The organism is Plantactinospora sonchi (genome assembly GCF_036422035.1).
Classification (GTDB): Bacteria; Actinomycetota; Actinomycetes; order Mycobacteriales; family Micromonosporaceae; genus Plantactinospora; species Plantactinospora sonchi.
The window spans coordinates 1-57,334 of the sequence record NZ_JAZGQK010000028.1; the positions used below are offsets into that span (position 1 = coordinate 1).

Sequence of the window (57,334 nt, forward strand, 5' to 3'; positions counted from 1 at the left end):
CCCGACCGACGTTCTTCTGCGCCGGCCGTCGTACCTGCCCATTCGTAGCCGATCGGCCAGCGGTCCGTGTCGATCGGCGGATTCGGCCACCGCCGCGACTGCAAAGTGCTAATGTACTAGCAACCTAGTGGTTTGGAGTCGGAGTGATCGAGTTTCACCTGGACGCCCGGTCCGGCGTCGCGCCGTACATGCAACTGATCCAGCAGGTCCGCCAGGCCATGCGGCTGGGTCGGCTCAACGAGGGGGATCGGCTGCCGACGGTCAAGGAGGTCGTCGCGACGGTGGCGATCAACCCGAACACCGTGCTCAAGGCGTACCGGGAACTGGAATACGAGGGCCTGGTGGCGGTCCGGGCCGGCATCGGGACGTACGTCACCAGGACGTTGAGCGACGCGTCGCTCGCCGCGCACGGGCCACTGCGGGAAGAGCTGGAGCAGTGGCTCGCCAAGGCGCGCCGCGCCGGGCTCGACGAGGAGAGCATCGAGGCGCTGTTCCTCAGCACGTTCCGGACGCCGGCCAAGGAGCGGACATGACCCCTGTCATCGAGACGCACCGGCTGACCAAGCGGTACGGCCGGCGCCAGGCGCTTTCGGACTGTGACCTGAGCATCCCCCCGGGCCGGGTCGTCGGGCTGGTCGGACCCAACGGTGCCGGCAAGTCCACGCTGCTGCAACTCGCCTGCGGCCTGCTGGCGCCGACATCGGGCACCATCGAGGTGCTCGGCGCCGCCCCGGCGAGCGGGCCGGCGCAGTTGGCCAAGGTCGGCTTCGTCGCCCAGGACACCCCCACCTACGCCCGGCTGACCGTCGCCGAGCACCTGCGGCTCGGGGCCCGGCTCAACCCGGGATGGGACGCGGGTCTGGCCGCGCGGCGGATCGAACTCCTCGGCCTCGACCCGGCCCAGCAGGCCGGGAAACTCTCCGGAGGGCAGCGGGCGCAGCTCGCCCTGACGCTCGCGGTGGCGAAACGCCCCGAGCTGCTGATCCTGGACGAGCCGGTGGCCAGCCTCGACCCGCTGGCCCGGCGGGAGTTCCTGCAGAGTCTGATGGAGTTCGTCGCGGAGAGCGGGTCCAGTGTGGTGCTCTCCTCGCACCTGGTCGCCGACCTGGAACGGATCTGCGACTACCTGGTCGTGCTGACCGCCTCGCGGGTCCAACTCGTCGGCGACGTCGACGAACTGCTCGCCACCCACCACCGGCTGATCGGGGACTCGTGCGACCCGGCCGCCGCGCTGTCCGGTGGCCAGCAGCTCATCCAGGCCAGCCACACCGAGCGACAGTCCACGCTCGTCGTACGCAGCACCGCCCCGGTCGACGACGACAGGTGGACGGTGGCCGGACTCGACCTGGAGGACCTGGTGCTCGCCTACCTGACCGAGGCCGCCACCGTCGGCCGTACCCCCGTCCTGGAGACCCAACGATGACCTGGCTGGCCTGGCGCCAATTCCGTACGCAGTTCTGGGTGGTCCTGGCCCTGCTGTCCGCACTCGCCGTCGTGCTGGTGGTCGCCCGTCCCGGGCTGATCCAGATGTACGAGGACAGTGGGCTCGCCACCTGCACCGAGAGCTGCGGAGCACTGGCCGACAGCTTCCTGACCCGGGTGGGCAGGGCCGCGCACGGCAACCTGTACTACCTCGGCGTCGGGGCGATGCTCGGGCTGCCCGCCCTGCTCGGGACCTTCTGGGGAGCACCGCTGGTCGCCCGTGAGCTGGAGGTCGGCACCCACCGGCTGGTGTGGAACCAGAGTGTCACCCGCACCCGCTGGCTGACGGTCAAGCTCCTGATGGGCGGCCTGGGCAGCATGGCCGCCGCCGGACTGATCAGCCTCGCGGTGACCTGGTGGGCCGGTCCGATCGACACGGCGGCGATGGACCGGATACTGCCGCACCTCTTCGCCGCCCGGGGACTCGTGCCGATGGGCTACGCCGCCTTCGCCTTCGCGGTCGGGGTGACCGCCGGGCTGCTCATCCGACGCACGCTGCCGGCGATGGCCGTCACGCTCGTGGTCGTCGCGGTCGCCCAGCTCGTCATGCCCTTCCTGGTACGCCCGAACATCATCACCCCCGTCCACAAGGTCATGCCGGTGGACACCGAGGAGCTCGAGACGTTCGGAATAGACTCGGAGTCTCGGGTGTGGCTGGTCGGAAAGGTGGACGAGCCGGGTGCCTGGGTCATCTCCAACGAGACCGTCACCGCCACCGGTGAGCCGTTCACCGCGACCAACCCGGAGGCCTGCGGTCGGCACGCCGGTCCCCGGGCGTGCCGCGAGTGGGTCGGCAGCCTGAACCTCCAGCAGGACGTGTACTACCAGCCGGCGAGCCGCTTCTGGCCACTCCAGTGGATCGAAACGGCGTTGCTGCTCACCATCGCCGGCGGGCTCGGCGGCTTCTGTTTCTGGTGGCTCCGTCGCCGCCTCAGCTGATCGCCAGCCCATTCTGCCCGGCCGGACACACCAGTGGTGCAGCCCGGCCGGGCTGCGGCGTGGTGGTGGCGTGGATTTCCGGGGCCCGTCGACGCCGCCCCGGTCATCCGGGCGGCGTTCGCGGAGGACGTCGGCACCGGCCGTCGTACCGGCCCGGGCACGCTCAAGTCGCCAGGTCCCCGGATGCCGCGCATCGCACGAGTCGTACGCCTCGGGAGCGCAGATCTTCCGGTTCGCCGCAGTACTGACCGCAGAACCTGCGGATTCCGTGCGACCGGTGAGCCCGCCTGGCGACTCGGCTCCACCGTACACGTGTCAGGTCGGCACCGGGGATGGGAATTTATCCCGTCCGGACAGTGGTTGTACCAGACAGTCGACATCTCGCACTGGTCTGTGATCCCGCAGCATCCGGCTTGGCTCGCCTGCGCACCCCGCATCCGTGTACGTGCGCGCACCCCTATCACCAGGATGGTTGCCATGCTCACCGCTGCCGAACGCGCCACCGTCGTCCCCCCGACCGCGCCGTCCGTCCCTCGGCTGTCGCACGTCCCCGTCCGCTCGGCCAACGCGGTGCTGGACGGTGCGTGGTGGCCACGTTCCCGGGATCCGATCGCCGAGCTGCCCGGACTCGTCCTGGCCCTGTCACAGCGGTACGGTCCGATCCGCAACGTGGTGGTCAACAGCGGGGCCTGGGACCGCCGGTTCCGTCGCCTCGTGGTCGGCACCGACGTCGTCCGGCTGGGCTGGTTCACCTCCATGGACATTGCCCTGCTGGTCGCCACGACCGAACGCGGTGACCAGATCGACCTGCTGGTCGTGCCGCCGACGACCGCGACGGCGGTGGCGGAGAACGCGATGGCCGCCGCCGCGGATCCGACGGACCACCGGCACGCGTCAGATCTGCTCGGCCAGGTCGGCGCCGCTGCTTAGTTCGGCGGCCGGCGCCCACCCGGTGGGCTTTCGTAGGGACCGGGCCCCTACAGGCCGGGCGATGGGGGCTCGGGAGGGCGGCCGTGGGCCCGGAGAAGGTCCGCGACCGCGATCCCGACCAGAACGAGGTTGCCGAAGACGGCGACGCCCAGCGGCGGAACGAACATCATCACGGGGGCGGCGAGGACCAGCAGGATCAGCGCGACCAGCCGGCTCGGTGACACCCGGTGGAACACCTCGTACTCGAACCGGGCCCGGCCGACCAGGAACAACGCCGGTCCGCCGAGCACCACACCGACCAGGCCCGCGGTGGTGTCCCCGGTGGGATGCGCGATGACGGTCTCGGCTCCGGCGGCGGCGACGACCACACCGGCCACCATGAGCAGATGGGTGTACGGAGCGGACCGGATGAGCCGTCCCGGCTCGCGGGAGGCTTCGATGGCCGCCTGGAGCAGTGCGCCGGCGCGCTGCACGTAGATCTGCCACAGCAGTACCGCGGTGGCGAACCCCAGCACAAAAGCGGCGGTCCGGTCGGGGGCGAAACCGGTTCCGGCGTACGTCAGGCTGGTGACCAGGATGAGATCACCCAGCGCGAGGGTGAAGAACTGCTGGTAACGCTCGGCGAGATGTTCGGCCGCCAGGCTGTACTGGGACCGGGGGACGCGACCCAGCCACGGTGTCGGATAGCGCACCGCAGCCGCCCCGTAGTCCACCACGAGCGCCGCGGCCCACAGCAGGCCACGTGCCGGTCCGCTGACGACGGCTCCGGCGAGCCACGGCACGGCCGAGACGGTGAACCAGAAGAAGAACCGGGCGGCGTGCCGGTGTTCCTGCCGGCCCTGCAGTGCGGGCAACAGGAAGACGTTCCGCCCGAGGTGGATCGCCACGTACGCGCCGACGAAGACCGCGGCGTCCCGGGCGAAGGCCTCAGGCAGCGCGGCGGCCATCAGCATGGTGCCGAACATCACCGAGATGGTCATCAGGTAGATCGGCGGGCGTTGGGACAGGTAGAGGTCGGTCGTCAGGGCGGTGACCGACCAGACCCACCAGACCGCCATGAGCAGCACCAGGCTCTGGAACGCGCCGGTCCAACTCAGGTCGGAGGCCAGCTTCCCCGAGGTCAGGGCGAGCGCGGCGACGAAGACCAGATCGAGGAACAGTTCCAGCAGGGTGGCCCGCTGCGGCCCTTCGTCGCGGCGCCGCAGCCCCACCGCCTGGTCACTGGTCACCGCTTGCCCGCCCGGGTGCACGCCGGGCCGACCTCGACAGCCGCCACGAGCTCACGCACCTGCCCGTCCGCGTACTCGCAGATCCGGACCGCACCGCGACGGCGCCGTGCGGTTGGCGTGACGCGGCCACGCCTGGCAAACCCCGGCACAGGTCCCTCCGGCCGCTACGGTGGCAGTGGCCGCCCCGGTGGCCACCCGGTGACGACCATGAGCGAATCTCGTTTCCCGGCTCGTCGGAGCCGCCGTCCTCAAAGGACTAACGGGGTTCGGCACCGGGCAGTTACTCCAGCCCGTATCGCCAGGTCGTCCTTGTCCCGGGTGGCCCTGGCCGTGAACAGCGGCATGATCTCCGGGGCCAGGTACGGGACCCCTGCCGCGTCGTACTCGATGATCTCGGCCGTAGGGCCGGCGGATGCACCGTAGCCCCCGGCCCGACCGGAGGTGCCGGCGGTGCGACGAGCGGCGCGGGAACCCGGCGCGACGGGAGTCCGGGGGAGTGGGCCACCCCGGATGGCTGTCTCGATTCTCCGGCGGCATTTCCCGGCCACGTCGTCAGGTCGCCCGATCGAACTTTCGCCCGATCTGTTGTAGCCCCGTACCGCTATTGATTTCCGGTTCGGGCCGTGACGATTATCCCGCAGCGCGGACCGTTGACTGTTCCGCGACTTTCGGGCCTGAAATTGCGCGGCGCGCGTTTTCTGTTAGGTCCGGCCCCTGCTGGGGCATCACGCCCGGTCCGTAACGTGCGATAGCGGTTTGCCCGGCTTGCCGCCCGCTGCCGGGTACGGCACCGCGCTGGCGGGCCGGGGCACGCCGTGGCGGCCACCGCACGCTCGGTCTGTCCTGGGCCCATCCGGTCTCGTCGCGTTGTTTGGTGCGAAGCTCCCCGTTGATTACGTCCGGGCGTCATTTCCATTCACTGTGCCTCTCCTGACCCCTTTATCTGGCCATGCTTCAACCGAATCGTGTGCTTCATTCGCATAAGCCTGCCTTGCTGTGAATAGCGCCGTACCGTGATTTTCAGTGCTGCAACGACGTGTAGCCCTCCGCGCCCGGGTTGGTGCGGTCGTGTCTTCTGCGAAAGGCAGGGAGACTTGATGTCCGAGTTTCGAGGGAGCAGCCACGGAGATCCCGACCGGCGAAAGGCGCGGTCGCAGAGGCGACGGTCCCGGTGGTTCCTCGCCGGGGGTCTCATGGCTGGAACCCTGGTGGTGGGAGCGGCCGGCGTGTCCGGCGCCTCCATCGCGGCCGAGAAGAAGTCGGATGGCGCACACCGCGACGTGACGTCCGTGCCCTGTGACTCGGCCAAGCTGATCGCGGCGCTCGTGCGGGCCGACGCCGAGGGTGGCGGCACGCTCAAACTCGCGCCGAAGTGCACCTACAAGCTGAGCACTCCGAAGGGTGGCCACCACGGTGGCGACGCGGGACACGGCCAGCCCGGCGGCGAGAGTGGCGAGCCCAAGGCACCCGGCGCACCGGAGGGACCGGACAGCGGTAAGGACGGCGCCAGCGCCGGTCAGGGTACCGGCCAGTCCGCCGCACGCGGCGGTGAGCAGGGCGAGCGTCCCGCGCCGGCGCCCGGACCCAGCGCCGGTCAGGGCAAGGAACAGCAGGGCCAGAGCAGTGGCCAGCCGGGCCCGGCGGCGGGTCGACCGGGCGCGCCCACTGGCCAGCAGGGTCCGAGCGCCGCCCAGCCCGGTCAGAGTGCCGCGCCCGGCAGCGCTCCGGGCGGCGGCCCGAACAGCGGTCCCGACAGCGGTCCGGACGAGCAGGTCACCGGTCAGGGCCCCGAGCAGGAGGTCAACCTGCCGGACGACAAGAACCTGTTACCGGTGATCGCACACCCCATCACGATCAAGGGTGAGGGCGCCACCATCACCCGCGACTCGAACGCCGGAGATTTCCGATTCTTCACCGTCATCAACGGCGGCGAACTGGAACTGGTCGACGTCATCCTCGACAACGGGCGGGCGGAGCTGGGCGGCGCCCTCTGGGTCGAGCACGGCGGGAGCGCGGTCATCACCCGTACCACCTTCAAGCGGAACACCGCCCTCGCGGTAAAGGACGGCGGTGGTGGCGCGGTCTTCAACGACGGCCACATGACGATCACCGAGAGCGAGTTCCGGGACAACAGCGCCGCCGGTGTCGAGGGCCAGGGTGGCGGCCTGCTCAACGGTGGCGTGCTGACCGTGCGGAAGACCGACTTCGTCAAGAACAGCGCCGGCGGGATCGGCGGCGGCATGGCGAACTTCCGGGGTGCGGCCGACGTCACCGAGACGGCCTTCGTCGACAACAACGCGGGTGAGGGCGGCGGGCTGGCCAGCTCCTCGGCCCGGACCAAGGTCTGGGACACGAAGGTCACCGGGAACACCGCCAAGGTCGGCGGCGGCCTCTCCACCAGGGACGCCACGCTCGACCTACGTCACCTCACGGTCACCCACAACACCTCGACGGTGGACGGTGGCGGCATCTCCAGCGTCCAGGCGCTGCTCGTGGTCAACAACAGCACCGTCACCACCAACACCACCCGGGGCGACGGCGGCGGCATCTTCGCCGAGAAGTCGAACGCCTTCGTCCGCTGGACCGAGGTGAGCCGGAACAAGGCCGCCGGACCCGAGTCGAAGGGCGGTGGCGTCTACGCGGAGGCCGGCCAGCTGAGCCTGGTGAAGAGCACGATCGTCGAGAACAGCTCCACCAAGGAGCCGGGCGGACTCTTCGTCAAGAACGTCCGGCTCAAGCTCGACGCCGAGACCGTGATCGTCAAGAACCGGCCGACCAACTGCGGACCGACCGGGACCGGTGCGATCCTCTCCGCCGACTGCCAGCAGAAGCAGGACCAGCAGAGCGGATGGGACCAGTAGTCGGCCCCACCGACCACCCTGCCGGGCGCACCCGCCCCGCCAACCCCGGGTCAACACGATCGGGCGGTGGGACCGGGTGCGCCCGGTCCCGCACCGCGCCGACACCCGACGCGACTCGCCTGGGCACAGCTCAGGCCACCCCGGCTCAGCTCAACTGAGGTCGGGTTCGGTCAGCTCGCCGAGCCAGCCACCGACCGCGTCCGCGTGCTCAGCTGACAGCGGTGCCGGACCACCGAGCGCGCGTTCCCACTCCGGCGCGGTCGCCCCGCGCAACGCCCGCTGCCAGGTCAACGCCCGACCCACCTTGCCGACCCGCAGCGCGAGCCGGACCGACCGGACCAGGTCGGCGCGGCCCCGCTGGTCGGTCCAGGGTTCCAGGTAGGCGTCCCGGAGCCGGGCAAGCTCCGGCCCACCCGGGCTGAACCCGAACTGGTACGCCGCCACGTTCAGCGCCACCAGCAGACTGCTGAACGGATGGGCCAGGCAGGCGTCACCCCAGTCGAAGAAGCGGAGCCGGGCGTCGGCACCGGTGCCCGCGCCCACGAAGACGTTGCCGTCGTGCAGGTCGTCGTGTTGCAGGGACGCCGGCAGCCCGTCGGCGGCGAGTTCGGCGCACCAGCGCTCGTACCTCCCGGAGAGCTGCACCAGGGCGGCGCGGCGGTCCGGATCGAGCGTGACCGTCGGATCGGCCAGCAGATCCGCCAGCGCGGCCGGCAGTCGTTCCGGGCGCAGGTCCGGCAGGCCGAGTCCGATCAGCCCGTCGGCGTGTGGCGCCGTCAGCCGCTGCAGTTCCGCGTACGCCCGCAGCAGTTCCGCCCAGCGGGCGGGATCGGGTGGATCCGCCATCGCCTCGCGCAACGTCGGCCCACCGTCCGGGCTGAGCAGCCAGCCGCGCGTACGGTCCACGGCCAGCGGTGCGACGACGTGGTCGGGCGCCCATCCGGCGAGCGCTCCGACCACGGCCGCCTCGAAGCCGTTGGTGGGGACGTTCGCCTTGAACCAGACCCGGCCGGCGGTGGTCCCGACCCGGCGGATGACGGACCAGGCCCGGACCCGGACGGTCTCCACCGGGCCGGTCGCGGTGACGCCGAGCGTGGCCAGCTCGTTCAGGATCCAGGCGTCGCTCTCGGCCTGCCAGCCGGGATCCAGCCGTTCCCCGGTCGGGGCGTCAGTCAGCACCCGGCCACGCTAACCCCGCGCACTGCCGTCGCCCACCGGTTTAACCGGCGTTGGTGAGACCTGACCGCCACGGCCATCCAGACTTCACGATCCCGTCCCCGTAGTTGCGGTCGATGTTTACCATTGGCCGGCCGTCGGCCTGTTCACGGGGCGCGGGCCGACGGCGGCACGACATCACGGGGCGCCCCGCCACCACTGAGGACGCTCATGCCACTCGTGCAACTGAGACGCGCCGGCCTCGCCGGGCTGCTCCTCGGCGCCGTCGTGCTGGCCGGCGCACCGCCCGCCGCGGCCACCGCCACCGGCACCATCGCCGGCCACGTCACCACGGCCACCGGTGAACCCTCCGCCGGCACCACCGTCCGCATCTACCCCGAAGAGAACGAAGAGCCGCTCGCCGAGACCGAGACCGACGCGGCGGGGGCCTACCGCTTCGACGGCCTGGCCGCCGAGTCGTACGTCCTCGCCTTCGACCCGACGGACGGTCCGGACCAGTTCCACCACCAGAAGCCGCAGATCTGGGAGGCGGACAAGATCGTGGTCACCGAGGGCGCGGTGACCACGGTGGACGAGCAACTCCTGCCGACCGGGGTGATCACCGGGCAGATTCGGGACGCCGCCGGCAACGGGGTGCCCGACCTGCGGATCATCGCCACCTCCGCCGACCATCCGGCCACCGAGTCCGACACGACCGACGCTGACGGTCGGTACCGGATCGTCGTCTGGGAAGGCCCCCACTTCGTCTCCTTCGAGCCGACGGCCGATGTGCACCAGGTGCAGTACGTACCCGGCAAGCTCGACCGGGCGGACGCCACCCGGTTCGAGGTGCCGGTCGGCGGTGAGGTCGTCGCCGACGACACCCTGCTCGGCACCGGCTCGCTCACCGGGCGGCTCAGCACCGCCGACGGTACGCCGGTGGCCGACGCCTGGGTGAACGCCAGCACCGCGACCGGCAGCAACGGCGCCGGCGCCTACACCGACGAGGAGGGCGAGTTCACCATCTCCCGGCTGCTCGCCGGGACGTACCGGGTCGCCTTCTGGTACAGCGACGAGGATGTGCAGTACTACCGGGGCAAGCTCGACGCGTCCGACGCCGACCCGGTTGTGGTCCAGGCGGACCAGCAGACCCGGATCACCGACAGCCTGGTCGCCACCGGTACGGTCCGGATCCGCGCGGTGGACGCCGACACCGGTACGGCCGTCGCCGACTTCTGCGTCGAGGAGCAGTGCAGCGATGGCACCGGCAGTCTGACGATCACCGGTCTCCAGTCACAGCCGCGACGGTTCCAGGTCACGGTCCCCGGTGGCGGCTACTTCGGCGCGTCGACCGGGCAGGTCACCCCGGTTCCGGGTGAGACGGTCGAGGTCACCGTCAAGCTCCAGCGAATGGCCCGGATCACCACCACGGTGGTGGACCGGGCGACCGGGCAGCCGCTGGCCGGGGTCTGCCTCGTCGCGGTGCCGCTGCGGGACCCCCGGTTGCCCGACCCGGGCACCTACCGGAACTGCTCGGACAGCACGGGCAGGGCGGCCGTCGACACGCTCCGGCCCGGCTCGTACACCCTGTTCGCCGATCCGGTGAACGCCGCCGGCCACGGCCGGCAGTGGGTCGGCCCCCGGGGCGGCACCGGTGACCAGCGTGCGGCGGCCGTCGTCCAGGTCGGCGGTGGCGCCACGGTCGCCGGCCCCACCGTGCGGCTCGACCGGGCCGGCACGATCAGCGGTCGGGTGACCGACCGGGGGACCGGGGCGCCGATCGCCAACGTCAACATCCACCTGTTCGGTTACCACCCGGAGGAAGGGCAGGCGGTCGGGTGGACCGATGCCGACGGCCGCTACCAGGTGACCGGACTCGGCCCGTACGCCTGGCCGCTCTTCTTCCACCGGCAGGGCCGGCCGGGGCAGTGGTCCGGCGGGGTGCCGGACCGGCACGACGCCGATCGGATCCGGGTCACCGCCGGCGGGACCAGCACCTACCACCACTCGATGCGGCCCGGCGTCGAGGTACGTGGCGACATCCGTGACCAGGACGGTGAGCTGATCTACCTCGACCACCTGCTGGTGCACAACTACGACAGCGGCGACGTGTTGGGCTACGCCGAGGCGATCGACGGCCGCTACCGGCTGCCGGCGCTGGGCGGCCAGCGGATCTTCTTCAGCTACAGCCTCTACCGGGGCGGCGAGTACTACACCGGCCCACACGTCCAGTGTGCGTCGACCCGCCCGACCGGTACCGGGCAGCCGACGGCGTACCCGGTGCCGAGGTCCGGCACCCTCACCGCCAACCTCGTCGTCTGCACCGACTGACGACGCGGCACGGGACGGAGGGCAGGTGGCGATCCCGCCGCCGGCCCTCCGCCCGTCCGGGCCGACCCGGTACCGGCTGCCGGGGCGGTACGGACCGGCGACCCCGGACACCGGGTGCGGCCGTCCCTGAGAAAGTTCGGGGTCGAGCGACCACCTTCGACAGATGTGCCCGGGGCGGGCCCCGGACGAGGCTCGACGGTATGCAGAAGATCTCCCGTCGATGGCTGTTGGCCGTGTCGGCGGCGTCGCTGGCGCTGCCGGTGGTGGCCGCCGCGCCGCCCGCAGCCGCCCGGACGCGGCAGCCCGCACCCGCCGACAAACCGGCCGCCGCCTCGGTACCGTTCCGGCCGCGACTGCCCGAGCCGACCGGCCCGTACCCGGTCGGCACCACCGAACTGCACCTGGTCGACGCGGACCGCGCCGACCCCTGGGTGGCCGGCCGGCCCAGGGAGCTGATGGTCAGCCTCTGGTATCCGGCGGCGCGACACGGCGGCGGACCGGTCGCGCCGTACCTGCCGCCGCTGGCGGCGCGGCGGTTCGCCGAGCGTACCGATCCGCAACTCGGCCTCGCCGCCGGCCAGGTCGACTGGGTGGGGATGACCAGCCACGCCCGGACCGGCGTACCGGTCCGGGGACGGCCCGGTGGACGCCCGGTCGTGCTCTTCTCGCCCGGCGGCGGCGTGCCCCGGGCCAACTACACGACCTTCGCCGAGGAGCTGGCCAGTCGCGGCTACGTCGTGGTGACCGTGGACCACACGTACGAGACGCCCGAGCTGGAGTTCCCCGGCGGGCGGGTCGAGACACAGCGGCTGCCCGACCTGCCGTCGATCGACCTGAACCGGACGATGCTGCGGACCCGGGTGCTGGACACCCGGTTCCTCCTCGACCAGCTCACCGTCCTCGCCGCCGGCGGCAACCCGGACGCGGAACGGCGCGTCCTGCCCGGCGGTCTCGGCGCGGCGCTGGACCTCTCCCGGGTGGGCATGTTCGGCCACTCCGCGGGCGGATTCACCGCCGCCGAGACCATGCTCGTCGACCGCCGGGTCGACGCCGGGGCCGACCTGGACGGCAGCATGGCGTACAGCTTCGGCGCCAACGCCTTCGGGGACGTGGTGACGCAGGGGCTGGCCCGGCCGTTCCTGTTGATGGGCGCGGGACTGAGCCAGGGCCTTCCGCACCACCACCAGGCCGCCCGGGACTGGGCACAGTTCTGGGCCAACTCGACCGGCTGGAAGCGGGACCTGCACGTGGCCGACGGGGAGCACTTCACCTTCTCCGACCACGCGGCGCTGCTTCCCCCGCTCGACGCGGCGTTCGACCTGCCCGAAGGGTTCGTGGCCGGTGCGATCGGTACCGTCGACCCGGAGCGGATCGTCGGCTCGGTGCGGGCGTACCTGACCGCCTTCTTCGACCGGCACCTGCTGGGCCGGCCGCAACCACTGTTGCGGGATCCGTCGCCCCGGCACCCGGATGTCACCTTCGTCCGGCCGTAACGCCAGCTCACCGCGGGCCGGTGGCGGTTGCCGCCGGCCCGCTGCCCTAGGCTGCGGAGACAGGCCCGCAGGCCCGGATCGGAGGACACGATGGCCACGTCGAGGCAGCCGGAACGACGGCTCATCGCCTCGAACAAGAAGGCACGGCACGACTACACGATCCTCAAGACGTACGAGGCGGGGCTCGTGCTGCGCGGCACCGAGGTGAAGTCGCTACGGGCCGGGCAGGCCTCCCTGGTCGACGCCTTCGCCCAGGAGCGGGACGGCGAACTCTGGCTCTACGGGCTGCACATCGCGGAGTACGCGTACGGGACGTGGACGAACCACCAGCCGCGTCGGATGCGGAAGCTGCTGCTGCGGCGAGTGGAGATCAACAAGATCCTGGACCGGATCCGTGACCCCGGCCTGACCCTGGTGCCGTTGGCGCTGTACTTCGAGAACGGGTGGGCGAAGGTCGAGCTCGGTGTCGCCCGGGGCAAACGGTCCTACGACAAGCGGCAGGCGCTGGCCGAACGGGACGCGCAGCGGGAGATCGCCCGCGAGATGGGCCGCCACCTCAAGGGCATTCCCCGGAGCCAGGCGTGACAACCGACCCGTCCGGGTATGCGCGGGTGCATGAGCGAACAGAGCGCTGAGCGGGTCGAACACCGGGCCGAACACCTGCTGCCGGAGGAGCGCTCCGTCGGCAGCGACGACCCGGAGGCGCAGGCGGCGGCCATCCTGGCCGAGTCCGACCGGCGGGAGGCGGGCGCGGTCGAGCTGGCCGAGTCCGATCCGGGAACGGCCGACGCCGAGCGGCGGATCGCCGAGGCGGGGGCGGCGCCGGACTCGTTCCTGGAGCGGCGTACCTCGCAGCAGACGGTGACCCCGACGGAGCCGCCGGACTGAGGACCGGACCGCGGCCCTGGGTCGGGGCCCGGCCGCGGCTCGCCGCCGGTACCCGGCCTGACCCGGTACCCGGCCTGACCCGGCAACTGGTCAGGTCCGCCGGAACCCGGCCGGGTCCTCCGGCGTCGGCCGGGTCAGGCCAGCGGGAACTCGTCGAAGAGCAGCACCGGTGAGTCCGGCTCGCGGGTGTCGAACCGGTAGGACCGGACCACACCGGCGGTCGAGTCCAGTACCGAGAAGACCGTGATGTCGTCACTGGCCACGTACGGCAGCGGCGCACCGGTCGGACCGGTCAGCGGCGCGATCGTCGGCACCACCGGCCGCAGCCCGCCAGGATCGCCCTGCCGGACAAGGTCGGCATTCTCGGGGAGCGCGCGGGACAACCCGGACGTCACGTCGTACGCCCCGTAGCTGTTGCCGACGTTCGAGGTCTCCAACCAGTTGACCCCGGCCGGGTTGCGGAACCGGTTCCACAGGTGGGCGTGCCCGGTGTGCACCAGGTGTACCCCGGACGCGGAGAAGAGCGGCTCCAGGTCGCGCAGGATGTGGTCCTCGGCGAGCGGATACGCGTACCGCACCGAGGTGACCGCGCCGGTCTCCGGGTCCCGTTCGACAACCTGGACCGGGTCGGTGAACGCCGGTGTCGAATTGCCCCCGAGTCCGTGACTGGAGTGGTGGAACATCACCACCCGGAACCGGGCCGACCGGGCCGCCTCCGAGGCCAGTTCCTGTTCCAGCCAGCGGTACTGGGCCGAGCCCCGGTGCACCGGGGCGAAGATGAACCGGCCGTACCCCCAGCGTTCCGGAGCCGCCAGGTCGGCCGCACCCTCGCCGAAGGTGCCGGCACCGGTCGTCACGTGCGGTCGCCAGATCCCGGTGACGAAGAGCGTGATCAGGTGCACGTCGCCGATCGTCCGCGACCACCAGCGTCGGCCCCCCGCCGTGCTGCCCGGACACGGAAACAACTCCTCGTACGTCGTGACGTCCCAGTCCGCCGGTTGCGGGTCGTTGAACTGGCTGTCCAGGCTGGCCGTCTCCGACCACCGGCCCATCACCTCGTGGTTGCCGATCGCCGGGTACAGCGGGGTGTGCTGCAGCAGTGGGGCGCCCCGCCAGGTCCGGCCGGCGATCGTCGTCGCGGCCCGGCCGGTCATCGCGGCGAAGAAGGCGGGACCGTCCTCGCTGTCGAACCAGTCGCTCGCCCGGTCCGCCACGTTGACCATGTCGCCGGCCATCAGTACGCCGTCGAGGCGTACCCCGACCGTCTCGGCGACCTTCTCCAGGTTGGCCGCCGTCATCCGCTTCAGCTGGTGGTCGCTGGTCAGCAGCAGTCGTACGCCGTCCTCGCGGGTTACCGCCGGGGCGATCGAGTACTCCGCCGTGACCGTCGCCCGACCCTGGTCGTCGACCGACACCACCCGGTACGGCGTACGTCCGGCGGCCAGACCGGTGACCTGGGCCAACTGCCGGTACACCGGTCGGCTGACCAGTCCGGGCCAGACCCGCCCGGACACCCGGGAGTCCTTGTCCTCCCGGGTCCGGCTCAGCCGTCGGGTCTGCGCCGTGAACCGGCGCCAACCGGGGCCGGTGGCCGCACCACCGGTGGCCGCGTCGACCGCCTGCCGTTCGGTCATCCCGGTCACCCCGGCACCGACCAGCACGAACTGGCCGGTACCCGGGTCCTCGGTGTGCCAGACGACGTGCCCGCTGCCGGGACCCGGATCCAGCAGGTACGGCTCGCAGAGCAGCCGGCCCTGGCCGGTGGGCCCGGCTCCGGCGGCGCGCTGGTGGTCTCCCGTCATGGCATGAGAGTCAACCAGTGCGGATCTTCCCGCCGACACCCGCACCCACCCCCGGCCGGCTGCCGTGCCCGCCGGCCGATGCCCTCCTCCTGAGGATCGGTCACCCCGGGGCGGCGGCGTCGATCCTGACACCCGTCTCGTGCGGCTGTCGCTTCGACGACGCTCAGATCGCGGTGGCCCGGGCCACCTTCCACTCCGCACCGACCGGGCGCAACTCCAGCACGACCCGGTTCTGGTCCACCTTCTCCCCGTCGGTGTTGATGTTGCGCCGGTACTGGTTCAGGTAAACCAGCAGCTCGACCCGATCCGGCTCGGCCTGGACCACGCCGCTCACGGAGACCTCGGCGAGCACCACCGCCTGCTCGGAGACCGCGGTCGGCTTCAGCGCCGTGGTCGTCTCGGTGTACTCGTCGGCGAACGGACCGGTGACGAAGGCCCGCCCGTTCGTCACGCTCGCGTCGAAGTTGCGGTAGTCGTAGGAGAAGATCGCCTTGGCGGCCGGGGTCGCGGTGGCCAGCGCCTGCCGTACCGCCGCGTCACGTGCCTGCGCCCGGTGCTGGGTGTACCAGGCGGCACCGGCCGCGCCGACGGCCAACACGGTCGCCACCGTCAGCGCCAGGTGCAACCGCTCGGCGGCGGCGAGGCGCAGGCGACGGAAGCGTCGCCCGCCGTCCCCCCGGCCTTCGCGGGCCGTCGTCGCCGGCCCCTCGGCGGTCGGTGTGGTCGGTTCTTCGCCAGCCAGGGCGGCTCGGCCCTCGGCGGTTGGTGCGGTCGGGTCTTCGGCGGTGGGCGCCACGTCGGTCGGTTCGACCTGGTCTACTCCGACCGGCGCGGCGCGACCCTCGACGGCCGACCCGCCCTCGGTACGACGTCCGGGGCGCAGCCGCCGGGTGAGCGTACTGACAAACGATCCCATGACGGTCCCTCTCAGCCGACGAACTGCAACCGGGACACCAGCCAGGTGTCCGAGTCCCGGTCCCGGGTCAGCTCGACCTGGATGCGGTAGTGCGCGACGCGCCCGTCCGGTGCGTGCGTGTTCCTGACTGTCGCGTCCACCGCGACCAGCACAACGGCGGTACGCCGGTCGCCGGAGACGAGTCCGGCGCGCAGTACCGTGCCGGTGGACTCGACCCTGTTCTCGATGACGGCCGCGCGTACCTGCGCCTGCCCCCGGAGGAACTCCTCCTTGAACTCGCCGGTGGCGCCGGCCACGATCCGCTGCAGGTCACCGTCCACACGGGAGGCACTGACCGAGACGAAGTTGACCGTGGTCTGCCGTGCGGCGGCCACCGCCTGCCCGTGTGCCTCGACCAGCGCCCGGTCCTGGTACCACCGGTTGCCGAAGAAGCCGGCCAGGGCGAGTGCCGCGCAGAGCAGGACGATGAGCCCGGCGGTCAGCCCACGCCGACGCGGCGCCCCCGGTCCGACACCCTGCCGGCGGTTCCGCGCCGGCCTCCGCTCAGCCGCCCGCTCCGATCGTGGTTCACCGGTCACCTCGTCCGGTTGCCGGTCGTCGGCCACCTCGCCCGGTCGCGCCGCGTCGCCCGGCCCATCCGCCCGCACCGCGTCGGCCACCTTGTCCGGTCGCGCCGCGTCGGCGGGCGGCTCAACCGTTCCCGCCCGGTCGGCGGCGTCGGCCGGCTCCTGATCCCTTCGTGACCGGTCGACCAGGTCGACCGGCTCCTCGTCGAGCCGCTCCAGCACGGCCGAGACCGGGTCCCGGCCGGGCATCCGCCGGGTGACGGTACGCCGGGCCGCCGGTTTCCGACGTCGTACCGGCTGCCGGGCGGTGTCGTCCGGCTCGCTCGGCGGTGCCGCCTTGACCAGCTTTAACCGGCGCTCCTCGCCATTCGACATCTTCGCACTCCTCGGATCGGTCAGGGCGCCAGGCCGGCGAGCAGGAGTTGTTTCCAGGACTGGTCCCCGGCGAGCCGGTACTGCCCACCGGTGGTGCCGAAGGTCAGCGGCTGCCCGCCCGGCCCGAGCGCCAGCCCGGTCGCCGGGTCGTAGCCGGCCACGGCGGCACCGGAGACCGGGGCGACCGGCGGCGGCGCGGTGTCGTCGGCATCGCCCACCGGTCCCGGTGCCGGCGCGGGCGGATCGCCGCCGCCGGGCCGGGGCGCGTTACCGCTGCCCCGCACGCTGGAACCCCGGCCGGTCTCGCCGGCCGTGCAGCGGGTGGACTCGTCGGCGTAGACGCAGGACGGCGGGTCGCCGACGTTCACCACCAGGCCGAAATGCGCCGTACCGTCACCGGGGGCGACGGTGAACCCGCCGTCCACCACCAGCGGATAGACCACGAGCAGCTGTTCGATCCCGGCGAGCCGCCGGGCGGCCACACCGTTCACCGACACCAGGTTGCCGAGCAGGGTGCCGATCGACGGGTCCAGGTCACGCAGCAGCCCCACCAGTTCGGTGGCGGCGGGCGGCCCGTCGGCGAGGATCCGGCGCAGGTCCGGGTCGGCCGTCCGGAGCGTCGCGGCGAGCCGGGCCAGGCCGTCCGCCCACTGTCGCAACGCGGCGGCCGACTCCTCCTGGGTACGCAGCACCGTGCGCCCGTCCCGGATCAACGCCACCGTCTCCGGCAACCGGGCGGTCGCCTCCGCCAGCAGTGCGTCACCCGCGTCGAGGATCCGGCGCAGCGCCGCCTCGTTGCTCTGGAACGCGACGCCGAGCTCGTCGACGACCACCGCGAGATCGTCGGCGTCGACCGAGCGGACCAGGGAGTCCAGGTTGGCCAGCAGGGTCTCCGGGGCGAGCGGTACGCCGGTCCGGTCGACCGGGATCACCGCACCGTCGCGCAGGTACGGGCCGGTGTCGCTGTCCGGCCGCAGGTCGACGTACTGCTCGCCGACGGCGGAGCGCAGCGACACCACCGCGCGGGGGTTCGCCGGCACCCGTACGCCCCGGTCCAGCCGCAGGTCGACCCGGACCGCGTCGCCGTGCAGCGAGACCGCCTCGACCCGGCCGACCGGTACACCCCGGTAGCTCACCGCCGCGTTCGGGAAGATGCCCCCGGCGTCGGCGAAGTCGGCGTGCACCAGGTAGCCACCGCCGAAGAGCCGGTCGCCCAGCCCCACGTAACGCACTCCGACGTAACCGATGCCGAGCACACTGACCAGCAGGAACACCAGCACCTGCAGTCTCGCCGTACGTCCGGTCATCCGAGCAGCCCTCCGCCGAGTACGTCGAGCAGCCCGCCGCTGCGCCCGTCGGTCTCCCCGGTCGGGGCGGGCAGCAGGCAGCCGGGGGAGAGGATGGTGCCCAGCGGCAGCCGGGTGCCGGGCGGGAAGATCGTGCCCGGCGGCACCACCCCGTCCGGCGGCTTCAGCCCGCCCCTCGGCAGCAGCGAACCCGGGCGCAGCAGTTCGCAGTCGGGTGGCAGTTCACACTCGGGCAGCAGCGGCGGCAGCCAGTCGAGCGGGAGCAGCCCACCGACCGGCAGGCAGACCGGCGGCAGTACGCCGGGCAGCAGCGGCCCGACCCCGCCGGGTCGGTCGTCGTCCTTGCCGGGGTCGGGACGGGAGCCGCCGGGCCGCCCGGGACCGTCGTCGCCCTTCCCGTCGGCGGGTCGTCCGGTGCGGTCCGGCGCGCGCTCGGGCGCCCGGGCGGAGAAGAGGTTGGCCAGGATCGTCGCCGCGTCCAGGTCGGCGGTGACCGACAGGTTGACGAAGTCGCCGACGATCGCGCCGGTGACGTTCGGCGGGAACGGGTACGACAGCATGAAGTCCAACGACTTCGGCAGCGCGTCACCGGCCTGGACCAGTTGTTCGAGCACCGGCTGCAACGCCCGCAGACTGGCCACCGTGCTGTCGTGGCTCTCGGTGACCACCCTGGTGCCGACCCGGCCGAGTTCGCCGAGCGCGGTCAGCGCCCCGCTGAGCTGCTCCCGCTGTTCGGCCAGGACGCCGAGGCCGGGGTCGAGCGCCTCCAGCGCGTCACCGAGCACGGCCCGTTGCCGGGCCAGCCGGTCGGTCAGCCGGTCCAGTGCCTCCACCGCCCGGACCAGGTCGGCCTTCTGCCGGTCCAGCCCGCCGACGAAGGTGTCGAGCTGGTGCAGCGTGTCGCGGACGGCGGACTCGCGACCGGCGAGCGCCGCCGCCAGCTCCTCGTTGATCGTCTTGAGCTGGGCCAGTCCGCCACCGTTGAGCAGCAGGCCGAGCGCGGCGAGGACCTCCTCGACCTCGGCCGACCGTTTCGTCCGGGCCAGCGGGATGACCGCGCCGTCGGCGAGTTCCCCGGCCGGTGACTCGGTGACCGGGGCGGCGAGCGCGACGTACTTCTCGCCGAGCAGGCTGGTCTGGCGTACCGCGGCGGTGGCGTTGCCGGGCAGCCGTACGGTGGTGTCGACCCGCAGCCGCACCCGGGCGGTCCAGCCGGAGAGCGACACCTTCTCCACCGAACCGACCGTGACGTCGTTGACCTTGACGGCGGCCTGCGGCACCAGGTCGAGCACGTCGGTGAACTCGGCCGTCACCCGGTACCCCGGGCCGGACGGCGCGCCACCGGGCAGTGGCAGGTCGGCAAGCTCCGGAACCTCGCAGCCGGAGAGTACGAGCACCGCCGCGCCGAGCAGCGCCAGCGACGACCGACGCCGGCCCGTGCCGGGCCGACACCCCGTCGGGGATCCGTTGGGCAGGCGGCCGGTGAGACGCGCCGCGGGCACGCCGCTCATCGGGGGCCCCGCAGGATGCCGCCGAGGGTCCGGTCCAGCACCGCGCCCGGGCCGAGCAGCCCCGGCAGCGGTGCCGTCGGCTCCTCCGTCGACCCGTCCGACTCCTCCGACGGTGCGCCGTCCGGCGGGGACGGCTCGCGCCCCGGTTCACCCTTCGGCGGCAGGTTGAGCAGCTTGCGCAGTTCCTCCGGCAGCGGCAGCTTCTCCAGCCGCAGCGTCTGGGCCAGCTCGAAACAGCGGTGCGGCACCTCCTTCACCGGCAGTACGTCCACCAGCGCGGCGCAGACGTAGGCGGCCGGGTCGTACGGGCCGAGGACGTTGTCCCGGGTGTCCAGGGTGCCGGACCGGGCGTTGTAGGCCAGGTTCAGGTTGGACAGTGCCAGCGGCGCAACGTCCAGGATCCTGATGATCGCCTTCTGCTGCCGGACCAGCACGTTCGTCACGTCGGCCAGGGCGTCCACGTTGGACTTCAACACGGTCCGGTTGTCCCGGAGGAACCGGGTGACGTCGTCCAGGGCGGCGGCCAGGTTACGCAGCGCGGCGGCCAGGTCGTCCCGCTCGGCGGCGAGTTGCCCGGCCACCTCGGCGAGCTGCTGGTTGAACGCGCGCACCTGCTGGTCGCTGCGGGCCAGCGCGGTGGTGAACCGCTGCAGGTTCGCCACCGTGCCGAACAGGTCCTGTCGGCCGTCGGCCAGCGTCTCCAACGCCTGGGAGAGCCCGTCGAGCGTCTCGTGCAGCGCCGCGCCGTTGCCGTCCAGGTTGGCCCGGCCGGCGGCGAGCAGCGCCGACAGCGCGCCGTCGGCGTTCGCGCCCGCCGGGCCGAGGGCCCGGTTGAACTCGTCCAACGCCCGGTAGATGTCGTCGATCTCCATCGGCGCCACCGTCCGGTGCACCGGCAGCTCCGCCCCGTCCGGCAGCACGTCACCGCCGGCGTACGCGGGGGTGAGCTGGACGTACCGGTCGCTGACCAGGCTCGGCGGCACGACCACCGCGGTCACGTCGGCCGGTACCGGCTGCCGGGCGTCGTAGCGCAGCTCCAGCCGTACCGTTGCGCCGGCCGGGACGATGGCGACGACCTCACCGATCCGCACCCCGAGCACCCGTACGTCGGAACCGGGGTGGATGCCGACCACCCGGGTGAAGTGGGCGACCAGTCGGCGCTGCGGCGTACCCGGGCGCAGCACCACCACGGCGGCGGTGGCGGCGATCACCACCGCCACACCGGCCGCGAGCATCCGTCGCCCCCGGTGGGAACCCGGTGTCAGCGTCGGCCGGCGCATCAGCGTCCTCCCGTCGTCGGTACGTACGGCTGGAGCAGCCCGCGCAGGTAGGAGTCGAACCAGCGACCGTTGCCGAGCACGTTGGTGAAGGCGTCCAGGAACGGCCCCATCGTGCGCAGCGTCCGCTCCAGTTCGTCCCGGTTCCGTTGCAGGATGCCGACCACGTCGCGGAGCTGACGCAGGGTCGGCTCCAGGGTGGTCCGGTTGTCGGCGACCAGCCCGGAGAGCTGGGCGGCGAGGTCGCGGGTGCCGACCAGCAGGTCGTGGATCGCGTCCCGCCGCCGGCTCACCTCGGCCAGCAGCGCGGTGCCGTCCGCGACCAACGCGCGGAACTCCTCGTCCCGGGCGGCGAGCACACCGGTGACGCTCCGGGCCCGGGTCAGCAACTCCCGCAGCTGCGCGTCCCGTTCGGCGACCGTCCGGGACAGCCGGGAGAGTCCGTCCAGCGAGGAACGGACACTGCCCGGAGTGTCGGCGAAGGTCTCCGCCAGCGCGGTGAACGCGGTGGCCAGCTGCTTGTCGTCGATCTCGTCCAGCGTTCCGGCCAGCCCGGTCACCGCCGTCATCACGTCGAACGGCGACGCGGTCCGGTCCAGCGGGATCTCCGCCTCCTCGGCCAGCCGACCCGGCCCGGCCGGGGCCAGGGCCAGGTATTTCTGTCCGAGCACCGTCTTGATCCGGATCGTCGCCCCGGTCCGCTCGCCGAGCCGGATGCCGTCGTCGTCGACCTGGAACCGCACCCGGACGTACGGGCCGGCGGCGCCCCGGGCCAACTCGACCTCGGTCACCTCGCCGACCCGTACCCCGGCGACCCGGACCTCGTTGCCGACCGCGAGCCCGCTGGCGTCCCGGAAGGCGGCCCGGTAGGAACGGTCGCCGAGCGCGGTCAGGTCGTCCAGCCGGAACGCCGCGAGCAGCACCCCGACCAGCACGACCAGCCCGACCGCACCGATCACCACCGGATTGCGTTCCCGGAACGGTCTCACCGGTTCCCTCCCGCCCCGGCGCAGCGCGCCGCCCCCGAACTGAAGGTGGCCGGACTGACCGCGCCGTGTCCGGCGACCGCGAGCCGGCCGTCGAAGTCACACATGAAGAAGTTCAGCCAGGAACCGTGCGAGGCGGTCCGGGTCAGCGCCTCGTACCGGCCCGGGAGCCGGCCCAGCGTTCCGTCGATCACCGCCGCGTTGTCGTTCAGGGTGCCGGCCAGCTCGCCGAGTTCGGTGATGTCGGCGGCGAGCGCCGGTCGGGCGTCGGCCAGCAGCGCGGCGGTGGCGCCGGTGAGGGTGCCGAGGTGGGCCAGTGCCGCGCCGAGCGCCTCCCGGTCGTCGGCGAGTCCGGAGACGAACTGCTGCAGCGAGCCGATGGTCCGGTCCAACTCGGCGTCCCGGGAGTCGAGGGTCGCCAGCACCGAGTTCAGGTTGGTCACCACCCGGCCGATCACCGCGTCCCGGTCGGCGAGGGTGTTGGTCAGCGACGCGGTGTGCGCCAGCAGGCTCGACACCGTACCGCCCTCGCCCTGGAGCACCTGGATGATCTCGTACGCCAGCTTGTTGACGTCCTCCGGGCTCAGCGCGGTGAACAGCGGCCGGAACCCGTTGAACAGCGCTGTCAGGTCCAGGGCCGGGGTGGTCCGGTCGAGTGGGATCAGCCCGCCCGGACGCAGCGGCGACCCGGTCCCCGGGCCCTCGCCGAGCGCCACGTAACGCTGGCCGACCAGGTTCCGGTACCGGATCTTCGCCTGGACGGTGTCGGTCAGCGGTACGTCCTCGGTGAGGGTGAACGCGACCTCGGCGACGGTGTCGTCCACCACCCGGACCGTGTCCACCCGACCGACGCGTACCCCGGCGATCCGGACGTCGTCGCCGGGCAGCAGTCCGGTGACGTCGGTGAACCGGGCCCGGTAGTCGGTGCCGCCGAACGAGAAGGAGCCGAGCGCCTGGCCGAGCAGCGCGGTCAACAGCACCGTCACGGTGCCGAAGACGACCAGCTTGACCAGCGGTCCCACCGGGATTCGCCTCATTTGACGTTCACCACCGCTCCGCGCAGCAGGGGGCCCCAGAGCAGCACCGCGATGTCCGGAACCTCGACCGGCAGGCCGCCGGTGGCGGCTCCGATGATCGGCTTCAGCAGGTCCTTCTCCTCCTCGGTGCCGGCGTAGCCCATCGCCGGACCGCCGGTCGACGAGCCGCCGCCGGTGGGCGGGGTGCCGGTGCTGGCCGGCGGGATCCCGACCGGCAGTCTGACCGGTCCGGGCCGGGTGCCGCCGTGGTCGTAACCGTCGTCGACCTGGACCTCGGGGGCCGGCGGCGACGGGTCCGGCAGTTCCCGGCAGTGCGGGCCGGTCCGGGCGCCGTACACCGGATCGTCCCGGCCGGGCTGGTAGGCGCCGTTGTCCCGGGTGACCTCCAGGGTGATGTGCATCCGCCCGTCGCGGAACACCTCCTCGACCCGGGGTTGCAGCTCCACCAGCCCGCGCATCAGGCACGGATACTCCGGGGCGTACGCGGCCAGCAGCTTCAGCACCGGACGGCTCACCTGGCCGACCCGGACGAGCTGGTCGCCGTGTCGGTCCAGGAAGAACCGGGTGACGTCGGCGGCCTCGGTCCCCTCGGCGAGGAAGGCGGCGAGCTGCGTGCGCTGGTCGGCGACGGTCGTCGCGGTCGGCGTCACGTCCCGCAGGATGTCCAGCAGGTCCGGCAGCGCCGCGTCGTAACTCTCCAGCACGGTGGCGAGCCGGCGGACGTCCTCGGTGATGGTCGGCAGTTCCCGGTTCAGTTCCCGCAGGTAGCCGCCGAGGGCGGTGAGGTTCTGGCCGAGCCGTTCGCCGCGGCCGTCGAGCGCGGCGGCCAGCGCCGCCAGCGTGGCGGCGAGCTTGTCCGGGCGGATCGACTGGAGCAGCGGCAGCGCCTCGTCGAGCACCTTCTCCAGCTCGACACCGTTGCGGCTGCGGTCCTGCTCGATCACCGCGCCGTCGCGCAGCGGGGCGCCCGCCGGACCGGCCGGCGGAACCAGTGCCACGTACCGCTCGCCGAACAGGGTCTTCGGCAGCAGCCGGGCGGTCACGTCAGCCGGCACCCGGCCGATCAGCGCCGGGTCGAGGGCCAGCCGCAGCCGGGCCCGGGAGCCGTCGCTGCCGATCTCCCGGACCTCACCGACCGGTACACCCCGCAGTTTCACCTCGGCACCCGGGTTGAGCTGCATCCCGGTCTGTCCGGTGTAGAGGGTCACCCGGGCGACCGGGGTGAACGCCTTCCGGTACTGCAGCACGGCGAGGGTCAACGCCGTGGCGAGCACCACCACGAAGACGACACCGAGAATCCGGCGGCCGGCGCCCGCGCCACGATCGTCCATGGTCACCCCGCGATCCGTACCGTTGTGGTCGCGCCCCAGATGGCCAGCGACAGGAAGAAGTCGACGACGTTGACCGCGACGATCGCCAGCCGGACGGCCCGGCCGACCGCGATCCCGACCCCGGCCGGCCCGCCGGTCGCGGTGTAGCCGTACCAGCAGTGCACCAGCACCACGATCACGCTGAACACCAGCACCTTGCCGAACGACCAGAGCACGTCCACCGGGGGCAGGAACAGGTGGAAGTAGTAGTCGTAGGTGCCCGCCGACTGACCGAAGTAGTACACCGCGATGGTGCGGGTGGCGAGGTAGCTGGAGAGCAGGCCGACCACGTACAGCGGGATCACGGCGACGAAGCCGGCGACCATCCGGGTGGTGACCAGGAACGGCAGCGAGGGAACCCCCATCACCTCCAGGGCGTCCACCTCCTCGGAGATCCGCATCGCGCCGAGCTGGGCGGTGAAGCCGGCACCGACGGTCGCCGACAGGGCCAACGCGGCGACCAGCGGCGCGATCTCCCGGGTGTTGAAGTACGCCGAGACGAAGCCGGTGAACGCGCTGCTGCCGAGCTGGTTGAGCGCCTGGTAACCCTGCAGCCCGACCTCGGTGCCGGTGAAGAAGGTGAGGAAGCAGATCACCCCGACGGTGCCGCCGGCCACCGCCAGCGCCCCCCGACCGAAACTGATCTCGGCGAGCAGGCGTACCACCTCACGCCGGTAGCGCCCGACCGCGCGCGGGGTCCAGGCGAACGCGCGCAGGTAGAAGGCGAGCTGGTCGCCGAGTCGGTCCAGGGTACGCAGCACCGGCATGGTCACATCCCCCGCTGCGGTACGAGCTGGAAGTAGACCGCGGTGATCACGAAGTTCAGTGCGAAGAGCAGCATGAAGGTGAGCACGACACTCTGGTTGACCGCGTCGCCGACCCCCTTCGGCCCGCCCTTCGCGGTCATCCCGTGGTACGCCGCCACCAGCGCCGCGACCACCCCGAACAGCAGCGCCTTCAACTCACCGACGACCAGGTCCGGCAGCTGGCCGAGGGCCTGGAAACTGGCCAGGTAGGCGCCCGGCGTACCGCCCTGCATGATCACGTTGAAGAAGTAGCCACCGGTCACCCCGACCACGCTGACCAGCCCGTTGAGCAGGACCGCGACCACCGCCGCGGCGACGATCCGGGGCGCGACGAGCCGGTGCAGCGGGTCGATGCCGAGCACCTCCATCGCGTCCAGCTCCTCGCGGATCTTCCGCGCGCCGAGGTCCGCGCAGATCGCCGAACCACCCGCTCCGGCGATGATCAGGGCGGTGACGATGGGGCTCGCCTCGCGTACCACGGCCAGCACCGAGGCGGCTCCGGTGAACGACTGGGCGCCGAGCTGACGTACCAGGGAACCGAGCTGCAGCGCGATCACCGCGCCGAACGGGATCGCCACCAGGGCGGCGGGCAGGATGGAGACGGAGCTGATGAACCAGGCCTGCTGCACGAACTCCCGGACCTGGAACGGGCGGCGCCCCAGGCAGCGGAGCGCGTCGAGGCAGAAGGCGAAGAAGTGCCCGGGGCCGCGCAGCCCGGCCGCGAACCGGCCGGCGACGGCCGGCCCGCCCGGGCCGCTCACGACACCACCTCGGACGGCTGCCACGCGCTGCCGTGCGCGCCCCGGAACGACCCCGCCGGCGGCACGACGCCGTGTTCGGCGCACCACCGGCCCGGCGGATGCTCCGCCCGTCGCGGCTCGCCGTTCGTCGGGGTGAGCTGCAACGGGATTGGCGGCAACGGCGGCAGTTCCATCCCGGACGCCGCCTCGGCGGCGAGTTCGTCGGAGTCCTTCTCCTCGGCCATCCCGATCGGGCCGACCCGCTGGGCGTTCAGGAACTGTCGGACGACCGGTTCGGTACTGGAGAGCAGCATCTCCCGTGGCCCGAACATCGCCAGGCGACCGTGGTAGATCAGCCCGATGTTGTCCGGCACGGTACGCGCGGTGTTGATGTCGTGCGTGACGATCAGGAACGTCGCGTCGGTCTGCTGGTTGAGGTCGATGATGAGCTGGTTCAGGTACGCGGTGCGGACCGGGTCGAGACCGGAGTCCGGCTCGTCGAAGAGGATGATCCGCGGGTCGAGCACCAGTGCCCTCGCCAGCCCGGCCCGCTTGCGCATCCCGCCGGAGATCTGGCCCGGCAGCTTCCGTTCCGCGCCGAGCAGCCCGACCATCTCCAGCTTCTCGTGCACCACCGCCCGGATCTGCGACTCGGTCTTGCGGGTGTGTTCCCGCAGTGGGAACGCCACGTTGTCGTAGATGCTCATCGAGCCGAAGAGCGCGCCGTCCTGGAACAGCACACCGAACAGCTTGCGAACCTCGTAGAGCCGGCGTTCGGAGAGCGCCGGCAGGTTCCGGCCCTCGATCCAGATCGCGCCCCGGTCCGGCCGGAGCAGCCCGACCAGCGTCTTGAGGAAGACCGACTTGCCGGTGCCGGAGGGGCCGAGCAGCACCGAGATCTCGCCCGCCGGCAGGGTCAGCGACAGGTCCGACCAGACCGGCTGACCACCGAAGGACTTGGTCAGCCCCTCGACGCGTACCTCGACGCCCATCCGCGCTCCCGCCCACGTGCCGGACCGACGTCCGCCGCCCGCGCGCGCCGTCCGCCTGTCGCCGTCTGTGGTGGACATCGCGCCCGGCCCGGTCCGCGTAACAGGTGACGGTGGTAATTCTTCGATCACTTTCCGTCGGTACGTCCACAGGGGCGCCCGCTGCGGCCGGGCGAGCCGACCCTGACGGTGGTGCGATCACCCGACGGCGGATACGGTGCGGTTAACCTGCCGGTAACGAAGGTCCCGCCGGGGCGGAAGCCCGCCGTCACGGCCGGCCCGACGTGACAGCCGGCTCGACGTGACAACCTGCCTGCCGTGACAGCCCGCCTGCCGGGACGGAGACACGCTCCTCGACAGGTGACGCCCCGAGAAGGTGCAGCCCGTACATGACCGCAGCACCCGAGACAGAACTCGTCGCCCGGGCGGCCCGGGGTGACCCCGAGGCGACGGCCGCGCTGCTCGCCGAGGTCCGCCCCGGCCTGGTCCGGTACTGCCGGGCCCGGCTCGGCCGGATCGGCGGCGCGTACGCCACCGCCGACGACGTGGCCCAGGAGGTCTGCCTCGCGGTGTTGCGGGCGTTGCCCCGCTACCGGGACCAGGGGCGGCCGTTCTCCGCCTTCGTCTACGGCGTCGCCGCGCACAAGGTCGCCGACGCGCAGCGGATCGCCGTCCGGGATTCCGCCGTCACCTCCTCCGGCGGACTGCCCGACGAGCCGGACCGTGACCCCGGCCCCGAGCAGCGGGCCGTCGCCACCGACCTGGCCCGTCGGCTCTCCGCGCTGCTGGCCCGGCTCCCCGAGGCGCAACGCGAGATCGTCCTGCTCCGGGTGGCGGTCGGCCTCACCGCCGACGAGGTCGGTGTCATCGTCGGGATGTCGGCCGCCGCCGTACGGGTGGCCCAGTCCCGGGCTCTCGCCCGGCTCCGCGTCCTCGCCGGTACCGCGTTGAACGAGGTGGCCGCGTGAGTACCGTCGAGTCCGGCGCGGAGCGGGATGGTGGCGTACGTGGACGGGACGATGACGTGAGCGAGCGGCAGCCGGGGTCGGCGGGCGCGGGATCGGCGCCGGGCGACCGAACCGCGGCTCCGGTCGCCCCGCGCGGTGCCGAGCCGCCGGACATGTCCGGGTCGGCGGTTGGCCCGTCCGGTCTGCTGGCTGGCCCGTCCGACGTGTTGGTCGATCCGTCCGTGGTGTCGGCTGACCGGCGGGATACCGAGCCGCTCGATCCACGGGTGATCGACGCCGACGACCTGCTGCTCGACGCGCTGGGGCGCGGGGAGCCGGGCCCGGACGACGATCCGGTCGCCGGGCTGCTCGCGGCCTGGCACGCCGAACTGGACACCGACCGGCCGGCGGAGACGGCGGAGATTCGTCCCGCGCCGGACCGGACCCGCCGGCCGGAACGCCGGCCCGGCGTGACCGCGCCCGGTCGACGGCGGTCCGGCCGGCTCCGGGAGCGGGCCGGCGGCCCACTCCCGCGCCGGTTGGCGTTTTCCACGGCGGCCGCCGTGGTTGTCGTGGCCCTGTTGGGGCTCGGCGTCAACCGGGCCGGGCCGACCAGTCCGCTGTGGCCGATCACCAGCGCGGTGTATCCGGACCGCTCCGCGGTACGAGCCGTCGAACACACCCTCGGGTTGGCCGAGGACGCGGTGGCGACGCGCCGGTACGACGACGCCCGCCGCCACCTGGAGCAGGCCCTCGGCCAGGTGGCGGCGGTCCGCGATCCGGTCGAGGAACGGCGGCTGCGCGCCGACATCGACCGGATCCGGGGCGGGTTGCCGGTGAACGCCGAGCCGGACCCGACTCCGGCGACTCCGGCGGTGCCGAGCCCGGGCCCGGTGCCGACGGACCCGTCAACCGGCCGGCCCGGGAAACCGACGGGTACCCCGGGCGGTGGCTCGCCGGCACCACGTCCATCGAGGTCGGCACCGGTACCGACCGCGCCGGCGCCACCCCGGGTGCTGCCGCTGCCGGTACCGGTACTGCCCACGCTCCTGCCCTCCGGGCTGCCGTTGCTGCCGAGCGGCGGTTGTGTGCTGCTGTGCCCGCCCGGCTGACCGTGGTCCGGCGGCCGTGCCGGGGTCGCTGCCGACACCGTCCCGGAACGCCCGGACCCGGCAACCGGCCGGCCCGGGTCGCCGCCCGCCAACCCGGTCCCGGGATGCTGTCGGATGGCGGCCGGGAGTGCCGCTAACCCGGTCGGGCCCGCTGCCGGGTGGCGGCCGGTGGTGCCGGGTAACCCGGTCCGGGGATTCCCGCCGGGTGGTGCCGCTCACCCGGTCCCAGCCCGCCGGATGGCGGCCGGTGGTGCGGCCCGGAACCGGCGCGGCGGTAACATCTCCGGGGTGGTCGGGCACCGGTCGGGCGCGCGACGCCACCGTCGGAGATGGTGAGGGCAGGACAGGGGCATGACCGACGCGGATGCCAGCGGCCGGGCCGAGCTGAGCCCGCACCTTGGATGGTTGCTGGCGGCACTGCTGCTGGCCGCCCTCGTCAGTCTCGGGCTCCTGGCCGCGTTCCTGGGCCGGGAGGGGCCGGGCGTCGTGGTCGTGCTGCTCGTACCGGTCCTGCTCCTCGCCGCCCCACTGCTCACGCAGACACCGGCCCGGCGGATGGTCGCGGTCACCGCCGTACTGCTGCTGACCGCCGGGGTGGTGGTGGGTGCCGCGTCGATCGGGCTGTACTACCTGCCCAGCCTGGTACTGCTGGTCGTCGGGATACTCCGACCGTCCCGGCGGAGCCCGCGGGCGTAGCCGACCCGGTCAGTCCGGCACTGTCGACTGTCGTTCCACCACGCAGAAGATGTTGTCCTCCGGATCGGCCAGTACGACGTACCGGGGTCGTACCCCGGGCGGCTCCGGATCGTCGTCGCTCGGGTAGTGCGGCCAGTCGACCCGCTGGGCGCCCAACCCGACGAGCCGGTCGACCTCCTCGTCCAGTTTCCCGGCATCGGCCTCCAGGTCCAGGTGGATGCGGGGGTACTTCCGGGCTGGGCTCTCACTCATGTCGAGGGCGAGGGCGATGCCGGCGATGCCGGCGGGAGGATCGAGGACGATCCACTCGTCCCCCTCGTAGCGGGGCGGCCGGCGGACGTAGCCCAGCGCCTGGCGCCAGAACTCGGCGGCCCGCCGGTCGTCCCGCACCCCGAGCGAAATCTGCTGAATCGTGGCCATGCCGGCAGACTATCGCCGGTCCCGCCGGTCCCGCCGGTCCCGCCGGGCGAGTGGTGCTCGGCACCGCTTCACCCGCCATCCCGGTCCGCGTCTCCGGAGCCTGCTCCGCCACACCGGGCAGGCGGGGGTGCGACGGACCCGACCGGAGCGGGCACGGATTGTCGGGTCTGACCGGTCCGCCCCTCCGTAACGTCGGTGCCTGAACAGGAAGGAGTCCGGGTGCTGGAGCGGCTGAACCAGGCCATGGAACACATCGAGCGTCACCTCGACCAGACGATCGACGTGGCGGAACTGGCCCGGATCGCGGTGACGTCGGAGTACCACTTCCGGCGGCTCTTCTCCGCGCTGGCCGGGATGCCGCTCTCCGAGTACCTCCGGCGTCGGCGGCTCACCGTCGCCGCCGCCGACGTGATGGCGGGGGAGCGGTCGCTGCTCGACGTCGCCGTCCGGTACGGCTACACCTCGACCGAGGCTTTCACCCGGGCGTTCCGCGCGGTGCACGGCGTGGGACCCGGCGAGGCGAGGCGGACCGGCGCGACACTGCGCGCCCAGCCCCGGATGTCCTTCCGACTCATCATCGAGGGGAGCAGCAGCATGCGATACCGGTTGGTGGAGAAGGACGCGTTCACGGTGGCCGGCCGGAAGGCCCGGGTGCCGATGGTGCACGAGGGGGTGAACCCGGCGATCGCGGCGTTCATCCGGAGCATCGACCCGGAGACAGTACGACGGATCGAGGAACTCTCCGACCAGGAGCCGCACGGCCTGGTCAGCGTCACCGACGACATCGACCCCAGTCGTGCGCAGGGAACGGAACTCGACTACTACCAGGCCGCGGTGACCAGCGCCGCCGTACCGGAGGACATGCAGAGCCTCTCGGTGCCGGCAGGCACCTGGGCGGTCTTCGAGAGCGTGGGCGAGTTCCCGAAGACGCTGCAGTACATGTGGCGGGACGTCTACACGCAGTGGTTCCCGTCCAATCCGTACCAGAGTCGCCCGGGACCGGAGATCCTGCGTACGGAGCTGTCCGCGGACGGTACGACGGCGGAGGCCGAGATCTGGATCCCGGTGGAGCGGATCCCGGGCTGATCTTCGGCTGCAGGCCGTCCGGCCCGGGGCGACGTACCGGGCCGGACGGCCGACCGGTCACGACCGCTGCGCCCCCGACGAGGTCGACATTGGTGGGGTCGACAGCGGCGGGCGGGTCGGACCCCGCAGCACCCGGGCGGCGACGCCGGGCCGGAAGAGGGCCGTCGGCGGTGCGACCAGGTGCAGCACGTCGGTGAAGGCCCTCGCCACGTACGGGTCCCGGTCGGCCACCCGGGACGTCCGGTCCAGGTACCAGCGGGACAGTCGGCTGCTCCGACTGGGTTCGAGGTTTCCGACGGTGGTCGGATACCGCCGGTCGGCGCCGGTGGCGATGTCCCACGCGGTGGTGCTGCACCGGGCGATCGCGGCCTGGGCCGACCGTCCGGGGACACCCGGATGGGTACGGAGGTGTTCGTCGAGGACGACCCCGGTCTGCGCGGCGACGCTCATGCCGTGCCCGTAGACCGGATTGAACGCGCAGGCGGCGTCTCCCACCACCAGGAATCCGTCGGGCCAGCGCGCCATCTGCTCGTAGCGTCGGCGGTGGTTGGCGGTACGCCGGAACCCGTGGACCGGCCCGTCCGGCTTCGCCTCCCTGATCACCTCGTACAGCAGCGGGCTGCGCAGGCCCCGGACGAACTCCAGGAAACCGTTCTCGTCGGTGGGCGGTACGTCGTCGCCCATGCCGCCGAGGGTGAGCATCCACCGGTCGTTCTCGATCGGGTAGAGCACCGCCCCGCGGGGGTTCTCCGGTGGCTTCGGCATGATCAGAATGTTCTTCCAGCCGTCGGTGACCTCCGACGGCAGTGTGTAGCGCCGGCTGGCGTAGCCGAGCTTGGAGTCGACCTGGATCTCGTCGGGGCGTCCGTAGCCCAGTGCCGCCAGCCAGTCCGGTGTGTGGGAGCCGCGCCCGCTGGCGTCGACCACCAGATCGGCGTCGAGCCGTTCGACGCCGTCGACGTTGCCGCGCGGCCGCAGTGTCACCCCGGCGATCGCCGTACGGTGCTCGTCCGGCAGCAACCCGACCGCCTCGTGTCCGGGCAGGAACCGGACCCGGGGGTCGGTGAGGAGTCGGCCCCGGACCACCCAGTCGATCAGCTCACGGCTCGCCCCGACCAGTTCGTGGGTGGCCGGGAACCGGTCCCGCCAGCCCGTGGTGCTCAGGTAGAGGACGTCCGTGGGCGTGGACGCCCGTACCGCGCCGTGCCCGTGCAACTCGGCGATCAACCCGGGAAACAGCTGGTCGAGCGCCCGTTGGCCGGCGGTGACCAGCACGTGCAGGTGATGCGCCTGGGGTACGCCCGCGCGGACCCGCGGCGCGTCCGGGAAACGGTCCCGCTCGACCACCGTCACCTGCTCGTAGTGGTCGACGAGGGCGCGTGCCGCGCAGAGACCGGCGAGGCTGCCACCGATGACGACGGCTGAACGGGTGTGGGGCACAGTCGAGGACATCTCTGCATTCTTCCCGATCCGCCGGGGCGGCTCGGACTCCCGTACCGGCGCTGCCGCCAGCTTCCGCTGACGACGGAAGTCCAGGTCAACGGCTTGGCCGCGTATCCGGATCGCGGCCACGACCCCGTCGGCGGGAGCCGGGTCCGATATCCGGGGAGTCGGGTTGCCGACTGTGCCGTGGGTGACGGCCCGACCTGTCCGGTCCTCGTCGTGACCCACCCCCGGGCGGATGTCCGACAAGTCTGCCGAACCTGGACCTCCGCGTCGCCGGGCCGGCCGGGGCCGGCACCCCGCTACCGGTGCTCGGGCCGCCGGCCCGGCTGGCGTGATAGAACTTCCCGCACCAGCTTGACCCGGTCCGGCGTTGCCGAGCCGGGGGTTCGTACCGGAACGGCGACGCGGGAACGCGGCCGGAACGGCAGGGAGCGAGGAGTCGGAGCGTGCGCAGATTTGTCGACCGGGTCGCCGTGGTCACCGGAGCCGCCCAGGGAATCGGCGCGGCCACCGCCCGTCGGCTCGCCGCCGAGGGTGCCACCGTGGCCGTGGTCGACCTGAACGCCGACCGGGCCGGGGTGGCCGCCGACGAGATCAGCGCCGCCGCCGAGGTGGCCGCCGCCGGAGGTGGGGCACGGGGCTTCGGTTGCGACGTCACCGACGGTCCGGCCGTCGCGGCGCTGATGGACCAGGTGGTCGAGGCGTACGGACGGCTGGACATCCTGGTCAACAACGCCGGTATCACCCGGGACAACCTGCTGTTCAAGATGCCGGCCGAGGAGTGGGACGCGGTCCTGACCACCAACCTGACCAGCATGTTCCACTGCTGCCAGGCGGTGCAGCGACACATGGTGGCGGCCCGGTACGGCAAGATCGTCAACCTCAGCAGCCGTTCCGCGCTCGGCAACCGGGGGCAGGTCAACTACGCGGCGGCGAAGGCCGGCGTGCAGGGACTGACCGCCACCCTCGCCATCGAGCTCGGCCCGTTCAACATCAACGTCAACGCGGTCGCGCCCGGCTACATCGCCACCGCGATGACGGCGGCCACCGCCGAGCGGGTGGGTGCCAGCCCGGAGGAGCACCAGCAGCAGGTCGCCGCGCAGACCCCGCTGCGCCGGGTCGGCCAGCCCGGGGAGATCGCCTCGGTGGTCGCCTTCCTGGCCAGCGACGACGCGTCGTACGTCAGTGGGCAGACGCTGTACGTCAACGGCGGTGCGCGGTAGCGCCCGTGGACGGCGGTTCGGGACGCGGACAGGAACGCGGACCTTCGGCTCCATTGTGGAACTGATCGGGGCGGTCGGCCGGTAGCACCTCGCTGGGACGCCCGGCCCGGATCTCCGTCGCACCTGCTTCGGTCGACCGCTGCCGAAGCCCCTCGGCGGAGGGCGCCACGTCGACATTGCCGTGCGCCACCCCGGCCGGTCCGTCAGGCGCAGCCGCAGTCGGCGTGCTCGTCCACCTGGGACCCGGGTTCCGGGGGCCGCCGCCGAACCGGCGCGCGTGGCAGCCCGAGTGTCCTGGCGAGCCGTGGGTCGGCCCGCCAGATCGCGCCCGCGCCGAAGAGTGCCACCGTGAGCGCGGCACCGTTCGGTCCGTACAGGCGCCACGACGGGTCGAGCTGCGGCGCGAGGTGCTCGTGTGCGCCACGCAGTCGGGCGAGTAGTCGTCGGGTCGCGGCCCGATTGTCCCACCAGCCATCGGCGGCGAGTTGCTGGCGGAGCCGGGCGACGGCCGCCGCGACCACCGGCGCCGTCTCCAGCGCGTCGGGCCGTACCGTCCCGTCCCGCAGCGCGGTGAATACGGCGAAGGCCACGGTGTCCTGGTCCGGTGCCGGCCCGGGACAGCTGAGCCGGCCGTCCGGTGAGACCGAGATCGCCCCCGTACTGTGCAAAGAGGCGAGGCAGGCCCAGACGGCAACCCGCGGGCCACCGGCGAGCAGGGCGACCCCGATCCCGTCCGGCTCGCCACGTGGAGGCCGTCGGCGGGCGAACAACGCTGCCACTCCGCCAGCCTAACGGCGCTGCGCCAGCGTGGCGGCGTCCCGGACGGACGGTCCACGACGAGCAGGCGGACCGTCCACGAGCCGGGCCGGGCGTCAGAAGAGGGTCAGGGGCTCGACCGGTGCCGGTTCGGGCAGCGCGTCGAGTTCGGGCAGCCGCGCCCGTACCTCGTCGTGGAAGCGCCGGGCGAGCGTCGGGGTGTCGGCGTTGTCCGGGGTGTGGATGAACACGGTCGGCGACCGGCCCTCGCGAAGCCACCCGACAACGATCTCGACCCAGTGCCGCCAGCCCTCGATCGTCCGCGCCGAGTCGTCGCGACCGAGGTACCGGACGATCGGCCGGTCCGTCAGGGCGATCGACCGCAGCGGCATGCGCGGCTTCTTGGTCCACGCGTCCCGTTCGGCGTCGCTCGTCGGAGGACTCTGGAAGAAGCTGGTGGTGTCGAATGGAATCCATTCCGTGGCGGTGGCGGTGAGCACTCCCTCGAGCAGTCGCGTCGCCGCCGGGTCGTCGAAGAACGCGGGGTGACGGACCTCCACGGCGTACCGGTGGGCGTCGGGCAGCCGGCGGAGAAACCGGGCGAGTACCGGGACGTCCGCGGGCGTGAACGACCCGGGCAACTGGATCCAGAGGGCGTGGGCGCGCGGGCCGAGTGGCGCGATCGCGTCCAGGAAGACCCGGAGCTCCTCGTCGGCGTCCGCGAGCCGACGTTCGTGGGTGATCAGCTTTGGCAGCTTGACGACGAACCGGAAGTCGGGGTCGGTCTGCCGGGCCCAGGAGGCCACGGTGTCCCGGGCCGGGGTCGCGTAGAACGTGGTGTTCCCCTCGACCGCGTTGCACCAGCCGGCGTAGGCCCGCAGGCGCTCGTGCGGTGGGAGTGGATGCGCCACCAGACGCCCCTGCCACGACTTGTGCGTCCACATCGCGCATCCCACGTGAAGACGCATGGCTCCGTTCCCTTCCCGCCACGAACCGCCCGCCCGGCGGGGGACGTCGAGGTCATCCCGTCGGTCGTCGACCGCACGTACGGTATACCCCTCCCAGTGGGGCCGGGCCGCGCCACCGGAACGGCCGGGGTGGGTGCCGGCCCGCGACTGTCGCTGGGACGGGGGCGGTGCCGGCCCGGGACTGTCGCCGGGTCGGGGGTCAGTGGGGCCGGACGGCCGAGGCGCCGGCCGACCCGGTACGCAGGCCGTCGAGGGCGATCCGGAGGACCCGGTCCCGCTGCTCCGGGTCGGTGTACTGGACCGCGGTGAGCCCACTGATCATTCGCAACGTGTCGTCGAAGCTCGCGTCGGCCCGGACCGCCCCGGCCTCCTGGGCCCGCTCCAGCAGCGGTGCGCCGGCCGCGTAGATCATGCCCCGGCAGTTACGGAAGAACTCCGACTCGTGTACCAGTTCCTCAACCAGTGCCCGTTTTGTCGCCAGGTACCGGACAAACCGCTGGAGCCAGGCTGACAGCGCGTCCCACGGCGGCAGGTCGGCGAGGTCGGCGGCGGTCCGGGCGAGCGCTTCGACCTCGTCGATGTAGAGACTCTCGAACAGGTCCCGGCGGGTGGGGAAGTGCCGGTAGAGGGTGCCGATGCCGACCCCCGCCCGGCGGGCCACCTCCTCGAGCGAGCCGGCCGCGCCCTGCTCGGCGAAGACGTCCTGGGCGGCGGCGAGCAGCGCCTGGTAGTTCCGGCGCGCATCGGCCCGTTTCGGGCGGCGGGCGAGGTTCTCCGACACCGGATCGGCACTGGTCATGGCGTACGTCACCTCGATGCGGTTGCAGGCGGAGGGACCCCTCCGGTAAGTTTGCGGAGGCACCCCTCCGGAAGGTACCGGAGCACTGCCTCCGTCTACGTTACCCCGTCCCGGCAACGCGGAATCCGCCGCACCCGGCGTCGAAGACGCCCCGGCACGGAGCGGAACCACCCAGAAAGATCAGAGGTAACAGCCATGTCCAAGGTCTGGCTCATCACCGGAAGCTCGCGGGGTTTCGGTCGCGAGATCGCCCGCGCGGCACTCGCCGACGGCGATCGGGTGGTGGCGACCGCCCGCCGCCCGGACCAGCTCGACGACCTTGTCCAGCAGTACGGCGACCAGGTCCGGACCTTCCGCCTGGACGTCACCGACACCGAGGCCGCCCGGGCCGCGGTCCAACTGGCGGTCGACGAGTTCGGCGCGCTCGACGTCGTGGTGAACAACGCCGGATACGCCATTTCCCGGCCCATCGAGGAGATGACCGACGAGGAGTTCCGCGGTCAGATCGAGGCGAACCTCTACGGCGTCGTCAACGTCACCCGGGCTGCCCTGCCGGTGCTGCGCAAGCAGCGGTCCGGACACTTCGTCCAGTTCTCCTCGATCGGCGGACGGGTCGGCGGATCACCCGGACTGAGCGCCTACCAGACCGCCAAGTGGGCGGTCGAGGGCTTCTCGGAGGTCCTCAACAACGAGGTCAAGCCGTTCGGGATCAAGGTCACCATCGTCGAGCCGGGCGGCTTCCGTACCGACTGGGGCGGCGCCTCCATGCCGTCCGTCGAGGTCGGCGCGGAGTACGACGAGACCGTCGGCGCGATGAACCGGTACCGGGAATCCACCGTGCACACCTGGCCCGGCGACCCGGTCCGGGGAGCCCGGATCATCGCCGACGTCGTACGCCTGCCCGAGCCGCCGCTGCGACTGCTGCTCGGCGCCGCCGCCGTCACCTCCGCCCTGGCCTCGGCGGAGAACCGCTCGGCGGAGGCCCGCCAGTGGGCCGAGGTCAGCGCCGCCGCCGACTTCCCCGGTGCCGCCCAGGCGCCGATGGCCGACGCCGACGAACCGGCCGTCGAGTAGGCGGCCGTGGCCGCCGATCAACCCCTACACGTACCCGAGATGGAGTCACCATCGTGGTCCGGACCCTCCGATCCACCTCACCGAGGCTGACCTTCGCCGTCCTCGCGGCCGGCGCGGGCTTCTTCGCCATGCTGCAGTCGTTGATCAGCCCCGTGCTGCCGACGATCCAACACAACCTGCACACCTCGCAGAACACCGTCACCTGGGTGCTGACCGCCTACCTGCTCTCCGCGTCGGTCTTCACGCCGATCCTCGGCCGGGTCGGGGACATGCTCGGCAAGAAGCGGATGCTGGTCGTCGCCATGGCGGCACTCGCGATCGGCTGCCTACTGGCGGCACTGGCGCCGAACATCGGCGTACTGATCATCGCCCGGGTCGTCCAGGGCATCGGCGGCGCCGTCTTCCCGCTCTCCTACGGCATCATCCGGGACGAGTTCCCGGCCGCGCGGATGTCCTCGGCCATCGGCGCGATGTCGGCGATCATCGCCGCCGGCGGGGGAGTCGGCGTGGTCATGGCCGGTCCGATCGTCGCCGCCCTCGACTACCACTGGCTCTTCTGGATCCCGATGATCGTCGTCGCGGCCACCGCGCTCACCGCCGCGCTCGTCGTACCCGAGTCGCGGGTCCGCGCCGCCGGACGGATCAACTGGGGCGGCAGCGTACTGCTCTCCGGCTGGCTGGTCGCGCTGCTGCTCGGGGTCAGCAAGGCCCCGGCCTGGGGCTGGTCGTCGGGTCGGGTCCTCGGCCTGCTGCTGCTGGCCGTCGTCCTGGCGGTGGCCTGGCTGGTCGCCGAGAACCGGGCCGCCAACCCGCTGATCGACCTGCGGATGATGCGGCTGCCCGCGGTCTGGACGACCAACCTCGTCGCGCTGCTCTTCGGCGCCGCGATGTTCGCCATCTACGCCTTCCTGCCGCAGTTCGTGCAGACGCCGAGCGGTGCCGGGTACGGCTTCGGGGCGAGCATCACCGAGGCCGGTCTGCTGATGCTGCCGATGCTGGTCGCGATGTTCGTCGCCGGCATCGTCGGCGGCCGACTGGAGCCCCGGTTCAACGCCCGGGCCCAGCTGATCAGCGGCGCCGCGCTCGGCACCGTCTCCGGCGCGGTGCTCGTGTTCGCCCACGACACCCGGTGGCAGATCGGGGTGGCCGCCGCCATCTTCGGTCTCGGTATCGGTCTGGCCTTCGCGTCGATGACGAACCTGATCGTCCGCAGCGTCCCGGCCGGGCAGACCGGCGTCGCCACCGGGATGAACGCCAACATCCGTACCATCGGTGGCGCGATCGGCGCGGCGGTGATGAGCGGTGTGATCACCGCCCATCCGCTACCGAGCGGGCTGCCCCGGGAGGCTGGATTCACCCATGGGTTCGCGGCGCTCACCGTGCTGTCCCTCGCCGCGGTCCTGGCGGCGTTGGCGGTGCCCACCGCCCGCCGGACGGCCCGCCACACGGCCCGGCCCACCGTCGAGGAGCTCGTCCCGGTGACCGCGATCCGCTGACCGGTACCGGGCACGGGCCGGGGGACGACGACGTCCCCCGGCCCGGACGTCGGCGGGATCAGACCTCCGGTCGGTCCCGCTTCGGCAACTTCCGGACCACCGCGTCGTAGGAGGAGTCCACCGCCTCCCGCAGTTCGTCGGCCGGAATGCCCGCCCCGATCCGCAGGGTGTTCCACCCCGACCGCCCGATGTAGGCCATCACCGAGGCGTCCTCCGGGTGACGCAGCAGCCATTCGTCGGCCACCTCCCGGTTCGGGCCGCACTTGACCCCGACACTGGACCGCGCCTCCTGCCCCAGGAACGCGAAGATCTTCGGGCCGACCTTGACCACGATGTCGCCCTCCCACGGCTCGTCCTGCCACGCGCCGGGCTTGGCCAGGCAGTACCCGAGCATGTCGGTCCAGTCCATCAGTCGCCTCCTCGCCGCGACGGACCCGTCCGGTCCATGTTGACAGACGACCTATCCTCGGCCGGGTGTCCCGTGTATTCGGCACGGCCCGGCGGGTGGCGCGCTGGTCGTACCTGGTGGTCGCCGTGGTGGTCACCGCCGGGGCGGCGATCGGGGCGGTCCGGCTGGTCACGCCCGCCACCGCAGGTCTCACCGCCGACCCTCCCGGAGTACGTCGGCAACTCAGCTTCCTCAGGGCGGAACTGGACGCGGGCGCGGCCGAGGACGCCCAGCGGCTGTTCCCGGAGGGCCACCTCTTCCTGCACGTCCTCTATGGACTCGCCTGGGTCGAGCTCGGGATGCGTGCACCGGCCGCGGAACGGGACACCGCCCTCCGGGAGGCCCGTCGGGCGCTGGAACACCTCGACTCACCGGCCGGCCGGGCGCCGTTCAGCCCCGACCTGGTCCCGGCCTACGGCGTCTTCTACCAGGGCTGGACGAACTGGCTACGCGGGGGAGTGCTGGCCCTGCAACCGGCGGACCGGCGTGACCAGGGCGAGGTACGCCGGTTCGCGGAGGACTCCGCCGCGCTCGGGGCCGCCTTCGACACCGGGTCCTCGCCGTTCCTCACCGCGTACCCGGGACAGGCGTGGCCGGTCGACTCGACCGTGGCGATCGCCTCCCTGCGACTGCACGACACCCTGCTGCCACCCCGGTACGCCCCGACGGTGGCCCGCTGGCTCGACGGTGTCCGGCACCGGCTCGACCCGGTCACCGGGTTGATGCCGCACCGGGTCGAGCCGGTGACCGGTGCCCCGCTCGAGGTGGCCCGCGGCACCTCGCAGAGCGTCATCCACCGTTTCCTGCCGGAGATCGATCCGGCCTTCGCCCGGGAGCAGTACCTACGGTTCCGTAACCGGTTCGTGGCGTCCCCGCTCGGTCTCGGGCCGACCGTCCGGGAGTACCCGGTCGGCATGGACGGGCCCGGCGACGTCGACTCCGGTCCGCTGCTGCTCGGGGTGAGTCTCTCCGCGACCGTGGTGACCCTCGGCGCCGCCCAGGTGCAGGGCGACGGGGCGCTGGCCGGTGCGCTCGCCAACTACGGCGAGCTGGCCGGGATCCCGGTGGACACCCCGTGGACCAAGCGGTACGCCCTCGGCCTCATGCCGATCGGCGACGCGTTCCTCGCCTGGTCGAAGACCGCCCGGCCGTGGGTGGCCCCGCCGCCGTTCGGACTGCCGGCGCAGACGTCCTGGTGGTGGCGTCTGCCGCTGCTGTCCCTGCTGCTCCTGGTCGGCGCGGCGCCCTGGCTGCCGGTACTGGCGCGCCGCCGCGTGGCCGTCCGCCGGCAACCCCGGGCGTCGTCGGGGTGACGGGTCGACGGCGACCCGGTGCCCCCCCCGGTACGCCGGCGGAGAACTACAGCAGCTTGTCCAGGGTGATCGGCAGGTCGCGGACCCGTCGGCCGGTGGCGTGGTGGATGGCGTTGCCGATCGCGGCGGCGACCCCGACCGTGCCGATCTCGCCGATCCCGCGCGCGCCCAGCGGGTTGAACAGGATGTCCGGGTGGTCGAGGAAGTGGACGTCGATCGGCGGTACGTCGGCGTTGACCGGCAGCAGGTAGTCGGCGAGGTTGGCGTTGGCGATCCGGCCGGTGGCCGGCTCCAGCTGGGCGCCCTCCAGGAGTGCCTGGCCGATACCGAAGATCACCCCGCCGACGATCTGGCTGCGCGCGGTCTTGCTGTTGATGATGGCGCCGGCGTCGACCACGGTGGTGATCCGGCTCAGCCGGGGTTCGCCGGTCCAGCGGTTGACCCGTACCTCGCAGAAGTGCGCGCCGAACGAGGTGAAGGCGTGCTGGCCGTGTTCCGGGCCGGGTCCGGCGTTGCCGGTCGCCTCCACCTGGTCGAGGTGGAGGGCGCCGAGCAGGGCCCTGAAGCCGATCCGGGTGCCGTCGGCGACGAGCTGGCCGTGGTCGTACCGGACCTCCTCGACGGGTACGCCGTACAACGGGGAGTCCTGGTGGGTGACGGCGACCCGGGTCAGCTCGGCGATGGCGGCCTCGGCGGCGGCGGCGACCGCCGGCCCGGTGCTCGCGGTCGCCCCGGAGCCGAACGCCCCGATGTTCGAGGCCAGGGTGGAGTCGCCGAGATCGGGCCGGATCCGGTCGAGCGGCAGGCCGAGGGACTCCGAGCCGAGCACGGCGAGCACCGTCCACATGCCGGTGCCCAGGTCGGCGGTGGCGCTGTCGACGGTCACCGTGCCGTCGGCCCGGAACCGTATCCGGACCGAGGCCGGAAAGCGTTCGCCGGGATAGTTGGCGGTGGCCGTACCGGTGCCGACCAGCCAGTCGCCGTCCAACTTCGACCGGGGGGCGGGGTTGCGCCGGTCCCAGCCGAACCGCTGCGCACCGACCCGGTAGCACTCGTCCAGGTGCTTGCTGGACCAGGGTACGTTCCGACCCGGATAGATCGTCGCGTTGTTCCGCAACCGCAGCGTGACCGGGTCGACGCCGAGCCGGATGGCCAGCTCGTCGAGCGCCGTCTCCAGCGCGAACGACCCGGACTCCTGGCCGGGGGCCCGCATCCAGGTCGGCGGCGGGATGTCCAGGGTCACGATCCGCTGGTCGAGGTGGATGTTCTCGGACCGGTAGAGGTACCGCGAGGTGGTGTGCGCGGGTGCCTCGAAGGTGCCGCCGGAGGCGGACTGGGTGGCGTACGCCTGGTGCTTGACCGCCACCAGGGTGCCGTCCCGGCGGGCGCCGAGGGTCACCACCTGTTCGAGTCCGGAGCGGTTCCCGGTGATCGTGAACGTCTGCTCCCGGGTCAGCACGATCTTCACCGGTCGGTTCAGGACCCGGGCGGCGGCCGCGGCGAGCAGCGGGTGTGCCCAGGTGGCGATCTTGTTGCCGAAGCCGCCGCCGACGTGCGGACTGACCACCCTGACCTGGGCCGGCGTCACGCCGAGCGCCGCGGCCATCGCGCCGACGGTCAACGTCGTGCTCTGCGTGCCGGACCAGAGGGTGAGTTGGCCGTCCTGCCAGGCCGCGATCGACGCGTGTGGCTCCATCGCCGAGTGGTGCTTGATCGGCTGCGTGTACCGCCCGGAGACGGTCACCTCGCTGGCCGCCAGCGCCGCGTCGATCGAGTCGACGCCCTCGGCGAGGAACTCCAGCCGTGCCGGCTCGCCCATGATCGGACCGGGGTCGGTCGCGCCCGGGACGCCACCGGGCAGGGACGCCGCCGGAGGCCGGGCGTCGTACCCGGTACGGATCAGCGCGGCGGCGTCCCGGGCCTGCTCGAAGGTCTCCGCGATCACCACCCCGATCGCCTGGCCGTGGTAGCGCACCTCGGCGTCCTGCAACGGCAGCCAGCTGTGGCCGACGCTGAACGGGTTGCCGCTGCCGCGCAGCTCCACCGGGCGGAACGGGGTGAAGACGGCCAGCACCCCGGGGGCCCGTTCGGCGGCCGAGACGTCCATCGTGCGGATCGTGCCCCGGGCCACCGTACTGAGTACCAGGTGGCCGTGGGCCACCCCGGCGACCGGCTGGTCGGCGGCGTACCGGGCCCCGCCGGTGACCTTGAGTCGACCGTCGACCCGGTTGACCGAGACGGTCCGCGTTGCGGGGTCGCGCATCTTCACTCCGCCAGGCTCATCAGGGCCCGCACGATGGTGCGCCGGACCAGGGTCGTCTTGTAGCCGTTCTGCGCCAGGGGCCGGGCCCCGACGACCGCCCGTTCGGCGGCCGCCTCGGCGATGTCCGGCCGCAACGGGCGGCCGCGCAGCGCGTCCTCCACCGCCGGCAGCCGCCACGGCCGGGTGCCCACGCCGCCGACCGCCAGGCGTACGTCCCGGATCAGCCCGCCACGCAGATCCAGCGCCACCGCGGCGGAGGCGAGCGCGAACTCGTACGACTGCCGGTTCCGGATCTTCAGGTACGTCGACCGGCGGGCCCAGCCCAACGACGGCACCGTGATCCCGGTGATCAGTTCGCCGGGGCGCAGGTCGTGCTCCAGGTGCGGGGTGTTGCCGGGAAGCCGGTAGAAGTCGGCGATCCGGACCTGTCGCGTCCCGACCCGGCTGGCGAGGTGCAGCCGGGCGTCGAGCGCGACCAGCGGCACCGCGAAGTCGCTGGGATGGGTGGCGACGCAGGAGTCGCTGGTGCCGAGGATCGCGTGTCCCCGGTTCTCGCCCTGGATCGCCGAGCAGCCGGAACCGGGCTCCCGTTTGTTGCAGCCGGTGGCGGTGTCCCGGTAGTAGCCGCAGCGCACCCGCTGCATCAGGTTGCCGCCGAGGCTGGCCATGTTGCGCAGCTGTGGGGAGGCGCCGAGCAGTGCCCGGCCGAGCAGGGGGTAGTGCTCGGTGACCAGCGGGTGTTCGGCGACGTCGCTCATCCGCTCCAGCGCGCCGAGGTGCAGCCCGTCCCGGTCGATCGAGACGCCGCGCAGCGGCAGCCGGTTGATGTCCACCACCCGCCGGGGGGTGAGCACCTCGAGCTTCATCAGGTCGACCAGGGTGGTGCCGCCGGCCAGGTAGGCGGTGTCGGCGCCACCCTGCTCCAGAGCCTGCGGCAGGCTCTGCGCGGTCGCGTACTCGAACGCCTTCATCGGCCGGCCCCGTCCCCGGCGACCGTTTTCACCGCGGCCACGATGTGCTCGTACGCCCCGCAGCGGCAGATGTTGCCGGACATGTGTTCCCGGATCTCGTCGTCGGAGCCGGTGTGGCCCTCCGCGGCCAGCGCCACCGCCGACATGATCTGGCCGGAGGTGCAGAATCCGCACTGGAAGGCGTCGCAGTCGATGAACGCCTGCTGCATCGGGTGCAGTCGGTCCCCGGCGGCGAGTCCCTCCACGGTGGTGACCTGGCGGCCGACCGTGGTCACCGCCAGGGTCAGGCAGGAGAGGACCCGACGGCCGTCGACGTGCACCGTGCAGGCGCCGCACTGGCCCCGGTCACAGCCCTTCTTCGAGCCGGTGAGCCCGAGGCGTTCCCGGAGCGCGTCCAGCAGCGTCACCCGGGGGTCGAGGCGGAGCCGTTCGGCGCGGCCGTTGACCGTCAACCGGACGTCGACGACCTGGTCTCCGACCAGCTCCGGCGCGGGGGCCGCCGCCGCGGGACCGGTGTGCGCCGTGGCGAGGCCGGGGGCGGCGACGGTGCCGACGGCGACCCCGGCGGAGGCGGCGGCGGTGCCGCGCAGCACCCCGCGCCGGGACACGGTCGGCTCGGACGGGGGCGGATCCGGTTCGGACCCACGGGTCATGGCACACACCTCCGCAGACAGCGCCACCGGTCGCCGGCGTCCCGGATGTCACTCCGCGCGGCGGAGCGGACACTGACCGGGATGCCAGTAAATCAGAGAGGATCATCGATGTCGACAGGATGGACGGACCCTGGTGTCACCCATCGATATCTGTCATGCTCTTGCGCCATGGCAGGGCTGACGAGACGTGTGCTTCCCATCCTCGTGACCATGGGCGTGGTGCTGGCCGGCAGCACCGTGGCGCTGGCCGGCAACGGTCCGGTCGCCGCCGGGCCCGACCGGGGAGGGGTCGGAAACGGTGGCAGTTGCGGCAAACGCGCGCTGCTGTTCTGTGAGGACTTCGAGCGGCTGCCCACCGGCGGCGCCGCGACGCTGGCCTGGGGAATCGACACCAAGGACGGCACCCTCACCGTCGAGCGGCACCGGGGCGACAAGGTCCTGCGGGTGCACACCGAGGGCAACGGGCGGGCCTTTCTCCGGGTCGACGACTTCGCCGCCCCGGGCAACAGCTTCTACGGTCGGATGCGGTTGCGGGTGGACGCCTTCCCGACCGCCCCCGACTGGGCGCACTTCACCCTGGTCGAGGCGACCGGGTCGGGCAGCGCCGAGATCGTCCGGCCGATCGGCGGTCAGTGGGCGCCGCCGCTGGGTGGGTCGTACTGGGGGGTCGGCGCCGACGGCGGCCCGACCGGTGACTGGACCAACTGGCGGGAGTCCGCGCCGACCAGCGAGGACCGCTGGCAGTGCTTCGAGTGGCAGTGGGACGCCACCGACAACCGGATCGGTGTCTGGATCGACGGCGTACCGCAACCGGACCTGACCGTGACGACCACCGACCACGGCGGCAACCCGGTCGACTTCGTACTGCCGCAGGCCGACACGGTCAAGATCGGCTGGCAGCTCTACCAGGGCGGACCCACACCGGACCACTTCGACCTCTGGCTCGACGACCTGGCGTTGGGGCAGCAGCGGGTCGGCTGCGCACGCTGAGGCCCGGGCCGTCCCGGCGTCGGGCCGGGTACCGGTCGGGAACCGACCGGGGTGTCCACTCCGGACGCTCCGGTCGGACCGGCGGTTGGGTACGATCCCCGGAGCAGCGCGGCTACCCCGGATGTCCGTTCCCTCGAAACCACGGAGCTGATCTGTGACCGCCCCCAACGACGGAGGCTTCCCCGCCTTCCCGATCGACGTGCCGACCTCGGCCCGGATGTACGACTACAGCCTGGGCGGCAAGGACAACTTCCCGGTGGACCGGGCGGCGGTGCTGCACGTCTGCCGGCAGTATCCGGCGAGCCTCGACGTGACCCGGGAGAACCGGCGCTTCCTCTACCGGGTGGTCCGGTTCCTCGCCCGTGACCTGGGCATCCGGCAGTTCCTCGACCTGGGCAGTGGCCTGCCGACCCAGGCGAACGTGCACCACGTGGCGCAGCAGTTCCAGCCCGGTGCCCGGGTGGTCTACGTCGACAGCGACCCGATCGTGCTGGCGCACGGGCGGGCCCTGCTGGCCGCCGACGAGACGACGACGGTGATCGCCGCCGACGTCACCGTGCCGGAGAAGATCCTCGCCGACGGGACCGTCCGCGAGATGATCGACTTTTCCGAGCCGGTGGGCGTACTGCTGCTCTCGGTGACCCACTCCGTCGTCGACGACGCGGCCGTGCGGCACCTGCTCGACACGGTCCGGGAGGCGGTCGTGCCCGGCAGCTACCTGGCGTACTCGCAGCTGGCCGGCCCGGATCCGGCGGGTGTGGCCGAGGGCAACGCGATGGTGGCGAAGATGGGCATCCCGTGGCGCAACCGCACCACGGCGGAGGTGACCGGGTTCCTCCACGGCTGGGACGCGGTGGAGCCTGGGCTGGTCGACGTGAAGACCTGGCGGCCGGACCCCGACCAGCCGCCACTGGCACCGGTCGACGAGGCACTGCGGCCGTACCTCGGCAAGGGCGGCGACGAGACCCGGTTCTTCGAGTACGGCGGTCTGCTGCGCCGCCCCTGACCGGCGGTCCGCTCCCCGCTCAGCCTCTCCCGGCGACCTCGGCCAGCCGGGCCTGGACCCGCTCCACGCCCCTGGTCACGCCCTGCTGCTGATACAGCACCGCCGCCCGGCGCCAGGCGTCGACCGCGAGCCGGGAGTCACCGGCGGCGGCGTGGGTCTCGGCGATCCGTTCGGTGATCTCCGCCTCGATGTAGTTCATCCCCAGCTCACGGATCAGACCCAGCGCCTCCGAGTAGTGCTCGAGCGCGACGGTGTGTTCACCGAGCCGCTGGGCGATGAAACCGAGGCTGTCCAGGGTGACCGCCACCCCGCGTGGGTCGCCGTCCTCCCCGCGGTCCGCCGCCAGGGCCTGCTCGCAGAGCGTCCGTGCCTCGGCGTACCGGCCGAGCCTGGCCAACAGCCAGCCGACCGAGTTCAGCATCCGCTGCGCCCGTACCGTGTCACCGGCGGCCTCGAACAACCGTTGCGCCTCCGTGGCGTGGCCCAGCGCCCGCTGGTCGTCCCCCCACCGCTCGGCGGCGAGGGCGAGGACCCGGTGGGTGTACGCGGTCTCCACGAGGTCGCCCAGCTGTTCGACCCGGTCCAGTGCCTGCTCGAGCTGGGCGGCGGCCAGGGTGTGCTGGCCGAGCCGGTCGTGCGCGTGTCCGAGCTGACGATGCGCGATGACGACGCCGCGTGGGTCGCCGAGCCGCCGGACGGCGTCGAGCCCGAGAAGGGAACTGCTCAGACTGTCGTGGCGGTGGCCCCGCTGCAGATGGAAACTGTTCATCGCCCAGGCGAGCTGCCAGGTGCGGTCGTCCCAGCCGTTGTCCCGGGCGGTCTCACAGGCGGCGAGCAGACCGACCCGTTCCGCGTCGAACCAGGCCAACGCCGCCGCCTCGTCGGCCGGGGCGAGCGGTACACAGCCCGGGGCGGGCGGGTCGAGCGGGATCCGGGGCCGGACCGGGGCCAGGATCCGGTCGGCCGTGTCGGCGGTGTGCAGGTGGAAGTCGACCAGTCGGCGCAGCGCCGCGTGCCGCTGTTCGGCGGGCAACTCGGCCCGGCCCCGCTCGGCGGCGTAGAGCCGTACGAGGTCGTGCAGCCGGTACCGGTTCGGCTGGTACTCGACCACGATGTGCGCCGAGACCAGCTCCCGCATCACCTGGCGGACCGGTCCGACCGGCAGCCCGGCGAGGCTCGCCACCGCCTCCAGCCCGATGTCGGGACAACCTGCCAGGCCGACCAGCCGGAACACCTCGGCGGCGCGCCGGGAGAGCGCGCGGTCCGAGGTGGTCAGCACCGCCCGTACGCTGCCGCCCAGCTCGCCGGTCTCCAACGCGTCGAGCCGTCCCGTCACGTCCCGCAGCTCGGCGGCGAAACCGGCCAGCGGCAGCAGCGGGCTGACCACGATCCGGGCGGCGAGTACGCCGAGCGCCAGCGGCTGCCCGGCGCAGTACCGCACCAGCTCGGCCACCGCCTCCGGCTCCGCGTCGGTACGTTCCCGGCCGAGGTGACGGATGAGCAGCTCGGTCGCCTCGGCGTCACTCAACGTGCCCAACGGCACCGAGGCGGCGCCGTGCCCGGCGACCAGTCCGACAAGCTGGCTGCGGCTGGTGACGATCACGGTGCACCGGGCGCCGCCGGGGAGCAGCGGCTCCACCTGCGCCAGGTCGGCCGCGTTGTCCAGTACGACCAGCATCCGTTTCTCCGCGACGAGGCTGCGGTACAGCTTGACCTGGCTCTCCGGCTCGTGCGGCAGGGACTCGGGCGCGACGCCGAGCGCCTCCAGGAAACCGCGGACGGCGACGGCCGGCGGAGTCGGCGGATTCACCGGATCGAAACCACGCAGGTTCACGAACAGCTGCCCGTCCGGGAACCGGTCGAGGTGGCGGTGTGCCCAGTGCAGCGCGAGCCAGGTCTTGCCGACGCCGCCCATGCCGCCGATCGCACTGATCACCAGCGTCCGGTGGGTGTCGGCGGCGTCGAGTTCGGCGGTCAACCGGGCCAGTTCGGCCGCCCGTCCGACGAACGTGCGCGGGAGCGCGGGCAGTTGCCGGGGGATCGGGCCGGCGCCGACGCCCCGGCTCGATCCGGCGGCCCAGACGGTCAGCGTCTGGTCGCCGCTGAGGATTCGTCGACGCAGTTTGCGCAGGTCCGGGCCGGGCTCGGCACCGGCTTCCGCCAGCAGTGTCGCGCTGATCCGGTCGTAGTGCGCCAGCGACTCCGTGGTTCGCCCGCCGAGGTGCAGGGCGAGCATGTACTGCCCGGCCAACCGCTCGTCGAGCGGACGGGCCGCCACCTGTTCGGCCAACCCGGGCAGCAGCGCCGCGTGCTCACCGCACCGCAACAGCAGGTCGGTACGGTCCAGCGTCGCGGCGTCCCGTTCCGCCAGCAGGGTGGCGCGCAGGTTGTCGAACCACGGCGTCTCGACGCCCGCGAACGGTTCGCCCCGCCACAACCCGAGTGCCCGGTCGAGCAGTGCCGGCGCCTGCCCGTCCGCCGCGGTCCTCGCCTGACTGACCAGGCGGCGGAACAGGTGCAGGTCCACCCGGGCCGGATCGACGGTCAGCAGGTACCCGCCGGGTCGTCGTATGATCTCCACCCCGTCGACCTCGGACAGGGCCTGGCGCAGCCGGGACAGGTAGCTGTACAGGGTGCTCCTGCTGGGGGGCGGGAGCGTTTCCCCCCACACCCGCTCCGTCAGCCCGTCGAGCGGGACGACCCGGTTGGCGTCCACCAGCAGTGCCGCCAGCACGTGCCGCTGCCGGACGTGGCCGACGTCGACCCGTCCGGATTCCACGGTGATCTCACCGAGCAGACCGAACTCCACAGCTACCCCCCCAGGTTCGACACCAGTCAATCGCTCTTTCCGGATCCGGTCCAAGAACTGTCCAAGATTCCTCCAATGTCGGACCGGCATCGTCGGTATCGCGGTGGGGGGCGACCAGTCACCCGCGGGGATTCACAGGAGTAGGGGGAAGCAGATGCGGAAGAAGGTGATCACCCTTCTGGCGACGGTGTTGGTGGCCGTCAGCGCAGGGGTGTCCCTGGCGGCACCGGCGCAGGCGACGGACGGGTCCCGACCGGCGGCGACGGATGCGGCGGAAGGCTCGCGGCAACTGCCGAAGGGACTGCCCGACGAGGCGGTCGCCTCCCGGCCGTCGCCGAAGGAACTGTCGGACGGGGCGGGGGACGCCTCCAGCGTCGCCGACGAATACTGGGACGACCGGTTCCGGAACCAGGAGACCGGCCGGATGCTCGACGACAGCTTCGAGTACGGGCTGCGTGCGATCCAGGACTACGGCAACCCGCACCAGCTGTGGCGGGTGTACCGCTGGGACGACGGGTGGTCGGCGATCTGGAACCACGCCACCGGCCGTTGCCTCGACGACAGCTGGGAGTACGGGCTGCGGACCATCGGCTGCCACTACGGAGCCCACCAGCTCTGGTACGCCCACTACGGGCCGAACACCGTCGGCGTCACCCTGCAGAACGCGGTGACCGGTCGGGTGGTCGACGACAGCTTCGAGTACGGACTGCGCTCGTTCGGCCTCAACTACGGGCCGTGGCAGCAGTGGTGACCGGAGCCTGACCTCGGGGGAGGGGCGTCGGGGCCAGGGGAGTCACCCGTAAGGGGGCGTCCCGGTCCCGCCGCCGCCGCCGGTTCACCGTCCCCCGGTGGCGGTTCGGGCGTCCTCTACGATCTACCCGACCAACCAGGAATTGTGCAGGGGACATGGGCAGATACGCGCTGTTGATTCTTCCGTCGTCGAACCGGGTCTACGCGGACGCCTCGGTGGCGCTGACCCGCGCCGAATTGGCGGTGTTCAACCGGACCGTCCTCGGCGGTCGGTTGTCGGAACTGGCGGAGACGACCATCGGTGGGGTTCGTTACGTGACCTTCGCCGCCGACGAACTGACCGGGCGGGACGTGGCGTTCCTGGCCAACCTCTCGTCGATCTACACCCTGTTCGAGGTGGTCGAGGATTTGTTCCGGCCGGTCGAGCTGCGTCGCCTCGACCGGTTCGACGACGATCTGGTCACCATTCCGAAGTACCCCGGAAAGACCAACGAGCAGTTCACCAAACTGTTGTTGAACGTGACGCTGCTGTCATCGGATCTCGCCACGGAAATGCTGGAACGCAGATTCCGGGTGATCGATCCGCTGTGCGGCCGGGGCACCACCCTCAACCAGGCGCTCATGTACGGTTTCGACGCCGCCGGGGTCGACCGTGACCAGCAGGATTTCGAGGCGTACGCGACGTACATCCAGACCTGGCTGAAGCGGAAGCGGATCAAGCACCGGGCCGAGTCCGGGCCGGTACGTCGGGAGCGGAAGGTCGTCGGCCGTCGGTTGCAGGTGTCGCTCGCGGCCGACAAGGAGGCGTACCGCGCCGGTGACACCCAGCGGCTGGACGTGGTGAACGCGGACACCACCCGGAGTCTGGAGTTCTTCCGGCCGGGCAGCCAGGACCTGGTGGTCGCGGACGCGCCGTACGGCGTACAGCACGGCAGTCGCAGCGGGGACCGGCTGGTACGCAGCCCGCTCGAACTGCTGGCCGGGGCGGCACCGGTCTGGGCCGAACTGCTCCGCCCCGGCGGGGCGCTCGGTGTCGCCTGGAACACCAACGTGGCCCGCCGGGAGGAGGCGGTGGCCGTACTCGCCGACGCCGGGCTGGAGGTCATGACCGCCGAGCCGTACCTGGACTTCGCGCACCGGGTCGACCAGGCGATCGTCCGGGACATCGTGGTGGCCCGCAAACCGTGACGCGGCGGGGTTAGGAAGGGCCCCTTCCTGTACAAGAAGCGATAGGAAGGGGCCCTTCCTTGCGCGTCAGTAGCTGCAGCCGCTGGTCGGCAGGCTGCTCGCGGCCGGCGGGGTGACGCCGTCGTAGAGGGCCAGCAGGAACGCCTGGGGACAACGTCGGGTGCTGCCGGTCCGGATGCCGAAGTGCAGGTGCGGTCCGGTCGAGTTGCCGGTGTTGCCGGTCGAGCCGATCCGTTGCCCGGCGGTGACGGTCGCGCCGCTCGCCACCGACCACGCGGAGAAGTGACAGTACGTGTAGATCGCCCCGTCGGTGCCGGTCAGGTTGATCCCCTGGCCGCAGCTGGTGTCGTCGACCCGGACCACGGTGCCGGCCCGCACGGCGTACGCGGCGGTGCCGGTCGGTACCGGCAGGTCGATCGCCGGATAGTCGTGGTGCGGGTCGTCGTACTCGCTGCGGGGCAGTGCGGTCCGGGGCAGCGGCATGGAGAAGGCGGTGCCACCGGTGGCCGAGGTGATCCGCACCGCGTCGGCGACGACGTACCCGGTGCCGCTGGTCCACCGGCTGACCCCGACCGCGTTGTAGTCGCCGGCGGCCAGCGGGAACGTCCCGAGGCTCACCCAACGCCCGCCGTTGCTGCGCTGGTTCACCGGGATCGTCTGGTTGCCGCCGGTCGTGACGACGATGAACGGTGTGGAGTCGTTGTAGCCGGAGTCGGCGGGGTACCAGACCTCGACCAGGTAGCTGCCGGCGGTCGGTACGGCGACCGTGAACCAGGCCGCGTCGCTGGCGGTGGTGTCCGGGGTGGCGAACCGGTAGTCGGGGCCCTGGCGCTGGCTGGACCAGGCGGACGTACCCCAGTTGGCGCTGGCGGTGAAGCGGCCGGCGGTGGCGTTGTCGACCGTCACCGTCGCCGCCGCGGCGGGGCTGGCCGGGACCAGGACGGCGGCGGCGAGTGCGGTGGCGACGAGGACGGTGAGACCGCGAAGGTATCCGTTCGGCATGGCGACCCTTCCCGACTCGGGAGGCTGATGTGAAGGTATCTAACCAACTACGCGAGATAATGGAAAGAGTTCTACATAGATCACCGCCGCTGTGTCGACCACCGCGAGCGGCCCGAACTCCCCGATTCCGGTCATAGCGCAGGTCCGACTGGCTTAGGGTTGGCGCGTCGGCCGGGGCCGGCCCGGGCTCCTCTGCGGGCCCGCCACCATCCGGCCGTGACGTCCGAGGAGAGGTCCGGATGAGCGACCAGTTGACCGGCGCCGAACAGGTCGGGGAACTCGAGGTGGTGCACACCTTCACCGGCGCCATGCCGACCGGCGTCACCGTCTCCCGACAGGGGCGGATCTTCGTCAACTTCCCGAAGTGGGGCGACGACGTCGAGGCGACCGTCGCCGAACTGCGCGACGGAACCTGCCGACCCTACCCGGACCAGGCCTGGAACAGTCCCTCCGGGGACGACGACGCCGGGGCGTTCGTCTCGGTGCAGAACGTGGTGGTCGACCCGGCCGACCGACTCTGGGTACTGGACACCGGCAGCCCGCTGCTCCAGCCGGTCCGGACCGGCGGCGCCAAGCTGGTCCGGATCGACCTCGACACCGACACCGTCGCGCAGACCATCGTCTTCCCGCCCGACGTCGCGCTCCCCACCTCGTACGTCAACGACGTCCGGTTCGACCTGCGCCTGGGACCGGCCGGCACCGCCTTCGTCACCGACTCGTCCATGAACGGGCCGAACGGGATCATCGTGGTCGACCTGGCCACCGGCGAGTGCTGGCGGCGACTGCACGACGACCCGTCCACCAAGGCCGAACCGTTGACCGCGTTCCGGCCGATCGTCGAGGGCCGGCCCCTCCTGCAACGGCCGCCCGACGGCCCGGCCAGCCCGGTCACCTTCGGCGCGGACGGGATCGCGCTCTCGGTCGACGGCAGCCGGCTCTTCTACTGCCCGCTGATCTCCCGGCGGCTCTACAGCGTCGCGGTACGCGCTCTGGTGGACCGGACCATGGACAACGAACAGGTGGCGGCTACCGTCCGGGAGGAGGGGGACAAGGGCAGCGGCTCGGACGGGTTGGAGAGCGACGACGCCGGCCGGCTCTACCTGACCGCCTACGAGCAGAACGCCATCCTGCGTCGCGACCCGGACGGGGGCTTCGAGACCCTCGTACACGATCCCCGGCTGCTCTGGCCGGACACCATGTACGTCGCCGCCGACGGCTACCTCTACGTCAACGCCAACCAGTTGCACCGGCAGCCGACCTACTGCGGCGGCGTGGACCGTCGCCGGAAGCCCTACGTGCTGTTCCGGGTCCGGATCGACGCCGGACCGGTCGCGCTGCTGCCCTGACCTGCGACGTCGGACCGACCCGCGGTTCCCGGGTACAAAGATCGACCGGCGTGCGCCTCCGCTGCCGCGGCGCCGTGTCGACCTGATCGGATCGCGGTAACGACCTATTCGGCCGAATCGATCGAACGTTCCGGTCGCATCCGAAGTGAATCCCGGTCGTTTGGTTCCTGGGAAAACCCAGAGCGCAAGTTCCACGGGACGTGGCACCTGCGGTGATCGGGAGAGGAACCGGACTTGGCACACAGGGAGGCGGTCTCGGCCGCCGTACTACGGGATCTGGCGGCCGAGATCTTCGAGGTCAGCCCGGACGAGATCACCGAGGGCGCCGCGTTCTACGAGGATCTCGGCATCGACTCGGTGCAGAAGGTGGAATTCGTGGTGCGCGTCGAGCGGCAGTTCGGCGTACGGCTGACCGACGAGGAGGCGGCCGGGCTGCAGGACTTCGGCGACGCGCTCGCCGTACTCCGGAATCGGGGCATCTCCGTTGGACCCTGACCGGACGAACGCCGAGGGACGCCCCGCCGTGGTGGTCTCCGGGGTCGGCGCGGTCTCCGCCGCCGGTCTGGGCAGCGAGGCGCTGTGGGGGGCGGTGACCGAGCGCCGGGTGTTGACCGGCCCGGTGACCCGGTTCGACCTCTCCGGCTACCCGGCGCGGTGCGCCGCCCAGGTGCCACCGGCCGCGCTGGCCGCGCTCGACGCCCTGGTGCCGGCGCACGGATCGTTGGCGGCCCGGTACCTCGCCGCCGCCGCGCTGGAGGGACTCCGGGACGCCGGTCTGCCCGCCCGGACCCGTCGGCACCGCCTCGGTGTCTTCGCCGGCACGGTGATGGCCACCCGGCCGATCCTCGACCAGGGCATCGGTCCGGGGCGGCTCGTCGTGCCGTCCGACGGCGGCTGGGCCCGTCCGGAGGATCTGCTGGCGCCGCTGCGCGAGGTGGTCACCGTCACCGGCCCCGCCGTGCTGCTCGCCCCCGGCTGCGCCGCCGGGAACAGCGCGATCGCCGCCGGCTGCCGGGCGATCGCCGCGGGTGAGGTGGACGTGGCGGTCTGCGCCGGTGTCTCCGAACTCTCCCTGGAGATCCTCGCGATGTTCACCTCGCTGCGCGCGCTCGAGACCGGCACGGTCCGTCCGTTCGACCGGAACCGGCGGGGCACCATCCCCGGGGAGGGGGCCGCCGTGCTGGTCCTGGAACCGGCCGCCCGGGTCGCCGCCCGGGGCCACCGCCCGGCCGCCCAGGTGCTGGCCTGCGCCGCCGCGGCCGACGCACACAACCCCACCCAGCCGCATCCGGAGGGAAACGGTCTGGTGACGACGCTGCGCGGCTGCCTCGACCGGGCCCGGCTGACCGCCGACCAGGTGGACTGGGTCTGCGCGCACGGCACCGGCACGCCGGCCAGCGACGGGATCGAGGCGCGGGCGGTGGCCCGGGCCCTGCCCGGCCCCCGACGCCCGGTGGTCTCCTCGCTGAAGGGCCAGTTCGGCCACGCGGAGGGCGCGGCCGCCGCCCTGGAGGCGGTGATCGCGGTACGCGCCCTGGCCGAGAACCTCGTGCCGGGCAACGTGACCCTGGTCGAGCCCGACCCGGACTGTGCCGGCATCGACCTCGTGGAGCCGGCCGGCCGACGTACCCCGGTGCGGGTGGTACTCAGCCAGGCGTTCGGATTCGGCGGCGGCGTCTCGACCATCCTGTTGGGAAGGGCGAACGGTGCGACGACCCGCTGACGACCAGCACGCCGGAGGCGACTGGCTGGCCGTCACCGGCCTGGGACTCCGCCTCGCCGGCGTGACCGGACCCGACGACCTCGCCCGCCGGTTCGACGCGACCGTCCTGACACCACCTCCCGTCCTCCGGCGCTACGACGCCCCGCACACCGACCTCGTGCCGGTCGACCGGCGGGCGGCCGCGCCGGTCGAACCCGGGCTGCCCGCGAGCGTCCCGACCCGGGGACTCCGGGCACTGCCGCACGAGTCCCGGCTCGCGCTCGCGGTGGCGGTCACGGCCGAGGAACAGGCGGCCGGAGCGCCGCCACCCCGGACCGGCCCGGAGACCACCGCACCTCGGCCGGTCCCGACCGCACCCGAACCGGCCGTGGCCGCACCCGACCCGGCCGGATCTGCCACCGGCCCGACGGCGGTCGTCTGGGCCAGCTCGACCTCGGGGCTCGCCGAGTACGGCACCGTCTGCGTCGAGGCGGCCACCCTGGACCCGGGACTGTGCAACCCGACCCTCGGCCCGGCGTCGTCCTTCAACGGTCCGGCCGCGACCGTCTCCATCCGACTCGGCCTCGACGGTCCGAACGAGACGGTCACCGGTGGTCCGGCCGCCGGACTGTCCGCCCTGGTCGAAGCGGCACGCCTGGTCGCCGAAGGTGACGCGGTACGGGCCCTGGTCGGCGGCTCGGCGACGGTGAGCCGGTGGAGCCTGGCCGCCCACGCCGAGCCCCTGGTCGCGGCCGAGGGCGCCGGCTGCCTCGCCCTGCGGCCCTGGCGCGGCGCCGACCCGGGCGTCCGGCTCGGCCGGTTCCACCGGGTGGGCCTGGACGCCGGCGACCTCGTCACCCACACACGCGACCTGGTCCGTGGTGTTGTCGTCCCGGACGGGCCCGCGCCCGGACCGCTGGTCGTCTCGACACGGGACATCGACCTGGTCGAGGCCCTTGCCAAGGATCATCCCCAACCGGTCTGGCACCTGGAGCGGGTGCTGGGCGACTTCGGTGCGGCCGGCGGTCTGTTCGCCGTGACCTGCGCCGTTGCCCACTGTCTCAACTCACCCTCGCCGACGACTCTGCTCGTACTGGCGGTCGAGCCGTGCGGAAACGCGGCCATCATGGAGGTTTCATCGTGGGGAGCGTCAACCTTGTCGAACGGCTGCTAGGCCGGCAACTCGCGCTCGGACGCGGCGAGCGGCCCGCGTACGTCGACCCGGGCGGTGAGCTGAGCTACGCACAGCTGTACCGCGCGGTCCGGTGGTACGCGGCACGGCTGGCCACGGCCGGAGTGCAACCCGGTACGCGGGGACTCGTGCTCGCCGACGACTCCGTCGCGACAGTGGTGTCGATCCTGGCCCTGTGGTGGCGGGGGGCGGTCGCGGTGCCGGTCAGCCCGATGCTGACCGAGGCGGAGGTCGGGTTCATCGCCCGGGACTGCCGGGCCGGCTTCCTGCACGCCGACGAGCGCGGTGCCGAACTGGCGATCCGGGCCGGACTGGCCGGCCTGCCCCGGGGCGGCCCGGACTGGACGGAGCCGGGCTCCGATCCGGCACCGCCACCGGTCAGCCAGCCGCCGGCCGAGGTGCTGCTGATCCAGTACACCTCGGGCAGCACCGGCACACCGAAGGGCGTACTGCACGCCGCTGCCGGGGTGGACGGTGTGCTGGACGGCTTCGGCCGGCTGCTCGACCTGCGGCCCGAGGACACCGTGCTCTCCACCGCGAAGCTCTCCTTCGGCTACGGGTTCGGCAACTCCCTGCTCTTCCCGCTCGCCGCCGGCGCCCGGGTCGTCCTCCATCAGGGACCACCGGACGTGTTCCGGCTGGCCGCGACGATCGCCCGACACCAGCCGACGGTGCTCTGCGCGGTGCC

Annotated in this window: 51 protein-coding genes (1 of these 51 cut by a window edge); 26 read left to right on the top strand and 25 right to left on the bottom strand. The window is 72.4% G+C overall.

Annotation, left to right across the window (positions count from 1 at the left end; all coding sequences use genetic code 11):
* Nucleotides 1-143: 143 nt before the first annotated feature.
* From V1633_RS28520 to V1633_RS28535, 4 genes are all read left to right on the top strand, one after another.
* Nucleotides 144-533, top strand: coding sequence for a GntR family transcriptional regulator (locus V1633_RS28520; protein WP_331217373.1), 390 nt, complete (start codon nt 144-146; stop codon nt 531-533).
* Complete coding sequence (locus V1633_RS28525; RefSeq protein WP_331217374.1) at nt 530-1,423, top strand: ABC transporter ATP-binding protein; 894 nt, start codon at nt 530-532, stop codon at nt 1,421-1,423. Before V1633_RS28520 ends, V1633_RS28525 begins: the two co-directional genes overlap by 4 nt.
* On the top strand, nt 1,420-2,421 hold the full coding sequence (locus V1633_RS28530; protein WP_331217375.1) for an ABC transporter permease: 1,002 nt from the start codon (nt 1,420-1,422) through the stop codon (nt 2,419-2,421). The genes V1633_RS28525 and V1633_RS28530 overlap by 4 nt, the downstream gene beginning before the upstream one ends.
* A 477-nt stretch (nt 2,422-2,898) precedes the next feature.
* Nucleotides 2,899-3,351, top strand: coding sequence for a DUF5994 family protein (locus V1633_RS28535; protein ID WP_331217376.1), 453 nt, complete (start codon nt 2,899-2,901; stop codon nt 3,349-3,351).
* 47 nt (nt 3,352-3,398) lie between these two features.
* On the opposite strand, the gene V1633_RS28540 is transcribed toward V1633_RS28535, so the two are convergent.
* Complete coding sequence (locus tag V1633_RS28540; RefSeq protein ID WP_331217377.1) at nt 3,399-4,580, bottom strand: low temperature requirement protein A; 1,182 nt, start codon at nt 4,578-4,580, stop codon at nt 3,399-3,401.
* Between the two features lie 1,193 nt (nt 4,581-5,773).
* Here V1633_RS28540 and V1633_RS28545 point away from each other — a divergent pair.
* Nucleotides 5,774-7,441, top strand: coding sequence for a hypothetical protein (locus tag V1633_RS28545; RefSeq protein WP_331217378.1), 1,668 nt, complete (start codon nt 5,774-5,776; stop codon nt 7,439-7,441).
* 150 nt (nt 7,442-7,591) lie between these two features.
* Here the strand turns inward: V1633_RS28545 and V1633_RS28550 are convergent, their stop codons facing one another.
* The gene (locus V1633_RS28550; protein ID WP_331217379.1) at nt 7,592-8,620 is read right to left on the bottom strand and encodes an aminoglycoside phosphotransferase family protein; all 1,029 of its coding nucleotides are present in this window, start codon (nt 8,618-8,620) and stop codon (nt 7,592-7,594) included.
* Nucleotides 8,621-8,827: 207 nt separating this feature from the next.
* Between V1633_RS28550 and V1633_RS28555 the strand changes: the two genes are divergently transcribed.
* From V1633_RS28555 to V1633_RS28570, 4 genes are all read left to right on the top strand, one after another.
* Nucleotides 8,828-10,927: a carboxypeptidase regulatory-like domain-containing protein gene (locus V1633_RS28555; RefSeq protein ID WP_331217380.1), complete on the top strand. Its 2,100-nt coding sequence runs from the start codon at nt 8,828-8,830 to the stop codon at nt 10,925-10,927.
* Between the two features lie 200 nt (nt 10,928-11,127).
* A complete protein-coding gene (locus V1633_RS28560) occupies nt 11,128-12,420 on the top strand; it encodes an alpha/beta hydrolase family protein (protein WP_331217381.1) in 1,293 nt (430 codons plus the stop codon).
* Between the two features lie 90 nt (nt 12,421-12,510).
* Nucleotides 12,511-13,005 (top strand): SsrA-binding protein SmpB, encoded by a 495-nt coding sequence (gene smpB, locus V1633_RS28565; protein WP_331217382.1) that lies wholly within the window; start codon nt 12,511-12,513, stop codon nt 13,003-13,005.
* A gap of 30 nt (nt 13,006-13,035) precedes the next feature.
* Nucleotides 13,036-13,308 carry a hypothetical protein gene (locus V1633_RS28570; RefSeq protein WP_331217383.1) on the top strand — a complete coding sequence of 91 codons (273 nt, stop codon included), beginning with the start codon at nt 13,036-13,038 and terminating at the stop codon, nt 13,306-13,308.
* A 134-nt stretch (nt 13,309-13,442) separates the two neighbouring features.
* Here V1633_RS28570 and V1633_RS28575 read toward each other — a convergent pair whose 3' ends face one another.
* The 12 genes from V1633_RS28575 to V1633_RS28630 all read right to left on the bottom strand — a co-directional run bounded on the left by V1633_RS28575 (nt 13,443) and on the right by V1633_RS28630 (nt 26,993).
* Complete coding sequence (locus tag V1633_RS28575; protein WP_331217384.1) at nt 13,443-15,110, bottom strand: metallophosphoesterase family protein; 1,668 nt, start codon at nt 15,108-15,110, stop codon at nt 13,443-13,445.
* Between the two features lie 163 nt (nt 15,111-15,273).
* Entirely contained in the window at nt 15,274-16,026 is a 753-nt protein-coding gene (locus V1633_RS28580; protein WP_331217385.1) for a hypothetical protein, read from the bottom strand.
* Between the two features lie 11 nt (nt 16,027-16,037).
* Nucleotides 16,038-16,967: a hypothetical protein gene (locus V1633_RS28585; RefSeq protein ID WP_331217386.1), complete on the bottom strand. Its 930-nt coding sequence runs from the start codon at nt 16,965-16,967 to the stop codon at nt 16,038-16,040.
* Nucleotides 16,968-16,987: 20 nt separating this feature from the next.
* Complete coding sequence (locus V1633_RS28590; protein WP_331217387.1) at nt 16,988-18,274, bottom strand: MCE family protein; 1,287 nt, start codon at nt 18,272-18,274, stop codon at nt 16,988-16,990.
* On the bottom strand, nt 18,271-19,785 hold the full coding sequence (locus tag V1633_RS28595) for an MCE family protein (RefSeq protein ID WP_331217388.1): 1,515 nt from the start codon (nt 19,783-19,785) through the stop codon (nt 18,271-18,273). Before V1633_RS28595 ends, V1633_RS28590 begins: the two co-directional genes overlap by 4 nt.
* Complete coding sequence (locus tag V1633_RS28600) at nt 19,782-21,065, bottom strand: MCE family protein (RefSeq protein WP_331217389.1); 1,284 nt, start codon at nt 21,063-21,065, stop codon at nt 19,782-19,784. The genes V1633_RS28595 and V1633_RS28600 overlap by 4 nt, the downstream gene beginning before the upstream one ends.
* Nucleotides 21,065-22,051, bottom strand: coding sequence for an MCE family protein (locus V1633_RS28605; RefSeq protein WP_331217390.1), 987 nt, complete (start codon nt 22,049-22,051; stop codon nt 21,065-21,067). Before V1633_RS28605 ends, V1633_RS28600 begins: the two co-directional genes overlap by 1 nt.
* Nucleotides 22,048-23,085, bottom strand: a complete 1,038-nt coding sequence (locus V1633_RS28610) for an MCE family protein (protein ID WP_331217391.1) — start codon at nt 23,083-23,085, stop codon at nt 22,048-22,050. Before V1633_RS28610 ends, V1633_RS28605 begins: the two co-directional genes overlap by 4 nt.
* Nucleotides 23,082-24,416, bottom strand: a complete 1,335-nt coding sequence (locus V1633_RS28615; protein ID WP_331217452.1) for an MCE family protein — start codon at nt 24,414-24,416, stop codon at nt 23,082-23,084. Before V1633_RS28615 ends, V1633_RS28610 begins: the two co-directional genes overlap by 4 nt.
* A 2-nt stretch (nt 24,417-24,418) precedes the next feature.
* Nucleotides 24,419-25,222, bottom strand: a complete 804-nt coding sequence (locus V1633_RS28620) for an MlaE family ABC transporter permease (RefSeq protein ID WP_331217392.1) — start codon at nt 25,220-25,222, stop codon at nt 24,419-24,421.
* Between the two features lie 2 nt (nt 25,223-25,224).
* Nucleotides 25,225-26,022, bottom strand: coding sequence for an MlaE family ABC transporter permease (locus tag V1633_RS28625; RefSeq protein ID WP_407952123.1), 798 nt, complete (start codon nt 26,020-26,022; stop codon nt 25,225-25,227).
* On the bottom strand, nt 26,019-26,993 hold the full coding sequence (locus V1633_RS28630; RefSeq protein WP_331217393.1) for an ABC transporter ATP-binding protein: 975 nt from the start codon (nt 26,991-26,993) through the stop codon (nt 26,019-26,021). Before V1633_RS28630 ends, V1633_RS28625 begins: the two co-directional genes overlap by 4 nt.
* Before the next feature lie 386 nt (nt 26,994-27,379).
* Between V1633_RS28630 and shbA the strand changes: the two genes are divergently transcribed.
* From shbA to V1633_RS28645, 3 genes are all read left to right on the top strand, one after another.
* A complete protein-coding gene (shbA, locus tag V1633_RS28635) occupies nt 27,380-27,958 on the top strand; it encodes an RNA polymerase sigma factor ShbA (RefSeq protein ID WP_331217394.1) in 579 nt (192 codons plus the stop codon).
* Entirely contained in the window at nt 27,955-29,049 is a 1,095-nt protein-coding gene (locus V1633_RS28640) for a hypothetical protein (RefSeq protein ID WP_331217395.1), read from the top strand. The genes shbA and V1633_RS28640 overlap by 4 nt, the downstream gene beginning before the upstream one ends.
* Before the next feature lie 351 nt (nt 29,050-29,400).
* On the top strand, nt 29,401-29,745 hold the full coding sequence (locus V1633_RS28645) for a hypothetical protein (RefSeq protein ID WP_331217396.1): 345 nt from the start codon (nt 29,401-29,403) through the stop codon (nt 29,743-29,745).
* Between the two features lie 9 nt (nt 29,746-29,754).
* Here V1633_RS28645 and V1633_RS28650 read toward each other — a convergent pair whose 3' ends face one another.
* A complete protein-coding gene (locus tag V1633_RS28650) occupies nt 29,755-30,165 on the bottom strand; it encodes a VOC family protein (protein ID WP_331217397.1) in 411 nt (136 codons plus the stop codon).
* 219 nt (nt 30,166-30,384) lie between these two features.
* Here V1633_RS28650 and V1633_RS28655 point away from each other — a divergent pair, with 219 nt between their 5' ends.
* A complete protein-coding gene (locus V1633_RS28655; RefSeq protein WP_331217398.1) occupies nt 30,385-31,251 on the top strand; it encodes an AraC family transcriptional regulator in 867 nt (288 codons plus the stop codon).
* Nucleotides 31,252-31,308: 57 nt separating this feature from the next.
* On the opposite strand, the gene V1633_RS28660 is transcribed toward V1633_RS28655, so the two are convergent.
* Nucleotides 31,309-32,703 (bottom strand): FAD-dependent oxidoreductase, encoded by a 1,395-nt coding sequence (locus tag V1633_RS28660; RefSeq protein WP_331217399.1) that lies wholly within the window; start codon nt 32,701-32,703, stop codon nt 31,309-31,311.
* 440 nt (nt 32,704-33,143) lie between these two features.
* Between V1633_RS28660 and fabG the strand changes: the two genes are divergently transcribed.
* The gene (fabG, locus tag V1633_RS28665) at nt 33,144-33,920 is read left to right on the top strand and encodes a 3-oxoacyl-ACP reductase FabG (protein ID WP_331217400.1); all 777 of its coding nucleotides are present in this window, start codon (nt 33,144-33,146) and stop codon (nt 33,918-33,920) included.
* Between the two features lie 203 nt (nt 33,921-34,123).
* On the opposite strand, the gene V1633_RS28670 is transcribed toward fabG, so the two are convergent.
* The 3 genes from V1633_RS28670 to V1633_RS28680 all read right to left on the bottom strand — a co-directional run bounded on the left by V1633_RS28670 (nt 34,124) and on the right by V1633_RS28680 (nt 36,443).
* Nucleotides 34,124-34,699, bottom strand: a complete 576-nt coding sequence (locus tag V1633_RS28670; RefSeq protein WP_331217401.1) for a TIGR04222 domain-containing membrane protein — start codon at nt 34,697-34,699, stop codon at nt 34,124-34,126.
* A gap of 93 nt (nt 34,700-34,792) precedes the next feature.
* Nucleotides 34,793-35,620, bottom strand: coding sequence for a DUF72 domain-containing protein (locus V1633_RS28675; RefSeq protein WP_331217454.1), 828 nt, complete (start codon nt 35,618-35,620; stop codon nt 34,793-34,795).
* Nucleotides 35,621-35,843: 223 nt separating this feature from the next.
* Nucleotides 35,844-36,443, bottom strand: coding sequence for a TetR/AcrR family transcriptional regulator (locus V1633_RS28680; RefSeq protein WP_331217402.1), 600 nt, complete (start codon nt 36,441-36,443; stop codon nt 35,844-35,846).
* Between the two features lie 195 nt (nt 36,444-36,638).
* Between V1633_RS28680 and V1633_RS28685 the strand changes: the two genes are divergently transcribed.
* Nucleotides 36,639-37,517, top strand: coding sequence for an oxidoreductase (locus tag V1633_RS28685; protein WP_331217403.1), 879 nt, complete (start codon nt 36,639-36,641; stop codon nt 37,515-37,517).
* 53 nt (nt 37,518-37,570) lie between these two features.
* Entirely contained in the window at nt 37,571-39,013 is a 1,443-nt protein-coding gene (locus V1633_RS28690) for an MFS transporter (protein WP_331217404.1), read from the top strand.
* A gap of 58 nt (nt 39,014-39,071) precedes the next feature.
* Here the strand turns inward: V1633_RS28690 and V1633_RS28695 are convergent, their stop codons facing one another.
* Nucleotides 39,072-39,422, bottom strand: coding sequence for an MmcQ/YjbR family DNA-binding protein (locus V1633_RS28695; RefSeq protein WP_331217405.1), 351 nt, complete (start codon nt 39,420-39,422; stop codon nt 39,072-39,074).
* Between the two features lie 65 nt (nt 39,423-39,487).
* Between V1633_RS28695 and V1633_RS28700 the strand changes: the two genes are divergently transcribed.
* A complete protein-coding gene (locus V1633_RS28700; RefSeq protein WP_331217406.1) occupies nt 39,488-40,774 on the top strand; it encodes a hypothetical protein in 1,287 nt (428 codons plus the stop codon).
* Nucleotides 40,775-40,820: 46 nt separating this feature from the next.
* Here V1633_RS28700 and V1633_RS28705 read toward each other — a convergent pair whose 3' ends face one another.
* From V1633_RS28705 to V1633_RS28715, 3 genes are read right to left on the bottom strand one after another with little or no spacing between them, the layout of a single operon-like run.
* Nucleotides 40,821-43,037 carry a xanthine dehydrogenase family protein molybdopterin-binding subunit gene (locus V1633_RS28705; protein WP_331217407.1) on the bottom strand — a complete coding sequence of 739 codons (2,217 nt, stop codon included), beginning with the start codon at nt 43,035-43,037 and terminating at the stop codon, nt 40,821-40,823.
* A 2-nt stretch (nt 43,038-43,039) separates the two neighbouring features.
* Nucleotides 43,040-44,008 carry an FAD binding domain-containing protein gene (locus V1633_RS28710; protein WP_331217408.1) on the bottom strand — a complete coding sequence of 323 codons (969 nt, stop codon included), beginning with the start codon at nt 44,006-44,008 and terminating at the stop codon, nt 43,040-43,042.
* A complete protein-coding gene (locus V1633_RS28715; RefSeq protein WP_331217455.1) occupies nt 44,005-44,490 on the bottom strand; it encodes a (2Fe-2S)-binding protein in 486 nt (161 codons plus the stop codon). Before V1633_RS28715 ends, V1633_RS28710 begins: the two co-directional genes overlap by 4 nt.
* A gap of 381 nt (nt 44,491-44,871) precedes the next feature.
* Here V1633_RS28715 and V1633_RS28720 point away from each other — a divergent pair, with 381 nt between their 5' ends.
* Nucleotides 44,872-45,651, top strand: a complete 780-nt coding sequence (locus V1633_RS28720; protein ID WP_331217409.1) for a hypothetical protein — start codon at nt 44,872-44,874, stop codon at nt 45,649-45,651.
* 154 nt (nt 45,652-45,805) lie between these two features.
* Entirely contained in the window at nt 45,806-46,657 is an 852-nt protein-coding gene (locus tag V1633_RS28725; protein ID WP_331217410.1) for an SAM-dependent methyltransferase, read from the top strand.
* Nucleotides 46,658-46,676: 19 nt separating this feature from the next.
* On the opposite strand, the gene V1633_RS28730 is transcribed toward V1633_RS28725, so the two are convergent.
* Nucleotides 46,677-49,466, bottom strand: coding sequence for an AfsR/SARP family transcriptional regulator (locus V1633_RS28730; RefSeq protein ID WP_331217411.1), 2,790 nt, complete (start codon nt 49,464-49,466; stop codon nt 46,677-46,679).
* A 154-nt stretch (nt 49,467-49,620) separates the two neighbouring features.
* Between V1633_RS28730 and V1633_RS28735 the strand changes: the two genes are divergently transcribed.
* Together V1633_RS28735 and V1633_RS28740 are read left to right on the top strand one after the other, a co-directional pair.
* On the top strand, nt 49,621-50,217 hold the full coding sequence (locus V1633_RS28735) for a hypothetical protein (RefSeq protein WP_331217412.1): 597 nt from the start codon (nt 49,621-49,623) through the stop codon (nt 50,215-50,217).
* A 155-nt stretch (nt 50,218-50,372) separates the two neighbouring features.
* Entirely contained in the window at nt 50,373-51,404 is a 1,032-nt protein-coding gene (locus tag V1633_RS28740; protein ID WP_331217413.1) for a TRM11 family SAM-dependent methyltransferase, read from the top strand.
* A 66-nt stretch (nt 51,405-51,470) separates the two neighbouring features.
* Here the strand turns inward: V1633_RS28740 and V1633_RS28745 are convergent, their stop codons facing one another.
* On the bottom strand, nt 51,471-52,406 hold the full coding sequence (locus V1633_RS28745) for a golvesin C-terminal-like domain-containing protein (protein WP_331217414.1): 936 nt from the start codon (nt 52,404-52,406) through the stop codon (nt 51,471-51,473).
* A 239-nt stretch (nt 52,407-52,645) separates the two neighbouring features.
* Between V1633_RS28745 and V1633_RS28750 the strand changes: the two genes are divergently transcribed.
* From V1633_RS28750 to V1633_RS28770, 5 genes are all read left to right on the top strand, one after another.
* Nucleotides 52,646-53,752: an L-dopachrome tautomerase-related protein gene (locus V1633_RS28750; protein ID WP_331217415.1), complete on the top strand. Its 1,107-nt coding sequence runs from the start codon at nt 52,646-52,648 to the stop codon at nt 53,750-53,752.
* A 234-nt stretch (nt 53,753-53,986) separates the two neighbouring features.
* Entirely contained in the window at nt 53,987-54,247 is a 261-nt protein-coding gene (locus V1633_RS28755) for an acyl carrier protein (RefSeq protein ID WP_331217416.1), read from the top strand.
* On the top strand, nt 54,237-55,475 hold the full coding sequence (locus V1633_RS28760) for a beta-ketoacyl synthase N-terminal-like domain-containing protein (protein WP_331217417.1): 1,239 nt from the start codon (nt 54,237-54,239) through the stop codon (nt 55,473-55,475). The genes V1633_RS28755 and V1633_RS28760 overlap by 11 nt, the downstream gene beginning before the upstream one ends.
* Nucleotides 55,459-56,628 carry a beta-ketoacyl synthase N-terminal-like domain-containing protein gene (locus tag V1633_RS28765; RefSeq protein ID WP_331217418.1) on the top strand — a complete coding sequence of 390 codons (1,170 nt, stop codon included), beginning with the start codon at nt 55,459-55,461 and terminating at the stop codon, nt 56,626-56,628. The genes V1633_RS28760 and V1633_RS28765 overlap by 17 nt, the downstream gene beginning before the upstream one ends.
* Nucleotides 56,595-57,334, top strand: partial view of an AMP-binding protein gene (locus V1633_RS28770; protein ID WP_331217419.1) — the 5' portion only. 1,666 nt of this gene lie beyond the right edge of the window; the window shows 740 of its 2,406 coding nt (coding positions 1-740); the start codon lies at nt 56,595-56,597; its stop codon lies off the right edge, out of view. Before V1633_RS28765 ends, V1633_RS28770 begins: the two co-directional genes overlap by 34 nt.

Bases quoted from the DNA above. Each gene is read 5' to 3' on its own strand.
- V1633_RS28525 (WP_331217374.1), top strand. From the start codon at position 530: ATGACCCCTGTCATCGAGACGCACCGGCTGACCAAGCGGTACGGCCGG.
- V1633_RS28745 (WP_331217414.1), bottom strand. From the start codon at position 52,406: ATGCCGAACGGATACCTTCGCGGTCTCACCGTCCTCGTCGCCACCGCA.
- V1633_RS28580 (WP_331217385.1), bottom strand. From the start codon at position 16,026: ATGGGATCGTTTGTCAGTACGCTCACCCGGCGGCTGCGCCCCGGACGT.
- V1633_RS28560 (WP_331217381.1), top strand. From the start codon at position 11,128: ATGCAGAAGATCTCCCGTCGATGGCTGTTGGCCGTGTCGGCGGCGTCG.
- V1633_RS28615 (WP_331217452.1), bottom strand. From the start codon at position 24,416: ATGGACGATCGTGGCGCGGGCGCCGGCCGCCGGATTCTCGGTGTCGTC.
- V1633_RS28710 (WP_331217408.1), bottom strand. From the start codon at position 44,008: ATGAAGGCGTTCGAGTACGCGACCGCGCAGAGCCTGCCGCAGGCTCTG.
- V1633_RS28545 (WP_331217378.1), top strand. From the start codon at position 5,774: ATGGCTGGAACCCTGGTGGTGGGAGCGGCCGGCGTGTCCGGCGCCTCC.
- V1633_RS28740 (WP_331217413.1), top strand. From the start codon at position 50,373: ATGGGCAGATACGCGCTGTTGATTCTTCCGTCGTCGAACCGGGTCTAC.
- V1633_RS28675 (WP_331217454.1), bottom strand. From the start codon at position 35,620: ATGTGGACGCACAAGTCGTGGCAGGGGCGTCTGGTGGCGCATCCACTC.
- V1633_RS28650 (WP_331217397.1), bottom strand. From the start codon at position 30,165: ATGGCCACGATTCAGCAGATTTCGCTCGGGGTGCGGGACGACCGGCGG.
- V1633_RS28585 (WP_331217386.1), bottom strand. From the start codon at position 16,967: ATGTCGAATGGCGAGGAGCGCCGGTTAAAGCTGGTCAAGGCGGCACCG.
- V1633_RS28530 (WP_331217375.1), top strand. From the start codon at position 1,420: ATGACCTGGCTGGCCTGGCGCCAATTCCGTACGCAGTTCTGGGTGGTC.
- V1633_RS28680 (WP_331217402.1), bottom strand. From the start codon at position 36,443: ATGACCAGTGCCGATCCGGTGTCGGAGAACCTCGCCCGCCGCCCGAAA.
- V1633_RS28610 (WP_331217391.1), bottom strand. From the start codon at position 23,085: ATGAGGCGAATCCCGGTGGGACCGCTGGTCAAGCTGGTCGTCTTCGGC.
- V1633_RS28575 (WP_331217384.1), bottom strand. From the start codon at position 15,110: ATGACGGGAGACCACCAGCGCGCCGCCGGAGCCGGGCCCACCGGCCAG.
- shbA (WP_331217394.1), top strand. From the start codon at position 27,380: ATGACCGCAGCACCCGAGACAGAACTCGTCGCCCGGGCGGCCCGGGGT.
- V1633_RS28720 (WP_331217409.1), top strand. From the start codon at position 44,872: ATGGGCGTGGTGCTGGCCGGCAGCACCGTGGCGCTGGCCGGCAACGGT.
- smpB (WP_331217382.1), top strand. From the start codon at position 12,511: ATGGCCACGTCGAGGCAGCCGGAACGACGGCTCATCGCCTCGAACAAG.
- V1633_RS28685 (WP_331217403.1), top strand. From the start codon at position 36,639: ATGTCCAAGGTCTGGCTCATCACCGGAAGCTCGCGGGGTTTCGGTCGC.
- V1633_RS28600 (WP_331217389.1), bottom strand. From the start codon at position 21,065: ATGCGCCGGCCGACGCTGACACCGGGTTCCCACCGGGGGCGACGGATG.
- V1633_RS28535 (WP_331217376.1), top strand. From the start codon at position 2,899: ATGCTCACCGCTGCCGAACGCGCCACCGTCGTCCCCCCGACCGCGCCG.
- V1633_RS28555 (WP_331217380.1), top strand. From the start codon at position 8,828: ATGCCACTCGTGCAACTGAGACGCGCCGGCCTCGCCGGGCTGCTCCTC.
- V1633_RS28705 (WP_331217407.1), bottom strand. From the start codon at position 43,037: ATGCGCGACCCCGCAACGCGGACCGTCTCGGTCAACCGGGTCGACGGT.
- V1633_RS28735 (WP_331217412.1), top strand. From the start codon at position 49,621: ATGCGGAAGAAGGTGATCACCCTTCTGGCGACGGTGTTGGTGGCCGTC.
- V1633_RS28570 (WP_331217383.1), top strand. From the start codon at position 13,036: ATGAGCGAACAGAGCGCTGAGCGGGTCGAACACCGGGCCGAACACCTG.
- V1633_RS28660 (WP_331217399.1), bottom strand. From the start codon at position 32,703: ATGTCCTCGACTGTGCCCCACACCCGTTCAGCCGTCGTCATCGGTGGC.
- V1633_RS28590 (WP_331217387.1), bottom strand. From the start codon at position 18,274: ATGACCGGACGTACGGCGAGACTGCAGGTGCTGGTGTTCCTGCTGGTC.
- V1633_RS28620 (WP_331217392.1), bottom strand. From the start codon at position 25,222: ATGCCGGTGCTGCGTACCCTGGACCGACTCGGCGACCAGCTCGCCTTC.
- V1633_RS28595 (WP_331217388.1), bottom strand. From the start codon at position 19,785: ATGAGCGGCGTGCCCGCGGCGCGTCTCACCGGCCGCCTGCCCAACGGA.
- V1633_RS28630 (WP_331217393.1), bottom strand. From the start codon at position 26,993: ATGGGCGTCGAGGTACGCGTCGAGGGGCTGACCAAGTCCTTCGGTGGT.
- V1633_RS28645 (WP_331217396.1), top strand. From the start codon at position 29,401: ATGACCGACGCGGATGCCAGCGGCCGGGCCGAGCTGAGCCCGCACCTT.
- V1633_RS28695 (WP_331217405.1), bottom strand. From the start codon at position 39,422: ATGGACTGGACCGACATGCTCGGGTACTGCCTGGCCAAGCCCGGCGCG.
- V1633_RS28750 (WP_331217415.1), top strand. From the start codon at position 52,646: ATGAGCGACCAGTTGACCGGCGCCGAACAGGTCGGGGAACTCGAGGTG.